The organism is Massilia sp. Bi118 (assembly GCF_918697865.1).
Classification (GTDB): Bacteria; Pseudomonadota; Gammaproteobacteria; order Burkholderiales; family Burkholderiaceae_D; genus Telluria.
Genome location: NZ_CAKKMV010000003.1, coordinates 1 through 57,045, shown reverse-complemented (window position 1 = coordinate 57,045; position 57,045 = coordinate 1). Strand labels below are relative to the sequence as shown.

Here is a 57,045-nt window from a genome sequence, read left to right as displayed (position 1 = left end):
GCTTGACCGTGTCGTAGTCGCCGATCACCACGCTGTCCTCGATGTTCTGGGCCGCGACTTCGACCAGGGTCAGGGCGGCGTCCTGGGTCTCCTCGACGTGCTGCAGCAGGTGGTAGCGGTAGAACAGGCCCATGCCGGCGCCGAGGAAGAGCAGCATGGTGAGACTGAAGACGGCGAACACCCGCCCGGCCAGGGAACGCGGCAGCAGGGAGGTCGGCAAGACGCGCGTTAGGATTCGCGGCAGCGGCATGGGTCGGTTCCGGAGAGTCAGCGCAGGCTGATGGGGGCGGTCGCGTAGAAGGCGCGGTAGCTGGCGTAGTCGGCGTCGGTGGCGGCCACGAAGCCGAGCGGCTGCGGCGAGCGCACCAGTTCGGCGGCGGCGTCGAGGATGCGGCGGCCTTCCGGGTCCTTGCGCATGTTCAGGAAGGCTTGCGCCACCGCGCGCACCTCGGCGGCGGGCACGCGCGGGGAGGCCATCAGGGCGAGATCGTTGTAGGGCGCGGAACTCCACAGCACGCGGAAGGATTTGCTTTCGCGGCTGCCGTAGGTTTCGACCAGCTGGGAATTCGCGCCGCTGGCGCGGGCCCGGCCGGCGAACAGCTGGGTGAAGGCAGCGTCCATGTTCCCGGCAAATACAGGGTTGACGCTGATGTTACGGCGCAGCAGCTCGGCGTAGGGCGCCTTGTAGGCGATCAGGGCCTCCGGGCCCGGAAACACGACGGTGCCGCCTGCCAGCTCGGCCAGGCTCGCGACCTTCGAATCGGCCGGCACCACGATCTGGGCCCGCACCGGCGGCGCGTCGCGGCGGCCGAACACGGTCCAGCCCATCTTTTCGCGGTCCGGGCTGAACAGGTGGTTGGTGAAGGCGAAGTCGACTTCGCGCGCCAGCACATAGCTGGTGGTGTCGGCCGAGGTGCGGCCCAGCTTCAGGTTCAGGCGCACGCCGCTCTTTTCCGAGACGTAGCGGATGATCGGGTTCCAGAAACTGGCCGAGACTTTCAGGTTGTACTGGTTGACCGGCGAAAAATTGTAGCTGTGCGGCTCGGCGCCGGCGGCACCGGCGGAAAGGACGCACGCCAACAGGGCAAGACCGGCTTTGGCGAAGGAATGCATGGTTCGGGACGGTTGCGGCCGGGAGCGCGGGCCGGTGGTTGAAGCCGGGCAGTGTCTGGGCCCGCAAGTTGCTCCGCACTATATCATATTTCCTGTTTGCAACATATTGTCCGCCATAACTTGTCCCGAGAATGCAACGCCTGTCTCCTCAACGAGCGCCGGGCCGCCGCACCCGCCGCAGACTGAGCGCCCCCAGCCCGAACACCAGCATCGCCCAGCTTCCCGGCTCGGGCACGGCCGACACCAGGTCGAGCCGCACCGCGTAGCAGTCGCCGAACATGCCGCCGCGGCAGGCGGTGGCCGCGATCTGCTGGGCGCCGTTGATGCCGTGCGCGTCCGTGATTTCCCAGCCGGAGGCCGGGTCGATCAGGGTGTTCAGGTCGACCATGCCGCCGGCGCCGTCGTACAGGAAGCCGTGGTAGCCGTAGGTGTCGGGCGTGAGGGTGACGGCGGCGGTGCCGACCACCTGGCCGAGCCTGTTGATGTCCCAGGCGATGCTGTCGTCGACGGTGGCGTCGAGCGCGCCGAGGTCGGTGATCACGCCGCCCTCGTACAGGAAGGCGTGCGAACCGTGGGGGAAGGACGAGGCCGGGATGCCGCCGACCGCCAGGCCGTAGTCGTTCAGGGCATAAATGGCGCTGTTGCCGAGCTCCGACGCGCCGATCGGGACCACGCCGCCGCCGCGGAATTCCACGGCGTAGAACGGATACTCCGGCACCGTGATTTCGCCCTGGTAGGAGGCGCCGCCGATCAGGCCCTTGTTGTTGACCGCATAGGCGTCGCTGCCGGCGCCGCCGGGCAGGGCGCCGAGCCCGGTCATGGTGCCGCCCTCATAGCGGAAGGCTTGCTGGTAGTAGCTGTCGGATTCGGCCCCCGTGTTGGCGCTGCCGACGATGACCCCGTGGTTGTTGATGTCCCAGGCCACGCTGCCGCTGCCGCCGAGGGTGCCGAGGTCGTGCAGGCTGCCGCCGGAATACACGTAGGCGTGGGTTTCGCCGGCCAGCGTGTTGGCGCTGCCGACCACCAGGCCGTAGTCATTGATCGCGTTGGCAAAGCTGTTCAGGCCGCCGAGCGTGCCGAGCACGGCATAGCCGCTGCTGGTGTAGACAAAGCCGTTGGTGGCGCCGCCACTGGTGACGCTGCCGACCACGTCGCCGTAGCGGTTGATGTCGGTGGCGGTACTGCCGAGTCCGCCGACCACGGTGACGTTGTACAGCGGGTCCGCCAGCGCCGCGGCGCCGGGGATGGCGAGCGTTGCAGCGAAGAATAGACGGGATAGATGCGACAGGCGCATGCCGGCCTCCTTGATGGCTGGTTGAAGGAACATTCAGCGCCCAGCTTATGCGGCAGTGCTTCATCGCCGCCTGACCGGCATCAGGAGTATGCGGAATGGATGGGCTGCGGGCGCCCGGCAAGGAGGGGGAAACGGGCGCGCAGGACGCGCGCCCGGAAGGTCTTGCTTGATTACTGGTGCGACTGGTGGCTGGCCGTCAGCTTGCGCATCAGCGGCAGCGCCAGCAGGGCAATCACGGTGCAGGCGATTGCGCCCATGCCCAGCTTGTTGAACAGGCTGGTGTAGATCGGCAGGGTCTGGACCGGGTCGGTCAGATCCTTCGGCACGCTGGCCAGGTTGGCGACCACGCCGCCCAGGTATTGCGAGATGCCGGTGGCGACGAAGTAGGCGCCCATCATGAAGCCGCTCATGCGCGCCGGCACGTAGCGCGCCACCATCGCCAGGCCCAGGCCCGACACCAGCAGCTCGCCCAGCGAGTACAGGCCGTAGCCGGCGATCATCACCCACGAGGAGGTCATGCCCTTGACGGCGAACACGCCGGCGACGCCGTAGGCGAAGAAGCCGGCCGCCACCGCGGCGAAGCCGAGCGCGAACTTGCCGGCGATCGACAGGTCCTTGCCGGTGCGGCCCGCGGCCGAGTAGACCCAGGCCAGGACCGGGCTCAGCACCATGATCCAGATCGCGTTCAGGGCCTGGAACTGGGCCGGCGACCAGGTCCACAGGTGGGCGCCGAAGATGCTGAAGTCGAGATCGACGTTGCGCAGGGCGAACAGCGACAGCGAAGTCGACATCTGCTGGTAGAAGATGAAGAAGAACACGGTCTGCAGGGTCAGCACCAGGGCCGCGATCAGGCCGGCGCGCTCGCTCGGCTCGCTCTTGCGGATCAGGTGCACGAAGATGCCCAGCACCACCAGGCCGGCCAGGTAGACGAAGGCGCGCGCCAGGGCCTGGTTCTCCAGGATCTCGGCCGAGCCGAACACGACGACCACGGCGCCGGCCAGCACGGCGGCCAGCTTGCCGACCTGCAGCGGACGCTCGTCCGGCAGGCTGCCGACGTGGGCAATGGTGGCGCGCATGAACAGCACATTGAACAGGCCGAGCACCAGGCCGACGCTGCAGACCGCGAAGGCGGCGTGCCAGCCCAGGTTGCTGCCGTAGGCGGCGTTGACGTAATCCTTGATCCAGGGCGTGGCCAGCATCGACACGGTCGAGCCGACGTTCACCGCCATGTAATACAGGGTGAAGGCGGAGTCGATCTTGGAATCGTCGCCTTCGTAGATCTTGCGCACCAGGTTGGCGGTGTTGGGCTTGAACAGGCCGTTGCCGACCACCACCACGCCGAGGGCGCAGAACAGGAAGCGGGTGCTCTCGGTCGGCACCGCTATCAGCGCGTAGCCGACGGTCAGGACCATGGCGCCCAGATACATCGAGCGCTTGGTGCCCAGTACCTTGTCGCCGATCCAGCCGCCGATGGCGGGCGCGACGTAGATCAGGGCCGCGGCGGCGCTCCAGACCAGGTTGGCGCGGCTGTCTTCGAAGCCGAGGCGCTCGACCATGTAATAGACGATCAGCGCCTGCATGCCGTAGTAGCCGAAGCGCTCCCACAGCTCGATCAGAGCGACGGTGAGGAAGGAACGGGTTTGTGTGTAGGGTAGTGGTAGGGTTTCGGTTTTCATGGGTCTCCCGGATTCTCGGATGCCGCCTTGTGAGCAGGCAATCCCCGGATGCTACGCGAGCCCGGCCCTTCGCGCAATGCCGGAAAACAGGGGCGTAAAGACTGTCGTGGCGGGCTGAAGGAGCTTTTTCTCTGCCGTGCGGCATGAAAAAACTTGCTGAATATAAAATGCGACACCATGAGAGTGCGCACCCACCTGAGCTTGCTGGCCGCAGCGGTCTTCCTGCCGATGATCGTCGGCGCCGGCGTCGCCATCAAGCTGCTGCTGGACGCCGAGCGCCACGCGGTGCTGCGCGGGATGCAGGAACTGGCGCGCGCCTCGGTGCTGGCGATGGACCAGGAGTTGACGGCGGCGATCGCCTCCGGCCAGGCGCTGGCGACCTCGGCGCGGCTGAAGCAGGGCGATTTCGAATACTTTTATCGGCAGGCCCGCAGCGCCAACGCCGGCACCAGCCGCGAAACGGCCGTGCTGCGCGAGGACGGCCAGCAGCTGTTCAATACCGTGGTGCCCTACGGGCAGCCGATCGCGCCGCCGCCGCCCGGCGCCCTGCAGCGCGTGGCCGATGTGTTCGAACGCCAGCGGCCGACGGTGTCGAACCTGATCGTCGGCAGCGCCACCCGCCGCTACGTGATCTCGGCCGAACTGCCCTTGACCCTCGACGACGGCCGCCGGGTACTGCTCGACCAGTGGTTCGACGCCCAGCACCTGAACCGGCTGCTGCCGCGCGACGTGCCCGCGTCCTGGCAGGTGTCGGTGTTCGACCGCGACGGCGCCGCGCTGGCGCGTAACGAAGGATCAAGTGCCTCGGTCGGCGCGCGCGCAAGCCCGGAACTGCTGCGGGCGCTGCGCAGCGGCGCCGCGCGGACCGAACTGGCCGGGCGCGACGGCGCGCCGATGGCGGCGGCACTGGCCCGGTCTTCGCTGTCCGGATGGACCGCCGTGATCGGCGTGCCCGTGAGGGAACTGGAAGCCACGGCGGCGCGCGCGGTTTCCTTGACGGCGGCGACCCTGCTGTGCGCGGTGGTGCTGGCGCTGGCGGGGGCGATCCTGTTCGCGCGGCGCCTGCTGGCGGCCACGGAGTACCTGGGCGCCGCCACCGAGGGCATGGCCGAAGGCTGGCTGCCGCCGCCGGCCGACCTGCGCATCGCCGAATTGAACAGCCTGCAGCAGGTCCTGCACGCGGTCTCGCGCCGCCTGCAGAAGGCCGAGGCAGGGCGCCGCAAGCACCTGGCCGAGGTGCAGGCGGCGCGCAGCGTGGCGGAGGCACAGAACCGCGCGAAGGACGAATTCCTGGCTATGCTGGGCCACGAACTGCGCAATCCGCTGGGCGCGATCAGCTCGGCCATCGACCTGATCCAGATGGGGGCGGGCGGCGGGGCGGCCGAGCGCGCGCACCAGATCATCGGGCGCCAGAGCCGCCACCTGGCGCACCTGGTCGACGAACTGCTGGATGCCAACCGCGTCCTCAGCGGCAAGGTCGTGCTGGCGCTGGCGCCGCTGGACCTGGCCGTCGCCGTGCGCGAAGCGGCGCTGACCCTGCAGACCCAGGGCACGACCGCCGGGCACGAATTGACGCTCGACCTCGAGCCCCTGTGGGTGAACGGCGACCCGACCCGCCTGCAGCAGGTGATCGGCAACCTGGTCGAAAACGCCGCCAAGTACACCCAGGCCGGCGGCCATATCCATGTCAGTACCCGGCGGCGGGGCGGCATGGCGGAGCTGGTCGTGCGCGATGACGGCAAGGGTATCGACGCCGAACTGCTGCCGCGCGTGTGGGACGTGTTCGTGCAGGGCAAGGTGAGCAGCCGCGCCAAGGGCGGGCTCGGCATCGGCCTGGCGGTGGTCAAGTCGCTGGTGGAACAGCAGCATGGCTCGGTGGCCGTGGTCAGTGCCGGCGCCGGGCAGGGCAGCAGCTTCACGGTGCGCCTGCCGCTGGCGCAGGAAACGCCGGCCGCGGCCGAGCTGCCCGCGCCCGTAACCACGGCGCTGGACGGCCTGCGGGTGCTGGTGGTCGAGGACAACGAGGACTTGCGCGAGATGATGTGCGCGCTGCTGGCCTCGCGCGGCTGCGCGGTCGACAGCGCAGCCGACGGCCGCTCTGCGATCGCGCTGGCCGCCAATGCGCTGCCGCAGGTGGCTTTCGTCGACATCGACCTGCCCGACATCGCCGGCCACGAGGTGGCGCGCGCGCTGGCCGGGCAGGGCGGGATCCGGCTGGTGGCGGTGACCGGCTACGGCCAGCCCGAGGATGTGCGGCGCGCGCTGGCGGCCGGTTTCGACCGCCACCTGAAGAAGCCAGTGCGCCTGGAAGATCTTGAACGCGCAATCGGCGAGATGGACCTGGTGCGCTGAGACCAGCCACCATTGCGAGTTTGCAACAAAGAACGCACCATCTGCCGGGGCTGCCTTCGGCATCGCTTTATTCTCTTTGGCAGCGCTTCCATTTGTCCAGGACAAAATTCGCGGATGACTTAGGCGTCAGCCCATTCTCTGCGGCTGGTGCAAGCGGTCTCGTGCACGATTGAATACCCGTAGGAGATTATCGACTTGTAAAGTATTCTGGCGGTACGGGTACTAAAACTCACAGTTTTTCACATACCGCATATGGCCGATTCCAGCCCAGGTTCTGCCGTTGGCTACCGTGACGATGCCGTCATCGCCGCCCTGCTGCATGGCCGCGGCGTGCACGTGCAGGGACGGGACCCCGGCGCCGAACGCAGCGCGCTGGCCGGGCTGGCCCAATATCTCGCCGACGATCCGGCTCTGCTGATGCAGCGGGTGGCGGAGGCGGCGCGCACGCTGTGCGGCGCCAGCGCGGTGGTGATCGCGGTACGTGAACCGGGCAAGAACGGCGAGGAGATCTGCTGGAGCGCGGTGGCGGGCGCCATGGACGGCCAGGCCGGAAAGCGCTTCCCGATCGAGTCCTGTCCCTGCGGCGCCTGCGTCCAGGAGGATTGCGCGGTCCTGTTCGAGCGTCCGGAGCGCGAATTCGAATCGGTGCGCGCGGCCGGGGCCAAGGTCGGCGAGGCGCTCGGGGTGCCGTGGCGCGTGCGCGGCCATCCGGCCGGCGCGCTGATGGCGATGCTGGACGGCGACGGCGAGAACTTCGATGCCCACGACCTTGAGCTGCTGCGCGACCTCGCCGGCTTCGCGGCCGCCGCGCACCAGGCCAGCGGCGCCCTGCGCGGCGGCGATCCGGAGCGCCTGGAGCGCGAGCTGGAGCAGCGCATGCGGCCGGTACTCGAAAGCCGCGAATCGCTGCAGCGCGAAGTCGAGGAAAGCCGCGCCGCCGAGCGCGCGCTGCGCGAGCACAAGGCCCTGATCGATGCCACCCTCAGCATCAGCACCGTCGGCGTGATCTATTTCGACCTCGACGGCACCGTGCGCGACGTCAACCAGGCCTACCAGCGCATGACCGGATACAGCGAAGACGAGCTGCGCCAGTTCGACCACTGGAAGACCATCACGGTGCCGGCCTTCTGGGACGTGACCCTGCGCTCGGGCCATGAACTGCGCGAGACCGGGCTGACGCGGCCCTACACCAAGCAGATGGTGCGCAAGGACGGCAGCCTGTGGTGGGGGCTGTATGCGCCGGCCCTGATTTCGGGCGAGGGCGCCGGCGCGCGCTGCGTCTGCTTCGTCCTCGACGTGAGCGAACTGAAGGAAGCCGAGGCGCGCCTGGCCGAGAGCGAGGAACGCTTCCGTGCGCTGGTCGAGGGCTTCGGTCAGGCGGTCTGGGAAACCGACGCCGACGCCAACTTCGTCCTGCCTTCGCCTAGCTGGTGCGCCTACACGGGACAGCGCGAAGCGGCATCGATGGGCCGCGGCTGGCTCGACGCAGTCCACCCCGACGACCGCGAATACGTGCAGCGCGAATGGCGCGCGGCGATGTCGATGCGGCGCGGGATCAACATGGAATTCCGCGTGCACGTGGCGATGGGCGGCTGGCGCTGGACCAATGTGCGCGCGGCGCCGCTGTTCGATCCGGACGGCGGGCTGCGCAAGTGGTTCGGCATGAACATCGACATCGACGAGCGGCGCCGCACCCAGGCCGCGCTGGCCGAGAGCGAGCGCCGCTACCGCATGCTGTTCGAGGCCATGGACGAGGGCTTCCTGCTGGCCAGCGTGCAGTACGACGGCGAGGGGCGCGCCTGCGGCCTGGCGTATGCGGAAGCGAATCCGGCGGCGGTGCGCTTGACCAGCATCCATTACGTCGGCCCGGGCCAGCTGAAGGTGCGTCCCGAGCACGAACCCTGCTGGCTGGACGCCTGCGCTCAGGTTGCGCGCACTGGCGCCAGCACCCGCTCGCAGTGCTTTTCCGAGGCGCTGAACAGCTGGTTCGATTTCTTTGTGTATCCGGTCGGCGGCGACACCCCGCGGGTGGCGATCCTGTTCCACGACATCACGGTGCGCAAGCGCGCCGAGGACGCCTTGCGCGAAAGCGAGGCCCGCTTCCGCGCGCTGGCCGACGCTTCGCCGGCGCTGGTCTACCAGTTCGATCCGGACGGCGCGCTGATGTATTTGAACCAGCGCGGCGCCGGCGACTGCGGCCCGTCGGCGGACAGCGAGGGCTGGCACGCGATCGTACAGCCGGACGACATGCACAGCTACCTGGAGCAGGTATCGAGCGGGATCCGCCAGCGCGCCGCCTACAACCAGCGGATCCGGGTGCCGGCGCGCGACGGCAGCTGGCGCTGGTTCGAATCGCACGCCGCGCCCTGGTATTCGGGCGACGGCCAGCACCGCGGCTCGGTCGGCATCTCGCTCGACATCACCGCCGCCGTGCAGGCCGAGGAGGCGCTGAAGGACGCCGACCGCCGCAAGGACGAATTCCTCGCCACCCTGGCCCACGAGCTGAGGAATCCGCTGGCGCCGATCAGCAACGCGGTGCAGCTGATGCGCCGGCCCGACGGGCGCCGCCAGTCCGACCGGGTGGTCGAAATGGTGGGACGCCAGGTGCGCCAGATCGTGCGCCTGGTGGACGACCTGATGGAAGTCTCGCGCATCACGCGCGGCAAGATCGACCTGCGCCTGGAACGGGTGCCGGTGGCGGAGATCATCCACAGCGCGGTCGAGACCAGCCAGCTGCCGATCGAGCGCGCCGGGCATCAACTGGCTGTCGCTATGCCGGAGGAGCCGCTGGTGCTGCTGGCCGACCGCGTGCGCCTGACCCAGGTCTTCGCCAACCTGCTCAACAACGCCGCCAAGTACACCGATCCGGGCGGCCGCATCTGGGTCGACGTCTGGCGCGAGGACGGCCATGCGGTGGCCTCGGTGCGCGATACCGGGATCGGCATTCCGCCGGAAGCCCTGGGCCGGGTGTTCGACATGTTCGCCCAGGCCCACCGTGCGGTCGGGCGCGGGCAGGGCGGGCTGGGAATCGGCCTGACCATGGTGCGCAGCCTGGTCGAGATGCACCACGGGAGCGTGGAAGCGCACAGCGCCGGCGGCGGCATGGGCAGCGAATTCCTGGTGCGCTTGCCGCTGGCGGCGCAGGACGACGAACGCGCCGAGCGTCCCGGCATGGCGCAGGCGCAGCCCTATGCGCCCTTCGCCGGGCAGCGCATCCTGGTGGTGGACGACAACCGCGACGCCGCCGACACGCTCGGCTTGCTGCTGGAGGCCGACGGCGCCGAGGTGCGCGTGGTCTACGACGGCCGCAGCGCGCTGGCGATGGCGGAAAGCTTCATGCCGTCCAGCGTCCTGCTCGACATCGGCATGCCGGTCATGGACGGCTACGAGGTCGCGCGCCGCCTGCGCCAGGACGAGCGCTTTACCGGCATGCGCATCATCGCCCTGACCGGCTGGGGCCAGGATGCGGACCGCCGCCAGACCCGCAACCGCGGATTTACTTATCATTTGACCAAGCCGGTCAGCCTCGAGGAGCTGCACCGCATCCTGACTTAGAGCAGAATCGGCGCTTTTCGCATCAGTTTCCAGGCGTTTTCATTCGCCCTGCATTTCTTATGCAGTGTGAGTTGGCTAACATCAAAGGCGAAAACCCGCTGATAGACTGAAATCACGTCAAACCCCTGTTGGGAGGCAGCGATGACGTGGATTTCAGAATTTGTGAGGTATTTGTCGGTGCTGGGCGACCCTCGGCTAGAGCCTGGCACCATCGAAGGCTTGCCGCCCTTTGCACTGCGCCAGACGGCCGATGCCTTGACGGCGGCCGGTTGGATCACGACCTACGAATACGGCGGCGACGACGCCTGGGTCGACTACGCCCGCGTCGACCTGCGCAAGGGCCGCTCCAAGCTCAAGCTCGAGTGGGACCAGGAGAGCGGCGGCAGCATCGACGGGCCGCGCGCGGTGCTGGACGAGTTGCGGGTATTGGATCCGTGGACCCAGGCGAGGCAACATTGATGCGTGGGCACCCTTGTGCCCGCGTGTACATCAAAACCGCTCGTCGGCGCCGAGATAGCGCCACTGACCCGGCGGCAACTCACCCAGCTTGACCCGACCAATTCGCACCCGCTTCAAACCGATCACCTTCAAACCCACCATGTCGCACATGCGCCGGATCTGGCGCTTGCGGCCTTCCTTCAGCGTAAAGCTGAGCTGGTCATCGTTCTGCCAGCGCACCTTGGCCGGCAGCAGCGGCTTGCCGTCCATCCACAGGCCGTGGTTCAGCTTCTTCAAATCGGCGTCCGGCAGCTTGCCCGGCTTGGTGTACTGTACGCGCACCAGGTATTCCTTCTCGATGGCCGTGTCCTCGCCGATCAGCTGGCGCGCGATGCGCCCGTCCTGGGTCAGCACCAGCAGGCCGACCGAGTCGATGTCCAGGCGGCCGGCCGGCACCAGCGAGCGCAGCTGGGTGGGGTGGAACTGCTCGGGCGAGGGATCGTCCGCCCAGCGGTTTTCCGGTTTCACAAGCACCACGGCGGGCTTGTAGCCATCCTCGGCCTGGCCGCTGACGAAGCCGACCGGCTTGTTGATCAGCACCGTCACGCGCTTGGACTGCTCGGCCGCGGCCTGGCGCTCGACCGTGATCTTCTGGTGTGGCAGCACCTTGCTGCCCAGTTCGTTGACAACCTTGCCGTCCACGCGGACCCAGCCTTTGGCGATCCAGTCGTCGGCTTCGCGGCGGGAGGAGAGGCCCAGTTCGGACATGCGTTTGGAGAGGCGTACAGGTTCGGTCATAAGTGGTAAAAGTTGAATCGTCGTCCCCGCGAAGGCGGGGACCCAAGTTGGACGCGTTACCTTAACGCTCGCAGAACTTGGATTCCCGCCTGCGCGGGAATGACCTTGGTTAAATTTTCAGTGCATCCAGCAATTCAGTCTCGAGCTGCACCTGCACTCGCTGGTTATTCAGCGCCGCCCCATCGATCAGGAACACGTCCTCCACCCGCTCGCCCAGGGTCATGATCTTGGCCGTATGCAGGTTGATCCGATACCGCGCCAGCACGCTGGCGATGGCATACAGCAGGCCGTTGCGGTCGTTGGCGGCGATCGACAGCAGCCAGAACTGGCCGCGTTCGTCCGGGCGCAGTTCGACGGTCGGGGTGATCGGGAAGTTGCGCGACATGCGCGACAGGCGGGCGCGCAGCGGTGGGCTGAGCGGCTCCTGGTGGGTCAGCACTTCGCACAGCTCATGTTCGATCAGGCTGATGATGTCGCGGTAGTTGTTGGCGAAGTGCTCGTCCGTGATCAGGAAGGTGTCGAGCGCGTAGCCGTCGCGCGTGGTGTGGATCTTGGCGTCGAGGATGGAGAAGTTCTTGCGGTCGAAGTAGCTGCAGATGCGCGCGAACAGGTCCGGCTGGTCCTTCACGTACACGGTCACCTGCAGGCCTTCGCCGATCGGCGCCAGGCGCGCCTTCACCACCGGCTTGTCGCGCCCCAGCTTGTCGTGCAGGGAGCGCGTCTGCCAGGCGATGTCGGAGGCGTCGTGACGGAGGAAGTAGGCCATGTCCAGCTGCTTCCACAGTTTCTCGTGGGCCTGCGGGCCGAGGCCGAACAGGCGCAGGGTGGCCAGCGCTTCCTGCTGGCGCGCGCGCAGCTCGCGGTCGGCCGAAGGCGGCTCGCCGCCCAGCACGCGCAGGGTCATCTTGTAAAGGTCTTCCAGCAGCTTGGCCTTCCAGGCGTTCCACACCTTGGGGCTGGTGCCGCGGATGTCGGCCACCGTCAGCAAATAGAGCGCGGTCAGGTGGCGCTCGTCCTTGACCAGGCCGGCGAAACCCGCGATCACGTCCGGGCTTGAGGTGTCCTGCTTCTGCGCCACCTGCGACATGGTCAGGTGTTGCTCGACCAGGAATACCACCAGTTCGGTGTCTTCCTGGGAGATGCCATGGTCGCGGCAGAATTCCAGCACGTCCTGCTTGCCCAGCTCCGAATGGTCGCCGCCGCGGCCCTTCGCGATGTCGTGGAAGAGGGCGGCCACGTACAGCAGCCAGCGGCGCGGGAAGTTGGCGATCAGCTGGCTGCAGAACGGGTATTCGTGGGCATGTTCCGTCATCGTGAAGCGGCGCATGTTCCGCACCACCATCATGATGTGCTGGTCGACGGTGTAGACGTGGAACAGGTCGTGCTGCATCTGGCCGATGATGCGGCGGAAGTTCGGCAGGTAGCGGCCGAGGATGCCCATGTCGTTCATGCGGCGCAGCGCGTGCACGATGCCGCTGGGGGCCTGCAGGACGCGCAGGAACAGCACGCGGTGCGCCGGGTTGGCGCGGAAGGATTCGTCGATCAGCGTGCGCGCGTGCCACAGCGCGCGCATGGTGCGCGCCGTCATGCCCTTGATGTCCGGGCGCTCCGTCATCAGCACGAAGATCTCCAGCACGGCGGAAGGCAGGGTCTCGAAGGTATCGTCGTGGGCGATGTCGATGAAGCCGTTGACCTCGTTGAAGCGCGGGTTGATGGGCACCGGGATCGACGGCTGCGGGAACAGCTGGGCCTCGATGTTCTGCAGCAGGATGGTGTTCATCTGGGTGACCGTCTTGGCCGCCCAGTAGTAGCGCTGCATCAGGTATTCACTGGCGCGGCGCGCCTCGAGTCCCTGGCCGGTCGAAGTCAGGCCGAAGGTCTCGGCGATCGCGGTCTGGACGTCGAACACCAGCCGGTCTTCGCGGCGCCGCGTCTGCAGGTGCAGGCGAATGCGGATGTCCTTGAAGGCGTATTCCTTCTCCATCAGCTGGCGCGCTTCCTGACGCGTGATCAGGCCGCGGATCGCCAGCTGCGTCCAGGAGTTGCCGAGCCCCGCCGCCTGGGCCACCCAGCGGATCACCTGCAGGTCGCGCAGGGCGCCCGGGCTTTCCTTGACGTTCGGTTCCAGGCTGTAGGGCGTGAACTCGTACTTGGCGTGGCGCAGCCGCATCTCGGCGGTCTTGGCGTGGTAGAAGGCCTGCGGGTCCATCGCCTCCCGGTAGCGCCGCTGCAGCTCGGCGAACACGGTCTCACTGCCGGCGATGCGGCGCGCTTCCAGAAGGCTGGTCTGCACCGTGATGTCGGCCGCCGACTCGCTCATGCACTCGTCGACGGTGCGGATGCTGTGGCCGATCTCCAGGCCCAGGTCCCACAGCAGCTGCACGAACTGCTCCAGCCTGGCCTGGGTCAGGGCGTCGGCCGGGGCGCCGAGCAGGATCAGCAGGTCGACGTCGGAATGGGGGAAAAGCTCGCCGCGGCCGTAGCCGCCGACCCCGACCAGCGCCGACGCCGAAGGCAGCCCGGCCAGCTTCCAGGCGTCGGCCAGCACCCCGTCGACGCTGTGGCGCAGGCCGCGCAGCAGCTTCTCGGGTTTGCCGTTCTCGCGGAAGTCCGCAATGATGAGATTGCGCTCATCCTTCAGGCGCTGCCGCAGCTGGGTTTGCAGCTGCGGCTGTTCGGTGGTGGCGGTGCCGGACATGGAGTGTGAATCAGGCTGCGACGGCGTCCTTGTTGAGGACGATCGCCGGCGGCGGCGGGGTGCCGGCCGAGGTGGTCAGCACTTCGTAGCCGGTTTCCGTCACCAGGATCATGTGTTCCCACTGGGCCGACAGGCTGCGGTCCTTGGTCTTGATGGTCCAGCCGTCCGGCATCTCGCGGATTTCGCGGCGGCCGGCGTTGATCATCGGCTCGATCGTGAAGATCATGCCCGGCTTGAGCTCCTCGCCGGTGCCGGGACGGCCGTAATGCAGCACCTGCGGCTCTTCGTGGAAGACCTTGCCGATGCCGTGGCCGCAGAATTCGCGCACCACGCTGTAGCCGTTCTTTTCGGCGTGCTGCTGGATCACGTGGCCGATGTCGCCCAGGTGGGCGCCCGGCTTGACCTTGCTGATGCCCAGCCACATGCATTCATAGGTGACTTCGGCCAGGCGGCGCGCCTGGATCGTCGGTTCGCCCAGCAGGAACATGCGGGAGTTGTCGCCGTGGAAGCCGTCCCTGGTGATGACGGTGACGTCGATGTTGACCGAGTCGCCGGCCTTCAGGACCTTGTCGCCCGGGATGCCATGGCAGATGACGTCATTGACCGAGGTGCAGACCGCCTTCGGGAAGGGCGGGTAGCCCGGCGGCGCGTAGTTCAGCGGGGCCGGCACGGTGCCTTGTACTTGCACCATGTATTCGTGGCAAAGGCGATCCAGTTCGCCGGTGGTGACGCCCGGCTTGACGAAGGGGGTGATGTAGTCGAGCACTTCGGCGCCGAGGCGGCCGGCGATGCGCATGCCTTCGATCTCTTCCGGGGTCTTGAGGGAGATGGACATAGTCTTTCTGTTCTGCGATAGGGATATCTGTCCATTATATGTGATCGCACGGTACGTATGAACTTGAAATCGGGGCCGAATACCGCTAGAATCTCGGGTTGCTCGTGTTCGTATCGAGCAATGTTGTAAAAAACGTCTTTTTATTGAATCGCGAATGCGGCCGACAAGGGTGCCTGGAATCAGGTGTACTGGCCGTTATTCAAGACCCAACCCTGGAGAATATTATGTCCGTTACTATGCGCGAAATGCTGGAAGCCGGTGTTCACTTCGGTCACCAGACCCGTTTCTGGAACCCGAAAATGGCACCGTTCATCTTCGGTCATCGCAACAAGATCCACATCATCAACCTGGAAAAAACCATGGCGATGTACCAGGATGCGATGAAGACCATCAAGCAGATCGCTGCCAACCGCGGCACCATCCTGCTGGTCGGCACCAAGCGCCAGGCCCGCGACATCATCGCCGCTGAAGCCCAGCGCGCTGGTGTGCCTTACGTCGACCAGCGCTGGCTGGGCGGCATGCTGACCAACTTCAAGACCATCAAGACCTCGATCAAGCGCCTGAAAGACATGGAAGCCATGATCGAAGCCGGTGACGTCGAGAAGATGTCGAAGAAAGAAGCGCTGATGTTCTCGCGCGAAATGGAAAAGCTGCAGAAGTCGATCGGCGGCATCAAGGACCTGGGCGGCGTGCCGGACGCGATCTTCGTCGTCGACGTCGGCTACCACAAGGGCGCCATCACCGAAGCCTCGAAGCTGGGCATCCCGGTCATCGGCGTGGTCGACACCAACCACTCGCCGGAAGGCGTTACCCACGTGATCCCGGGTAACGACGACTCGTCGAAGGCCATCACCCTGTACGCACGCGGCGTCGCCGATGCGATCCTGGAAGGCCGTGCCAACGCCACCAACGAAGTGGTGCAGATGGCTGCCAAGGCAGACGACGAATTCGTCGAAGTTTCCGAGCAAGCATAAATAGCCGGGCGGACTCCGGTCCGCTGATGGTCTGAAAGGGGCGCCGAGCCTAAGATCGAGCGCCCCTTTTTGCAAGCAGATTCAGCAAGAACAAACTCATTCTAGGAGAAATAACATGGCAGCGATTACTGCAGCGATGGTCGGCGAACTCCGCGCGAAGACCGATGCACCGATGATGGAATGCAAGAAGGCCCTGAACGAAGCCGAAGGCGACATGGCTCGTGCGGAAGAGATCCTGCGCGTCAAGCTGGGCGGCAAGGCTTCGAAAGCAGCCTCGCGCATCACCGCCGAAGGCGTGGTGACGGCTTATGTTGCCGGCAACATCGGCGCGCTGGTTGAAATCAACAGCGAAACCGACTTCGTCGCCAAAAACGACGAGTTCATGGCCATGGCCAACCTGGCAGCCAAGCTGGTCGCCGAGAACAACCCGGCCGACGTCGCCGCCCTGTCCGCCCTCCCGGTCGACGGCAAGACCTTCGACGACGTGCGTACGGCACTGATCGGTAAAATCGGCGAGAATATGACCGTTCGCCGCTTCCAGCGTTTCGAAACCACCGGCAAGCTGGCTTCCTACCTGCACGGCGCCCGCATCGGCGTGATCGTCGACTACGACGGCGCCGACGAGCAAGTCGGTAAAGATGTCGCCATGCACATCGCCGCGATGAAGCCGGTCGCCCTGTCGTCGGAGCAAGTGCCGGCAGAACTGATCGAGAAAGAGCGTTCGGTCGCCCAGCTGAAGGCCAAGGAAGACGCGGACGCCGCTGTCGCCGCCGGCAAGCAGCCGCAATCGGAAGAAATCGTTGCCAAGCGCATCGACGGTTCCGTGCAGAAGTACCTGAAGGAAGTGTCGCTGTTCAACCAGGCTTTCGTGAAGAACGACAAGCAGAGCATCGAGCAGATGCTGAAGGCGAACAACGCCAGCGTCAAGGCATTCACCATGTACGTGGTGGGTGAGGGCATCGAGAAGAAGGTCGACGACTTCGCCGCCGAAGTCGCTGCCCAGATGGCCGCAGCAAAGCAGTAATCAGCAGCAAATGAAGACGGGCCGAAAGGCCCGTTTTTACAGCAGTACCAGAATTCGATTCATCTACAATCTAGGAGCCCATTCATGACCAAACCCGCCTACCAACGAGTCCTCCTCAAACTGTCTGGCGAAGCGCTGATGGGCGACGACCAGTTCGGCATCAACCGCGCCACCATCGAGCGCATGGTTGCCGATGTGGCGGAGGTGCAGAAGCTGGGCGTGGAACTGGCCGTGGTGATTGGCGGCGGCAACATCTTCCGTGGCGTGGCGCCTGGCGCCCAGGGCATGGACCGTGCGACCGCCGACTACATGGGCATGCTGGCCACCGTCATGAACGCGCTGGCCCTGGCCGACGCCATGCGCCAGCAGGGCATCACCGCGCGCGTGATGTCGGCGATCGGCATCGAGCAGGTGGTCGAGCCCTATGTGCGCCCGAAAGCCCTGCAATACCTGGAAGAAGGCAAGGTGGTCGTGTTCGCCGCCGGCACCGGCAATCCTTTCTTCACCACCGACACCGCGGCCGCGCTGCGCGGCTCGGAAATCTCGGCCGAAATTGTTTTGAAGGCAACCAAGGTCGATGGCGTATATACTGCCGATCCGAAGAAGGATCCGCACGCTACCCGTTATGAATCGATTTCCTTCGACGAGGCGATTTCGAAGCATCTGCAGGTGATGGACGCCACCGCGTTCGCCCTGTGCCGCGACCAGAAGCTGCCGATCAAGGTGTTCTCGATCGTCAAGCCCGGCGCGCTCAAGCGCGTGATCATGGGCGAAGACGAGGGTACACTGGTACACGTTTAAAATCCGATATTTGTAATTCAGAAAAAACACAGGAGAGCAGCATGTCCGTAGCTGACGTTAAAAAGAATGCCCAGGACAAGATGGCGAAGTCCATCGAGACCCTGCGGGCCAACCTGGCTAAAGTCCGTACCGGCCGCGCCCACACCGGCATCCTCGACTCCGTCATGGTCGAGTACTATGGTTCGCCGACCGCGCTGTCGCAGGTCGCCAACCTGACTCTGATCGACGCCCGCACCATCGGCGTGCAGCCGTACGAGAAAAAGATGCTGAGCACCGTCGAAAAGGCGATCCGCGACTCCGATCTGGGCCTGAACCCGTCGACCTTCGGCGAAATGATCCGCGTGCCGACCCCGGCCCTGACTGAAGAACGCCGCAAGGAAATGGTCAAGCTGTGCAAGTCGGAAGCCGAAGACGCCAAGATCGCCGTGCGCAACGTGCGCCGCGACGGCAACGAGCAGCTGAAGAAGCTGGTCAAGGACAAGGCCATCTCGGAAGACGACGAGCGCCGCGCCTCGGAAGACATCCAGAAGCTGACCGACAAGGCCGTGGTCGACATCGACAAGCTGGTCGCAGAAAAAGAAAAAGAAGTGATGACGGTGTAAGCTGGCCGGGGCAGGGCGCTTTGCTCTGCGCAGTGCTCTGTCCTTGCAACCGTGTACGCCGGCTAGGGTGACCGTGCCGGCGCCTCGTTTTTACCGCCGATACCGGCCTGATTTATGATTTTCAAAAGTTCGACCACCGCAGTTCCCGACGCGCCGGCGGTGCCGCGCCATATCGCCATCATCATGGACGGCAATGGCCGCTGGGCGACCAAACGCCTGCTGCCGCGCGTGGCCGGCCACGTCAAGGGCGTGGATGCCGTGCGCAAGATCGTCGAGGCCTGCGTCGAGCGCGGCGTCGAGTACCTGACGCTGTTCGCTTTTTCCTCGGAAAACTGGCGCCGTCCGGCCGAAGAGGTGTCCTACCTGATGGGCCTGTTCGTCACCGCGCTCGAACGCGAAGTGGCGAAGATGCACGCCAATAACATCCGCCTGAAGGTGGTGGGCGACCTGTCGCGCTTCGATGCCAAGCTGCAGGACATGATCGCCAACGCCGAGCGCAAGACCGCCAACAATTCCCGCCTGACCGTCACCGTGTGCGCCAACTACGGCGGCCGCTGGGACATCATGCAGGCGACAAGCAAGATGGTGGCCGCCAATCCGGGCGTCGCCGACTACACCGAAGAGATGCTGGCCCCGCACCTGGCGATGGCCTACGCGCCCGAGCCGGACCTGTTCATCCGCACCGGCGGCGAGGAGCGCATCTCCAATTTCCTGCTGTGGCAGCTGGCCTATTCGGAGCTGTACTTCACCGACGCCTTCTGGCCAGACTTTTCGCCGGAATCGCTGGACACCGCGATCGCGTCCTACCAGAACCGGGAGCGCCGCTTCGGCCGCACCGGCGAGCAGGTAGCAAACAAGGCTAAATAACCGATGCTGAAAACCCGGGTCATCACCGCGCTGGTCCTGCTGGCAATCCTCTTGCCGGTCCTGTATTTCAACAATTTCACGGCGTTCGCGGTGGTGGCCACGGTGTTCTTCGGCGCCGCGGTCTGGGAATGCGTGCGGCTGTTCAATCCCGGTACCGCCAACGGCCATATCATCGCCCTGGTCTGGACCGGCGTGTTTGCAGTGTCGATGTTTACCGGCCACCTGAATGCCGCCTTCTGGTCCGCGCTAAGCCTGGCGCTGTGGATCGCGCGCTTCGCGCCCTCGCTCAAGTTCGGCCTGCCGCCGCTGGGCAGCCCCTCGAACACCCTGCTGAGTCTGGTGTACGGCTTCGCCATCTTCGGCTGCTTCGTCGCCATCGTGGTGCTGTTCTCGCACTCGCCTGTCTTCCTGCTGTCGGTCATGGCGATCGTCTGGGTGGCCGACATCGGCGCCTATTTTTCCGGGAAGGCGTTCGGCAAGCGCAAGCTGGCGCCCTCGATCTCGCCGGGTAAATCCTGGGAAGGCGCGATCGGCGGCGGCATTGCCGTGCTGGCGCTGGCTTCGCTGTCGGTGGCCTATGGCGGCGACGCCTTCGCCGATACCTTCGCCGCGCGCGTCGCGCACGGCCTCGGCTGGCCGGCGCTGCTGGCCATCCTGGTCCTGATGGTCGCCGCCAGCGTCGTCGGCGACCTGTTCGAGTCCCAGCTCAAGCGCCGCGCCGGCATGAAGGACAGCAGCAACCTGCTGCCTGGCCACGGCGGCGTGCTCGACCGGATCGATGCCCTGATCCCCGTTTTGCCGCTCGCCGCCCTGATCGGCTCCAGGCTCTAAAAGGTCTACTCATGCAACGCGTTACCATCCTGGGCGCCACCGGCTCGATCGGCGTCTCGACCCTCGACGTGCTCGCACGTCATCCCGAACAATATGCAGTGTATGCGCTGAGCGCCCACGGGCGCGTCGACGAGCTGGCGGCCCAGTGCCGCCGCTTCCGTCCGGCCCGCGCCGTGGTCGGCTCGCCCGACGCCGCCGCGCGCCTGGCCGGCATGATCGCCGACCTGCCGACCGAAGTCTCGTGGGGCGAACAGGCCCTGTGCGAGATCGCTTCCAGCCGCGACACGGACACCGTGATGGCCGCCATCGTCGGCGCCGCCGGCCTGGCCCCGACCCTGGCCGCCGCGCGCGCCGGCAAGAAGATCCTGCTGGCGAACAAGGAAGCGCTGGTGATGTCCGGTCAGCTGTTCATGGACGCCGTGCGCGAGCACAAGGCGACCCTGCTGCCGATCGACAGCGAACACAATGCGATCTTCCAGTCGCTGCCCGCGCACTACGCGCGCGCGCCGGAAGCGGCCGGGGTCTCCAGGATCCTGCTGACCGCGTCCGGCGGCCCCTTCCTCAAGCGCGAGGTCGAGACGCTGGAGCAGGTGACGCCGGAAGAAGCCTGCAAGCACCCGAACTGGTCGATGGGCCGCAAGATCTCGGTCGATTCCGCCACCATGATGAACAAGGGCCTGGAAGTGATCGAGGCGCACTGGCTGTTCGGCGCCCCGGCCGACCTGATCGAGGTGGTGATCCACCCCCAGAGCGTGATCCACTCGATGGTGTCCTACGTGGACGGCTCGGTGCTGGCCCAGCTCGGCAACCCCGACATGCGTACCCCGATCGCCCATGCGCTGGCCTTCCCGGAACGGATCGCTTCCGGCGTCGCGCAACTCGACCTGACGACCATGGCGGCGCTCGAATTCCACGCGCCGGATTTCCGCCGCTTCCCCTGCCTGGCGCTGGCCTTCGACGCCCTGCGCGCGGGCGGCACCGCGCCGGCCCTGCTGAACGCGGCCAACGAGGTCGCGGTGCAGGCCTTTCTCGACCGCCGCATCGGCTTCCGCGACATCGACCGCGTGGTGCGCCGCGTGATGGATGAAGAGGCACACGGCGCAGCCTCCAGCATCGAAGCGGTGCTGGAGCAGGATGCGCAGGCGCGCACCGCCGCCGGCCGCATCGTCGTCGGCCTGGCCCGGACCTGAGGCCATGAGCTTCAGCCACATCCTGTTCGGCTTCCTGCTGGGGCTCGGGCCGCTGATCATCCTGCACGAACTGGGGCACTACTTCGTTGCGCGCTGGTGCGGCGTAAAGGTGCGTCGCTTCTCCATCGGCATGGGCCGCGTCGTGTGGTCGCGCCGTTTCGGCCGCGACCAGACCGAATGGGCACTGTCGATCGTCCCGGTCGGCGGCTACGTGATGATGGTCGACAGCCGCGTTCCGGCGCAGGCCCCGGTGGACGCCGAAGAAGAACGGCGCGAGTTCACGCGCCAGAACGTGTGGAAGCGCATCGCCATCATTGCAGCCGGCCCGATCGTCAACTTCGCGGTGGCCATCCTGCTAATGGCGGCCTTGTTCATGGTGGGCAAGGAGGAGCCGGGCACGCGCCTGCGCGCGATGCCGGCGCAATCGGCGGTGTATGTGGCCGGCGTGCGCGGCGGGGATTCGATCGGCGCCGTCAACGGCCGCCCGGTCCAGGCCTGGAGCGAGCTGCGCTGGGAAGTCGTGCGCGCCGCCCTCGACAAGCGCGACGCCGAGCTCACCCTGCATGGCCAGGGCGGCGGCAGCTACCGCGCCGTGATCCCGGCGGCGACCCTGGCCCGCTTCGACCCCGACGGCCAGGCCGACATCATGGAGCAGCTGGGCATGCAGATGTGGCGCCCGCCGGCAGTGGCCAACAAGGTCCTCCCGGACGGTGCGGCCGCCCGCGCCGGCCTGCGCAAGGGTGACCGCATCGTCGCCATCGACGGCAAGCCGGTGATCGACGGTGTCGATGTGATCCTGGCGGTGCGCAAAGCCGCTGGCCGCAGCCTGCAGTTCGAGGTGCTGCGCGACGGCCAGCCGCTACAGCTGACGCTGGTGCCGGAGCGCGATGCCAGGCACGGGCAGGGCGTGATCAAGCTCGAACTGGCGCAGATCCCGGAGCTGGTGACGGTCAAGGCCGGCCCGCTGGACGCCGTCGTGAGGGGCGCTGCGCGCGCCTGGGACGGTGCAATCACGACCCTCAAGATGATCGGCCGGATGCTGACCGGCGAGGTCTCGCTGAAGAACGTGTCGGGTCCCCTGACCATCGCCGGGGTGGCCGGACAGGCCGCCGATGCGGGCTTTTCGACCTATATCGAGATACTTGCCTTCATCAGCCTGAGCCTGGGTGTAATGAATCTGTTACCAATTCCCGTTCTGGATGGCGGCCAATTGCTGTATTATTCGCTGGAAGTTTTGACCGGGCGCCCCCTGCCAGCGCGAGTAGGAGAGATCGCGCAGCTCGCCGGGTTTGGCCTGATGCTCATGCTGATGGCGCTCGCCGTCTTCAACGACCTGGTGCGGCTGTTCTGATACCGGGCGCAGAATACGTACGTTGTCCAAATGACTGACCCATTGATTTAGCCAATGAAATTACACTCTGAACGTCCTGTACTGCCACGCTTCGCCATGCCTTCCCGTCGTAGCCTGATCGGCGCCGCAGTGCTCGCGCTTTGCGCCGGCCACGCTGCCGCCGTCGCTCCCTTCGTCGTGAAGGACATCCGGGTCGAAGGCATCCAGCGTACCGAGGCAGGCACGGTGTTCAGCTACCTGCCTGTGCGCGTCGGCGAGACCTTCGACGACGACAAGGGCACGGCGGCGATCAAGGCCCTGTACGCGACCGGCTTCTTCAAGGACGTGCGCCTGGAAGAAGAGAACGGCGTGCTGGTGGTGCTGGTCGAGGAACGCCCGGCGATTTCGAGCGTGGACTTTACCGGCACCAAGGAATTCGAGAAGGACATGCTGGTCAAGGCGCTGAAGGAAATCGGCGTCGGCGAAACCAAGATCTTCGACAAGGCCTCGGTCGAGCGCGCGGAGCAGGAGCTCAAGCGCCAGTACCTGTCGCACGGCCTGTACGGCGTGAAAATCACCACCACCGTGACCCCGATCGAGCGTAACCGCGTGACGGTCATGTTCAACGTGGACGAAGGCGACGCCGCCAAGATCAAGGGCATCAACATCGTCGGCAACAAGGCCTTCAGCGACAAGCAGCTGCGCGAACTGCTGCAGCTGAATACCTCAGGCTGGTTGACCTGGTACTCGAAGGCCGACCAGTACTCCAAGCAGAAGCTGACCGGCGACCTGGAATCCATCAAGTCCTGGTACGCAAACCACGGCTACCTGGAAGCCAACGTCGAATCGACCCAGGTCGCGATCACCCCGGACAAGAAGGACATCTACCTGACCATCAACATCACCGAGGGCGAGAAGTACACCGTCACCGGCGTCAAGATGGAAGGCGAGACCTTCGGCCGCGCGGAAGAACTGAAGCAGCTGATCCTGCTGCGCCCGGGCCAGACCTATTCCGGCGAGCTGCTGGAAGCCTCGAACAAGCGCATCTCGGACCGCCTGGCGAGCTTCGGCTACGCCTTCGCCAACGTCAACGCGAATCCGGAAATCGACCAGGCCAAGCATGAAGTGAAATTCACCTTCATCGTCGATCCGGGCAAGCGCGCCTACGTGCGCCACATGACCATCTCGGGCAACACGATCACCCGCGACGAAGTGATCCGCCGCGAATTCCGCCAGTTCGAGAGCTCGTGGTACGACCCGACCCGCGTGAAGATGTCGCGCGACCGCGTCGACCGCCTCGGCTACTTCAAGGACGTGACCGTCGAGACCCCGGAATCCCAGGGCACCACCGACCAGGTCGACGTCAACATCGCCGTCACCGAAAAGCCGACCGGTAACTTCATGATCGGCGGCGCGTTCTCGCAGGCCGAGAAGTTCACCTTCACGGCCTCGGTCACGCAGGCCAACTTTGCCGGCAGCGGCAACACCGTCGGCATCGAGCTGAATACCAGCAAGTACAACCGCACGATCTCGTTCGCCCAGACCAACCCGTACTTCACCGACGAAGGCGTGTCGCGCGCCTTCCAGCTCTACCTGCGCACCTCGCGTCCGCCGGCGCTGAACATCGGTTCGTACACCGTGCGCCAGATGGGCGGCAACCTGACCTTCGGCGTGCCGTTCTCGGAAACCGACAACGTCTACTTCGGCGCCGGCCTGGAACGCACCAAGCTGGAAACCGACGACAGCTCGCCGACCCTGTACAAGGAGTTCGTGCGCCAGAACTCGAGCGACCCGCTGACCAGGATCACCGGCGTGGGCTCGGCCACCACCGATGCGATCCCGCTGACCGTGGCCTGGGGCCGCGACTCGCGCGACAGCGCCGTCACGCCGACCCGCGGCCGCTACCAGCGCGCCAACCTGGAACTGGACCTGATCGGCGACGCCAAGTACTACCGCGCGATCTACGAACACCAGTGGTACCGTCCGCTGACGCGCTGGATGACGCTGGCCCTGAAGGGCGAGCTGGACATCGGCGGCGGCCTGCGCGGCCACGCCTACCCGGTCTTCAAGAACTTCTACGGCGGCGGCATCGGCTCGGTGCGCGGCTACGAGAGCTCGTCGCTGGGCCTGGTCGACCCCTACACCCTGGACGCGCTGGGCGGCGCCCGCCGCGTGATCGGCAACGCCGAGCTGCAGTTCCCCTTCCCGGGCAGCGGCACCGACCGTTCGCTGCGCTGGTTCACCTTCGCCGATACCGGCCAGGTGTTCCAGGAAGGCCAGCGCTTCCGCGTCGACCAGCTGCGCTACTCGGCGGGTATCGGCCTGTCGTGGATTTCGCCGGTGGGTCCGCTCAAGTTGAGTTATGCTAAGCCCTTGAACGCCAAGCCGGGCGATCGCCTGGAACGCTTCCAGTTCCAGATGGGCACCGGCTTCTGATCAGGAGAACCATGTTGAACAAGTCGATTTCCTCGTTGCCGCAATCGCTGCGCGTGCCGCTGCTGCTGGCCGCCCTGTGCGCCGGCGCCCTGGCGCCGCTGTGCGCCCAGGCGCAGACGGGCAGCGGCCGCATCGGTTTCGTGTACACCGAGCGCCTGATGACCGAATCGAAGCTGGCGCGGGCGGCGGACGAGAAAATCCAGAACGAGTTCTCGAAGCGCCAGAAGCAGGTCGACGACATGGTCAAGCGCTACAAGGGCGCGCGCGAGAAGTTCGACGACGATGCGCCCAAGCTGAACGATATCGACCGCACCCGCCGCACCCGCGAACTGCTCGACATGGAGAAGGACGTGCAGCGCATGCAGCGCGAGTTCAACGAAGACCTCTTCCAGCGCAAGAACGAAGAGCGCGCGGCGATCGCCCAGCGGGCATCGAAGCTGATCGAACAGGTGGCCGAGCAGGAGCACCTCGACGTGGTGCTGCAGGAAGCCGTCTGGACCAGCCCGCGCATCGACATCACCGACAAGATCCTCAAGCTGCTCGACAGATAAGCGGCAGGACACAAATAACATTACAAATGCGTTAACGCCGTCCGGCATCGATGCCGGACGGCGTATCATTATCCAGATTTACTTTTATACGGACGACCAGATGGGCACTCGACTGGGTGAATTGGTCGAACGCTTCGGTGGCCAGCTCGTGGGCGACCCGGACCTCGAAGTCCAGGGCATCGCACCGCTCGACAGCGCCGACGCTTCGCACATCAGCTTTCTGAGCAATAGCAAACTGCGCGCGCTGGCTGCGCAGAGCAGGGCGGCGGCGCTGATCGTCGCCCCGCTGGACGACGCCATCGTCGCCGCCACCTACGAGGGCGCACGCATCGTCACCACCAACCCCTACGCCTACTTCGCGCGCGCCGCCCAGTACTTCGCGGCGCTCGAAGAGACGCCGCCGCCCGCCGGCGTGCACCCCAGCGCCGTGGTCCACGAGAGCGCGCAGATCGACCCCAGCGCCCATATCGGGCCGCAGGTGACGGTCGAAGCGGGCGCCGTGGTCAAGGCCGGCGCCGTGATCGGGGCCGGCTGCTTCATCGGCCGCGAGGCGGAAATCGGCGAGGACACCCAGCTGTTCGCCAACGTCAGCTTCCATGCGCGCTGCCGGATCGGCAAGCGTGGCATCCTGCACTCGGGCGCGGTGATCGGCACCGACGGCTTCGGCTTCGCGCGCGAAAATGGCGTTTACATCAAGATTCCGCAGACCGGGCGCGTGATCCTGGGCGACGACGTCGACGTCGGCGCCAACACGACCATCGACCGCGGCGCGCTGGCCGACACCATCATCGAAGATGGGGTCAAGCTCGACAACCAGATCCAGATCGGCCACAACTGCCATATCGGCGCCAACACGGCCATGGCCGGCTGCGTGGGGGTGGCGGGCAGCGCGAAGATCGGCAAGAATTGCACCTTCGGCGGCGCCGCCATGGTGCTTGGCCACCTGGAAATCGCGGACAATGTCCATATCTCCTCGGGCAGCATGGTCTCGCGCTCGGTGCTGGAGCCGGGCCAGTACACCGGCTTCTACCCGCTGGCCAAGAACGCCGAGTGGGAAAAGAGCGCCGCCATCGTGCGCAACCTGTCCTCGATGCGCGAGAAGATCCGCTCGCTGGAAAAACAGATCAAAAACCTGACTGACAACACAGAACAAAAATGACGACCGAATCGACCACCACCTCGAAAATCCTGAACATCACCCAGATCAAGGAATACCTGCCGCACCGCTATCCGCTGCTGCTGGTCGACCGCGTGGTAGATTATGAACTGGGCAAGACCATCACCGCGATCAAGAACGTCACGGTGAACGAGGAGTTCTTCAACGGCCACTTTCCGCACCAGCCGGTGATGCCGGGCGTGCTGATGGTCGAGGCGCTGGCCCAGACCGCGGCGATCCTGTCCTTCATGACCATGGGTGTGAAGCCGGACGAGAATTCGGTGGTCTACTTCGTCGGCATCGACAACTGCCGCTTCAAGCGCCCGGTGGGCCCCGGCGACCAGCTCCGGATGGACGTCGAGATCCTGCGCAGCTCGCGCGGCATCTGGAAGTACAAGGCGCAGGCCAGCGTGGACGGCAAGGTGGCGGTGGAAGCGGAACTGATGTGCACCATCCGCGCCAACGAGAACGTATCTCCGGCGGCAGCGCCGGCAGCGGGGCAGTAATGAGCGGCCGGATTCACCCGACTGCGATCGTCGATCCGAAGGCGGAGCTGGACAGCTCGGTCGAGGTCGGCCCGTACTCGATCGTCGGCCCGCATGTCCGCATCGATGCCGGCACCGTGGTCGGCCCGCACGTGGTCATCGAAGGCCACACCACGATCGGCAAGGACAACAAGATCTTCCAGTTCGCCTCGCTGGGCGCGGCGCCGCAGGACAAGAAGTGGGCCGGCGAGCCGACCCGCCTCGAAATCGGCAACGGCAACACCATCCGCGAGTTCACCACCTTCAACCTGGGCACCGCCCAGGATGCCGGCGTGACCCGCCTTGGCGACGACAACTGGATCTCGGCCTACGTGCACCTGGCGCACGACTGCCAGGTCGGCAGCCACACGATCTTTTCGAACAATGCCCAGCTGGCGGGCCACGTGGTGGTCGGCGACTGGGCCATCCTGTCGGGCTACTGCGGCGTGCACCAGTTCTGCAAGATCGGCGCGCATGCCTTCATCGGCATGTACACCAGCCTGACCCAGGATGTGCCGCCCTACGTGCTCGTCTCCGGCAACCCGGCCGAAGCGCATGGCGTCAACATCGAGGGCCTGAAGCGCCGCGGCTTCACGCGCGAGCAGATCAACGCCATCCGCGCCGCCTACAAGGACATCTACCGTTCCGGCCTGACGCTGGAAGAGGCCAAGGCCAAGCTGGCGGCGGATGCTGCGCAGGGTGGCGATGCGGCCCCGCAAATCCAGGCGATGCTTGACTTCCTCGGCACCACCACCCGTGGCATCGTCCGCTGAGACCCATATTGCGCTGGTAGCGGGCGAGGTCTCCGGCGACATGCTGGCGGCGCGCCTGATGGCCGGCCTGCGTGCGCAGCTGCCCGATGTCCGCTACTCCGGCATCGGCGGCGCGCGCATGCTGGAGGAGGGCCTGGTGTCGGATGTGCCGATGGACACCCTCACCGTGCGCGGCCTGTTCGAAGTCATCCCGCGCTACCGCGAACTGAAGGGCATCCAGAATAATCTGCGGGATCGCCTGCTGCTTGAGCGGCCGGCCGCCTTCATCGGCGCCGACTACCCGGGCTTCAACCTGGGGCTGGAAGAGCAGCTGCGGGCAAGCGGCATTCCGACCCTGCACTTCGTCGGTCCGCAGATCTGGGCATGGCGGGGCGGCCGCATCAAGAAGATCCAGCGCGCGGTCTCGCACATGCTGCTGATCTTCCCCTTCGAAGAAGAGATCTACCGCCAGGCCGGCGTGCCGGCCACCTATATCGGCCATCCGCTGGCAGAGCAGATTCCGCTGCAGCCCGACGTCGTCGCCGCCAGGCGCCAGCTGGGCATCCCGGAAGAGGCGAAAGTCGTGACCGTCATGCCGGGCAGCCGCATGGCCGAGATCAAGTACCTGAGCGAGCCCTTCGCCGGCGCCGTGAAGCTGCTGGCCCGGCGCGACCCGTCCGTGCGCTTCATCGCGCCGATGGCGGGCGAGCGCCAGAAGGCGTATTTCAGGGAGCTGGCGGCGAAAGCCGGTTTGCAGGACGTGCCGCTGGAACTGATCGACGGCCAGTCGCATGCCTGCATTGCCGCCGCCGATGCGGTGCTGGCGGCGTCCGGCACGGCGACCCTGGAAGTGGCGCTGTTCAAGAAGCCGATGGTGATCGCCTACAAGGTGATGCGGGCGTCCTGGGAGATCATGCGCCACATGGGCTACCTGCCGTGGATCGGCCTGCCGAACATCCTCGCGCGCGAATTCGTCGTGCCGGAATTCCTGCAGCACGCCGCCACGCCGCAGGCGCTGGCCGACGCCGTCTGGTTCCAGTTGACGGACGAAGCGAATCGCGCGAAGCTGGCGCAACGCTTCCTGGAGATGCACCACAGCCTGCTGCGCAACAGCGCTGAAGAGAGCAGCAGGGCCGTGCTCGAAGTCATAGGTAAGAAGTGAAATGAGCAAGAAGAAGTTCGATTTCTATCCCGGTCTGCCGACCCGTGACCGTCCGTTCACCGCCGTCGACATCGTCTGCGGCGTGGACGAAGCCGGGCGCGGTCCGCTGGCCGGGCCGGTGTATGCCGCCGCCGTGATCCTCGACCCCAGGCGGCCGATCGAGGGCCTGCGCGACTCCAAGAAGCTGACGGAAGCGCGCCGCGACGAGCTGGCGCCGATCATCCGCGAGCAGGCCCTGGCCTGGGCCATCGCCGAGTGCTCGCACCACGAGATCGACACCCTGAACATCCTGCAGGCGACCATGCTGGCGATGCGCCGCGCGGTGGAGCAGCTGGCCACCATGCCGACCATCGCCCTGATCGACGGCAACCGTTGCCCGACGCTGCCGGAGATGGTCCGCGCCCACGCCGTGGTCGAAGGCGACGACAAGGTGCACGCCATCTCGGCCGCGTCGATCCTGGCCAAGACCGCGCGCGATGCCGCACTAAGGGCCCTGCACGAGGCGTATCCGCAGTACGCCTTCGACCAGCACAAGGGTTATTCCACCGCGCTGCACCTGGAGAGGCTGCGCCTGCATGGGCCATGCCCGGTGCACCGCCGTTCCTTCGCGCCGGTGCGGGCGCTTCTAAAGCCCGACCTTTGCGAACCCGATTTGTTCTCGGCCTTCGAAAGCGTTCCCGCATGAAGACCGTCAGCTCGCGCGACAACCCGTTTTATAAAGAACTCAAGGCCCTGGCCACCAGCTCGCAGGCGCGCCGCAAGGCCGGCCGCTCGCTGCTGGACGGCGTGCACTTGTGCCAGTCCTGGCTCGACCTGCGCGGCCTGCCGGTCCATTGCGTGGTATCCGAGGACGCCCTGGCGAACCCGGAAGTAGCAAGCATCGTCGGCCTCGTCGAGGCCGGCCGCGGCCATGTGACGGCGCTGCCGGAGGCGCTGTTCGGCGCCATCAGCCAGGTCGAGCATGGCGTCAACATCGTGTTCGTGGTCGATACGCCTGCGCCCGTCGTGCCGAAGCTGCTGACGGAATCGGCGGTGCTGCTGGACGGCGTGCAGGACCCGGGCAATGTCGGCTCCATCCTGCGCAGCGCCGGCGCGGCCGGCATCAGGCAGGTCTGGTGCAGCCCCGGCACGGCTTTCTGCTGGTCCCCCAAGGTGCTGCGCGCGGCCATGGGCGCCCACTTCGTGCTGGAGATCTTCGAGAACGCCGACCTGGCTGGGCTGGTGCGCAATGCGAAGGTGCCGGTGCTGGCCACCAGCGGCTACGCCGCCGAATGCCTGTACGACATCGAGCTGTCCGGGCCGGCGGCCTGGGTGCTGGGCCACGAGGGGCAGGGCGTGTCCGACCAACTGCTGAACCTGGCCAGCCGGCGCGTGGCCGTGCCGCACGCGGGCCAGGTCGAGTCGCTGAACGTCGCCGCCTGTGCCGCCGTGTGCTTTTTCGAGCAATTACGGCAGACGCGGCGCCGCCAGCCATAGACGGCATGCGCGGCGCCATGTACCCTGCGGGTTGAGCAAGCGGAGCCGCGATGGACACGATGCAGTTAGCTTTACAAAATCTTCATTTCCTGGTGGCGGAAGCCGAACCGGTGCAGCGCCGCGCCCTGATCGAGGCCCTCGGCCAGCTCGGCGCGACCCGCGTCACCGACGTGCCTGACGGCCCGACCGCTCTGCGCACCCTTCAGGCCAGCTTCACGCCGAAAGTCGACGTCGCCATCATCGACCTCGCCCTGGGCGGCATGGACGGCCTCGAGCTGCTGCGCGCGATTGCCGGGCTGAAGTCCGCGGTGCGCCTGATCGTGATCGGCGCCCAGCCCGCCGGCGTGCTGTTCTCGGTCGAGACCCTGGCCCAGGCCTACGGCGTCGACCTGCTGGGCACCATCGCCAAGCCCGTCTCCAGCGCCAAGCTGAAGGCGCTGCTGGACAACTTCCAGCCGCCGGCGCGTCCGCGCGCCAGCCCGAAAACGCCTGCCTTCAGCTTTGCGGAAGTCGGCGTCGGCCTGCAGCAGCGCCAGTTCGAACCCTTCTTCCAGCCCAAGATCGAACTGGCCACCGGCCAGGTCAAGGGCCTGGAGACTTTCGCGCGCTGGCGCCATCCCGAGCACGGCGTGCTGGGCCCGGGCGCCTTCATCGACGCGCTGGAACAGAACAACCGCGTCGATTTCCTCGACTGGACCATGATCGAGCTGTCGGTCGAGCGCTGCCGCCAGTACCACGACCAGGGCATCCCGATTTCGATCTCGCTGAACCTGGCCGCCGAGACGCTGGCGAACCCCAACTTCATCCGCCAGGTGTCGTCCTGCATGAAGCGCCATGGCGTGATGCCGGATTACCTGACCTTCGAGATCACCGAGTCCTCGATCCTGAAATTCGACGCCGACTTCATCGAACGCCTGGTGCGCCTGCGCATGATGGGCTTCGGCCTGGCGATCGACGACTACGGCACCGGGCGCTCGAACCTTCAGTTGCTGGCGCGGATTCCGTTCTCGGAGCTGAAGATCGACCGTTCCTTCGTCGATGGCGCTTCCAAAAAGCGGCCGCTTGGTACGGTGCTGAAATCATGCCTGGGGCTGGCGCATAGCCTGGACCGGATGTCGGTCGCGGTCGGTGTCGAGACGCGGCAGGATTGGGATTTCCTGCAGGGCTTGGGCTGCACGTATGCGCAGGGCTACCATATTGCCAATCCGATGGAGGCTTCGGCGTTTCCGGGTTGGCTGGAAGACTGGCGGCACTTTTTCTAAGAGTTTGCCCGTCGTCCCCGCGCAGGCGGAGACCCAAGTTTAGCCAGCGTGACGCGAACAAACTTGGGTTTCCGCCTCCGCGGGAACGACGGTAGGGAACGACGGCGGGGGAAATTAATACTCCCGACGATCCGGCTTGATCTCCTGAAGAATCGTCGTCGAAATCTCCTCGATCGACTTGGTCGTCGACGACAGCCAGCGTATCCCCTCGCGCCGCATCAGCACTTCCGCCTCGTTCACCTCATACCGGCAATTCTCCAGCGACGCATATTTGCTGCCGGCCCGCCGCTCGTTACGGATCTCCGCCAGGCGCTCCGGCGTGATCGTCAAACCGAACAGCTTGTGCTTGAAGGGCGGCAGGGCCGAAGGCAGCCTGCCGCGCTCGAAATCGTCGGGAATCAGCGGGTAGTTGGCGGCCTTGATCCCGTATTGCATTGCAAGGTAGAGGCTGGTCGGGGTCTTGCCGGAGCGCGAGACGCCGACCAGGATCACGTCGGCGTCGGCCAGGTTCTTGTGCGACTGGCCGTCGTCGTGGGCCAGCGAGAAGTTGATGGCTTCGATGCGGCTCTTGTATTCCTCGCTGTCGACCACGTTGTGGATGCGGCCGATGGTGTGGGTCGATTTCACGCCCAGTTCCTGCTCGAGCGGCGCGACGAAGGTCTGGAACAGGTCCATGTGCATGCCCTGGGCGGCGCGGATCACGGCCGACAGGTCGTGCTTGACCAGGGTCGAGAACACGATGGGGCGCTGGTTGTCGCTGAGTGCCACCTCGTTGATGCGGCGCGCCGCCTCGTAGGCTTTCTCCATGGTATCGATGAAGGGCAAGCGGATCTGGCGGAAGCGCATTTCGAACTGGCTCAGCACCGCGTGGCCAAAGGTTTCGGCCGTGATGCCGGTGCCGTCGGACACGAAGAAAACGGTGCGCGCGGCGTTCGGATTGGCCGGAGTGCTCAAGGAAGTCATTGTGCCTTTTTGCTAAGATGATGACAAAGTTGCAGCCAGCCCACGGTGCATTGCACAAACGCGGGTTAAAATGCTCGGCAACGGTAGTTCGGATTGTGCTGCACGGCGGTCAGAATAACAACAAGAGACACCTCCGGCCAGCACAGCCACGAAAGATTTCCATCATCAAAAAGGTGTTTCATCATGACTAACCTGTCTACTGCAGCATTGACTCCGCCGGATCCCGCGGCGGGCGATTCCGTCTACGTTGCTTCCTTCGAAAACCTGCGCATGACCGACGTCGAGTCGGTCGGCGGCAAGAACGCCTCGCTGGGCGAAATGATCAGCCAGCTGGCCGAAGCCGGCGTGCGCGTGCCGGGCGGCTTTGCCACCACGGCCGACGCCTTCCGTGACTTCCTGCGCCACAGCGCCGACGGCGGCCCCTCGCTGGGCCAGCGCATCGCCCTGCGCCTGGAGAACCTGAACATCGACGATACGCGCGCGCTCGCCGCCGCCGGCGCCGAGATCCGCCAGTGGATCGTCGAAACCCCGTTCCAGCCGCGCCTGGAACAGGAAATCCACGCCTTCTACGACCGCCTGGTGGCCGATTCGGACGCCGAGATGTCGTTCGCGGTGCGCTCGTCCGCCACCGCGGAAGACCTGCCGGATGCCTCCTTCGCGGGCCAGCAGGAGACCTTCCTGAACGTGGTCGGCATCGACAACGTGCTGGAAGCCATGAAGCACGTGTTCGCCTCGCTGTACAACGACCGCGCGATCTCGTATCGCGTGCACAAGGGCTTCACCCACGCCGAGGTCGCGCTGTCGGCCGGCGTGCAGCGCATGGTCCGCTCGGACACCGGCGCCGCCGGCGTGATGTTCACCATCGACACCGAGTCGGGCTTCAAGGACGTGGTCTTCATCACCTCCAGCTACGGCCTGGGCGAGACCGTGGTGCAGGGCGCCGTCAACCCGGACGAGTACTACGTCCACAAGCCGATGCTCGAGCAGGGCAAGAAGCCGGTCATCCGCCGCAACATCGGCTCCAAGCTGATCAAGATGGAGTTCACCAAAGAGGCGAAAGCGGGCCGCTCGGTGCAGACCGTCGACGTGCCGGTCGAGCTGCGCAACCGCTATTCGCTGAACGACGAGGAAGTGGTGGAGCTGGCGAAATACGCCGTCATCATCGAGAAGCACTACGGCCGCCCGATGGACATCGAGTGGGGCAAGGACGGCCGCGACGGCAAGCTGTACATCCTGCAGGCGCGTCCGGAAACCGTGAAGTCGCAGCAGAAGGCGGGCGACGCCCAGCAGCGCTTCAAGCTGAAGGGCACCGGCACCGTGCTGACCAGCGGCCGCGCGATCGGCCAGAAGATCGGCGCCGGCCCGGTCCGCGTCATCAACGACCCGTCCGAGATGGAACGCGTGCAGCCGGGCGACGTGCTGGTGGCCGACATGACCGACCCGAACTGGGAGCCGGTCATGAAGCGCGCCTCCGCGATCGTCACCAACCGCGGCGGCCGCACCTGCCACGCGGCCATCATCGCGCGTGAACTGGGCGTGCCGGCGGTGGTCGGCTGCGGCGACGCCACCGAAACCCTGAAGGACGGCACCTTCGTGACCGTCTCCTGCGCCGAGGGCGACGAAGGCCGCATCTACGACGGCCTGCTGGAAACCGAGGTGTCGGAAGAAGTGCGCGGCGAACTGCCGCCGCTGAAGACCAAGATCATGCTCAACGTCGGCAACCCGCAGCTGGCCTTCGACTTCCAGTCGGTGCCGAACGGCGGCGTCGGCCTGGCGCGCCTCGAGTTCATCATCAACAACAACATCGGCGTGCACCCGAAGGCCATCCTCGAGTACCCGAACATCGACAACGACCTGAAAAAGGCCGTTGAGTCGGTCGCGCGCGGCCACGCTTCGCCGAAGGCCTTCTACGTCGACAAGCTGGCCGAAGGCGTGGCCACGATCGCCGCCGCCTTCTGGCCGAAGCCCGTCATCGTGCGCCTGTCCGACTTCAAGTCGAACGAGTACAAGAAGCTGATCGGCGGCTCGCGCTACGAGCCGGACGAAGAGAACCCGATGCTGGGCTTCCGCGGCGCCGCACGCTACCTGGCCGAGGACTTTGCCGAGTCCTTCGAGATGGAATGCCTGGCCATGAAACGCGTGCGCGAAGAAATGGGCCTGACCAATGTCGAGATCATGATCCCCTTCGTGCGCACCCTCGGCCAGGCCGAGAAGGTGGTCAACCTGTTGGCGAAGTACGGCCTGAAGCGCGGCGAGAACGGCCTGCGCGTCATCATGATGTGCGAAGTGCCGTCGAATGCGATCCTGGCCGAGCAGTTCCTCGAGCACTTCGACGGCTTCTCGATCGGCTCGAACGACCTGACCCAGCTGACCCTGGGCCTGGACCGCGACTCCGGCATGGAGCTGCTGGCCAAGGACTTCGACGAGCGCGACCCGGCCGTCAAGGCGATGCTGTCGCTGGCGATCAAGGCCTGCCGCGCCCAGGGCAAGTACATCGGCATTTGCGGCCAGGGGCCTTCCGATAACCCGGACTTCGCGCAGTGGCTGGTGGAGCAGGGGATCGAGTCGATGTCGCTGAATCCGGATTCGGTGATCGATACCTGGAAGAAGCTGGCGGCGATGTAAGACTGTCGCGGCTGATCAAACCCTCGCCGGCACGCGCCCGCGAGGGTTTTTCTTTGTCAGCCCTGCGGCTGCAGCGCAATCACCGCCATGCCGGCCAGCGCCAGGCCTGCGCCGAGCAGGTCGAAGCGGGTCAGCGCCACGCCGTCGACGAAGCGCAGCCACAGCAGGGCCACCGCGATGTACATGCCGCCGTAGGCCGCATAAGTACGGCCGGCCGCTGCCGGGTGCAGGGTCAGCAGCCAGGCGAACAAGGCCAGCGACAGGGCCGCGGGCAGCAGCAGCCAGGCGCTTTTGCCGGTCTTGATCACCAGCCAGGGCAGGTAGCAGCCGAGGATTTCCACCAGCGCGGTCAGTGCGAACAGTGCGGCGTATTTGGCAAGCGTGAACATCCCTTGCTTATATCAGAGGCTGGGCGCGGCGGCCACCGCATTGCGGCCGCCGGCCTTGGCCGCATACAGCGCGGCGTCGGCGCGCGACAGCATGGCGTCGATGCTTTCGCCAAGGGCCAGCGTGGCGGCGCCGATGCTGACCGTGTAACCGGCGGCGATGCCGGCCTCGCGGTCCGGCGCGCGCTCCAGGCCGTGGCGCAGGCGCTCGGCCACCAGCAGCGCGGTGTCGGCGCCGGTGTCCGGCAGCAGCACCGCGAATTCTTCGCCGCCCAGGCGAGCCACGGTATCGATACTGCGCACTACCGCGCCGGTGCGTTCGACGATGTCGACCAGCACCCGGTCGCCCGCAGCGTGGCCGTGGGTGTCGTTGATGCGCTTGAAGTGGTCGACATCGAACAGCAGCAGCGAGAGCGGGGCCTGGCGGCGCAGCGCGCGCGCCTGTTCGCGCGTGGCCAGGTCGAAGAAGGCGCGGCGCGAGCGGGCGCCGGTCAAATGGTCGTGGTCGGCGGCGTGCCGGGCGCGCGCGACCAGCTCGGCGTTGGCCATCATGACCGCGCCCAGGGTCAGCGCGGGCAGCGACAGGGCGCCTGCCGAGAAAAACACCAGGCTCAGGGTCGCATCGTCCCAGGGCAGCTGGACGCCGGCGGCCTGGGCACCGTAGACGAGGGCGCGCACCAGCTGGAAGGCGGCGTTGGCGAAGGCCGCGCAGACGGTGAACAGGGCCGGATAGCGGCGCCCCGTCTGCGCCAGCTGCCGCCATACCACCACGCCCATTTCCGCCAGCAGGGCGCTGTGCAGAAGCGACATCGCGACCACGCGCCCGCCCACCGAATCGACCCCATGGTGCAGCGCGAGGATCGCGGCCAGGCCCAGCGCGACGCAGGCGGCCAGGCGGCAACAGGGCACGTCCACGTTCAGGTGGCGCCGGAAGCCGGCCAGCATCAGCACCGTGGTGCCGAGCAGCAGGGTGTTCGCGAGCTCGATCGAAAAGAAGTCCGGCACCACGCCGCGCGCCGCGAACAGCGGCAGCGAGACCACCGCCAGCGCATTCGCCGCGGACCATTCGCGGATGCCGCGGGCGCCGCTCTTCCTCAGCGAGGACAGAACGAGCAACATGACGGCGGATAGCGCCATGGTGAGCAGCAGCAGGCTTACGACGATCAACATAATTTCTCTATGGTATCAAATATTGAGGTAAAACCCTATTTGGATGTCGGGTTTTTGACCCGTTGACTCCTTGTCTAGACAGGGTAGACTGGCATTGTTGTCATACTGAAAATGAAGGAGTACACCATGGCTGAATGGATGGGCTGGCTCGTGGCGGCCGGCGTGCTCGTGATCCTGGAGCTGTTCACCGGGACGTTCTACCTGTTGATGATCGCGATCGGTCTGGCGGTCGGCGGTCTCGCCGCCGTGGCCGGCGCGAGCGGACCGCTGCAGACGATCGCGGCGGCCCTGGTCGGCGTGCTGGCGACGGCCCTGCTGCACCGCTCGCGCTTCGGCCGGCCGGCGCGCAGCGACGCCAGCCGCGACAGTAACGTCAATCTCGACATCGGCCAGCGCGTGAACGTGCCGGCCTGGGACAACGGCCGCGCCCGCGTGATGTACCGCGGCGCATTGTGGGACGTCGAACTGGGCCAGGGCGCCACGCCGCAGGCCGGTGATTTCCGCATCGTCGAAGTGCAGGGCAGCCGGCTGGTGGTGGCGAATTCCTGATTTATAAGTTTTGCTTCAAATATAACCAGATATATAAGGGATGCTCATAATGTTTTCATTCGGTACGGTCGCACTGGTCATTTTCATCATCGCGCTAGTCTTCGTCATCAAGACCATCAACGTGGTGCCCCAGCAGCATGCCTGGGTGGTCGAACGGCTCGGCAAGTACCACGCCACGCTGGCGCCGGGCCTGAACATTGTCGTGCCCTTCATCGACCGCATCGCCTACAAGCACAGCCTGAAGGAAATCCCGCTCGACGTGCCGCCCCAGGTCTGCATCACCCGCGACAATACCCAGCTGCAGGTCGACGGCATCCTCTACTTCCAGGTGACCGATGCGATGCGCGCGTCCTACGGTTCGTCGAACTTCATCACCGCGATCACCCAGCTGGCGCAGACCACGCTGCGTTCCGTGATCGGCAAGATGGAGCTCGACAAGACCTTCGAGGAGCGCGATCACATTAACACGACCATCGTCAACGCGATCGACGAATCGGCCGCCAACTGGGGCGTGAAAGTGCTGCGCTACGAGATCAAGGACCTGACCCCGCCGGCCGAGATCCTGCACGCGATGCAGCGCCAGATCACCGCCGAACGCGAGAAACGCGCGCTGATCGCCGCTTCCGAGGGCCGGCGCCAGGAAGCGATCAACATCGCCAGCGGCGAGCGCGAGGCGGCGATTGCCCGTTCCGAAGGCGAGAAGCAGGCCGCGATCAACCGCGCCCAGGGCGAGGCGACCGCCATCGTGGCGCTGGCCGACGCCAGTGCGACCGCGCTGCGCCAGGTCGGCGATGCGATCCGCAGCCCGGGCGGCGCGGATGCGGTCAACCTGCGGGTGGCCGAGGAATACGTGCACGCCTTCGGTAACCTGGCCAAGACCAATAACTCCATCATCGTCCCGGCCGATCTCGGCAATATGAGCGGACTGATCGCCAGCGCGCTGCAGATCGTGAAGGCCGAGCGCTGATGCGGGTAGTGGTGGTCACGCAAGCCGCGTCGACCGCCACAACTCATCTGTTCTGAAACAGAGCGCCAGGCTCAGGCACAAGCAGCACAAATACTGCTCAGTTTCTGTACGCTTTTCCGATTCCCGGCTGTCTCTGCCCTTGATGCACGCTGGGTACGCTTATTGCCTTGTTAGGGATGCATCGGCCGCTGTGTCGATCCCCCAATCACAACGAGGAGAGCGCGATGAAGAGAATGCTCATGCTGGGCCTGCTTGCCGCTGCCGCCGTACCTCCCGCACAAGCAGTCGACATCAAGGCCGGCGACTGGACCGTCAACGTCGGCGGCAACGTGAATGCCTTTTATACCCTGGTCAGGTGCAAGGGCGGCTTCGACAGCGGCGTGGCGCTGGCCGGGCGCACGCTCGGCTGCGGCGGCGAGGACCGCCGCACCACGATCGGCAACGGCCTGCTGCCGAGCGCCCTGGTGACGAGCGCCACCACCAACCAGGGCGGCTGGGACGTCAAGGCGCTGATCGGCATCTACGTCGCCACCGCCACCGACAGCGCGATCGCCCAGAACAGCGATGTCGACATCCGCCAGGCCTTCTTCAGCTTCGGCCGGCCCGACTTCGGCACCGTCAAGCTGGGGCGCGACTACGGCCTGTTCGGCTCCCATGCCATCCTCGGCGACATGACCATCCAGGGCATCGGCGCACCGGTGCAGGCCACCCAGCGCGGCCGGGTCGCGCTCGGCCACATCGGCGCCGGCTATGCCTACCTGAACCACTATGGCCAGGTCGTGTACTCGGCGCCGTCCATGCTGCCCTACGGGATCGGCCTCGATGTCGGCCTGATGAGCCCGGTTTCCGACACGCCCATCGTCGCGCCTTCGCGCTACTCGGCCAAGTCGACGCCCCAGGTGCAGCTGCAGCTGACCGGCGCCCTCGGACCGGCCAAGGGCTGGCTGGGCTACAAGACCCAGCACTTCGAGACCGTCGACCCGGCGGCCTTCAACAATTTCCGCATGAACGCCGTCGAAGTGGGCGCCAGCATGGACTACGAGCAGTTTGGCTTCCTGGTCAACTTCCAGCGCGGCAAAGGCCTGGGCCTGCTGTCGGATGCCGACCAGGCCGACGTCAAGTCGACCCACTGGTTCCTGCAGGCGATGTACAAGGCCGACGAGCGGCTCAAGGTCGGCCTCAACTACGGCCGCAGCAAGAACAGCGACAACAGCCCGGGCACGCTCGGCCTCAAGGAGAACGCCAACTATACGCTCGGCGCCTACTACGGGCTGAACAAGTACGTAACCCTGGTCGGTGAGCTGGGGCGCACGCGCTCGAAAGGCTTTTCCGGCGCGTCCAGCCACATGAATGGCGTTTCCCTGGGAGGGATCATCAACTTCTAAGCAAACCGATCAGAAGTCGACGGTTGCCGACACCGTGAAGGTGCGCGGCGCGCCCAGCACCAGGTAGCCGGCGCCCGGATAGCCGCCCGCCGAGGCCCAGTAATTGCGGTCGAAGGCGTTGTCGACGCGCGCGCGCAGGGTCACGTCGCGTTCCATGATGCGGGTGAGGTAGTTCGCGCCCAGGTCGAAGCGGCTCCAGGACGGCAACTGCTGGGTGTTGGCGGCGTCCGCGTACTGTTTGGCGGTATAGACGGCGCGCGCGTTCAGCGACAGGCCCGGCACCGCGGCGATGTCCCATTCGCCGCCCAGGTTGAGCTGGGTCTTCGGCACGCCGATGGCGTCCTTGCCCTCGTTCAGGCCGCCGGCGGTGCGGCGCTGCTCGGCGTCCAGCAGGGTCAGGCCGCCCAGCACGCGCAGGCCCTTGGCCGGCATGCCGAACACCGAGAGTTCCAGGCCGCGGTTGCGCTGTTCGCCGAAGATGCCGAAGACGCCGTTCTCGATGCCGCCCAGCGGCTGCGAGGTCGTGAAGAGGGCGGCGCTCATGCCGAGCTTGCCGCTGTCGTATTTCGCGCCGACTTCCTTCTGGCGCGAGGTGTAGGGCGCGAACACCTGTCCCTGGTTGACCGGCACCGGGAAGCCCGAGGCGGTCGGGCCCTGCTGCAGGGCTTCGGCATAGTTCGCGTACAGCGACAGGTTCTTCATCGGCTTGTAGACGATGCCGGCCAGCGGGGTGTTGGCGCTTTCGTCGTAGCCGGCGTTCTGCAGGCCGCTGCCGTAGTCGTAGCTGTAGTCCTTGATGCGCTGATGGCGCAGGCCGACGGTTACGGTCAGCGCATCGTCCAGCAGGGACATCGAATCGGCCACGGCATAGCTGCCGAGGATGGACTTGTGGGTCAGCAGCGGATGCGCCATGTCGCCGCCGGTGAAGAAGGTGGGCGAGGGCGCCGCCACGTCGACCGGGCGGTACAGGTTGGTCGACCAGCCGGCGAAGTCGCTCATGCCGTAGGCGTTGAAGGATTGCAGTTCGAAGGCCGAGGCGCTGGCGGATAGCGTGTGCCTGACCGGGCCGGTCACAAGTTGGCCGCGCACGCCGATCTCGCCGGTTTGGTTGCGGTCGTTGCGCTGGTTGTCGAAGCGGCCCATGTTCAGGCCGCCGTTGTTGTCGGTGGTGGTGGTCGTGGTCAGCGCATTGAATTCGCTGCCGGTGCGGGCGCCGAAGGCGGCCCAGGCCACCGCGTTCGGGGCCAGGTCGATCTCGCCGCGCAGGGTGCCGAAGGTGTCGCGCTCGAGCGAGCGGGTCCAGGGCTGGGCGAAATTGTGGCTGGCGTCCGGGGCGGAAGGCACGCGCAGGCCGGCGCCGACCGTCACGCTGGGGCGGGCGTTGTCCAGCGTGTGCTCCTGGAAGCCGACGTCGGCCGACAGGCGGTAGTTGCGGCCGCGGTAGTCGAGGCCGACGGCCAGCACGTTCAGTTCGCGCGATTCGCGGTCGACGGAAGTGTCGCCCTGGCGGTGCACGGCGTTCACGCGAATGCCGGCGCGGTCGCCTTCGCCGAAGCGGCGCGCGACGTCGAAGGCGCCGACTGCCTGGCCGCCCGACTCGATGCCCAGGGTCACCTGGTTCAGCGGGTGGTTGGGCGCGCGCTTGGGCACCAGGTTGACGGCGCCGCCGATGCCGCCGCCGCCGGGCGCGGCGCCGTTGATGAAGCTGTTCGCGCCGCGGAAGATCTCGACACGCTCGAGCAGTTCGGAAGCCACGAACTGGCGCGGCAGCAGGCCGTAGAGGCCGTTATAGGCCATGTCGTCGGAATTCACGGCGAAGCCGCGGATCACGTACAGCTCCTGGAAGTTGCCGAAACCGCGCGCCACGCGCACCGACGGATCGTTCTGGACCACGTCGGCCACGCTGCGCGCCTGCTGGTCCTGGATCAGGGCCTGGGTGTAGTTGGTGGCGTTGAAGGGCGCATCCATGATGTCGGCATTGCCCAGCAGGCCGAGACGTCCGCCGCGCGCGACCTGGCCGCCGGCATAGGCGGACGACAGGCCCTGGGCCGAGGCATCGGCCGAGGCGCTGACCACGACCGTGGCGATGCCCGGCTGTTCAGCCTGGACAGGCTGGGGTGTTTGCGCTTCCTGGGCCTGGGCAATCGATGCGGCGAGGAACAGGGCGGCGGTGGCGAGCGGAGTCAGTTTGCAGTGCATGGCGTGTTTTTTTTCTTGAGCGGTGATGAGAATGGTTCTCATTATAACCAGCAAGCTTGATTCCGTAAATGAGAACTATTATTATCTAGCCCCATGTCCCCTGTTTCCCTCCGCCGCTGGTCCTGGATCCACAAATGGAGCAGCCTCGTCTGCACCGTCTTCATGCTGCTGCTCTGCCTGACCGGCCTGCCGCTCATCTATAAGCACGAGATCGGCCACCTGCTGGGCAACGAGGTCGAGCCGCCGGTGCTGACAGGCCTGCAGGCGGGGGCGACGCCGCCGCGCGCCAGCCTGGACAGCGTGGTCGCCGCCGGCCAGGCGCGCTATCCCGGCAAGCGCATGATGTACATGTCGCAGGAGGCGGACCAGCCGGCCCTGTGGTTCCTGACCATGGGCGCGAACCCGACCGACCCGAACTTCGTCTCGATCGCCATCGACGCCCGCACCGCGCAATACGTGGCCGAGCCGCCGATCGAGGGCGGCAAGGTGATGGCCTTCCTGTTTCACCTGCACGTCGACCTGTTCGCCGGCGTGGCGGGCAAGCTCTTCCTCGGCTTCATGGGTCTCCTGCTGCTGGTGGCGATCGTCTCCGGCGTGGTCCTGTACGCGCCATTCATGCGCAAGCTTGAATTCGGCGACGTCCGCCACGGCCGCACCCCGCGCCTGAAATGGCTGGATATGCACAACCTGCTCGGCATCGTGACCCTGGTCTGGACCCTGGTGGTGGGTGCGACCGGCGTCGTCAACACACTGGCCGACGTGCTGCTGCAGTACTGGCAGGCGACCGAGATCGCGGCCATGGTCAAGCCCTACGAGGGCCAACCCCCGCCGACCGTGCTGGCTTCGATGGAGCAGTCGGTGGCGCGCGCGCAGGCCCTGCAGCCGGGAATGAAGGTCGGCTTCATCGCCTTCCCGGGCACGCCTTTCGCGAGTTCGCACCATTACGGCGTCTACATGCACGGCGACCAGGCGCTGACCGCCAGGCTGTACAAGCCGGTGCTGGTCGATGCCGGCACGGGTCAGGTGACCGACCAGCGCACGCTGCCCTGGTACCTGAGCACCTTGCTGCTGTCGCAGCCGCTGCACTTCGGCGACTACGGCGGGCAGGGGATGAAGTTCCTGTGGGCGCTGCTGGACCTGGCGACCATCGTGGTGCTGGGCAGCGGCTTGTATCTGTGGCTGAAGCGCGGGCGGGCCGCGGCGAAGGCCGGCGCGAAAGCGGCCGCCAGGCCGGCGCGGCAGCCGGCGCTGGTACGCGAAGGGGAGCCCCGATGACGGGTTTTCGTTCGCTGTGGGGGATGCCAATTTTGCTTGGGGTGCTGACTGCAGTCGGGCTGGTGGCGGGGCTGCTGGGGGATGGCTGGTGGGATATGGTCTCCGTGATCGGGCTCGGCGTGCCGGTAGCAGTCGGCGCGTGGCACATGTTCAAGCCGGCGCGTTCGCCCCATTGAGACCATACATACACCTGCTTTAATTTTCTATTAAGCATCTGCACATCAATACCGCGTATAAACCGGAATACAAACAACCGAGGAGTCCCGCCGTGAAGAACTTCGTCCGCAACAACAAAGGCTTTCTGGCCTTCCTGGTCCTGTTCGGCGTGTTCCGCACCGCGGTGGCGGACTGGAATCCGATTCCCTCGGCCTCGATGCACCCGAACCTGCTGGAAGGCGACGTGGTGCTGGTGAACCGCATGGCCTTCGACCTCAAGGTGCCGCTGACCGACATGGTGCTGGCGCGCATGGGCGAGCCGGCGCGCGGCGACATCGTCACCTTCCGCTCGCCCAAGGACGGCACGCTGCTGATCAAGCGCCTGGTGGCGCTGCCCGGCGACACCGTCGAGATGCGCAACGAGCGCCTCTACATCAACGGCAAGGGCGCCAACTACGACATGGTGGCGGAATCGCTGGACTCGATCCAGGGCGCGACCCTGCGCGCGCTGCAGCTGTCGGAATCGATCGAAGGCGGCAAGGGCCAGCGCCGCCACATCCAGGTGCTGCCGGACGTGGTGGCGCCGCGCACCTTCGGCCCGCTGCGTGTGCCGAGCGGCGAATACCTGATGCTGGGCGATAACCGCGACAACAGCGCCGACTCGCGCGTGATCGGCCTGGTGCCGCGCAAGCTCCTGATCGGCCGCGCCGAGCGCGTGCTGGTCTCGGCCGACTACCAGGGCAACTGGATGCCGCGCACCGAGCGTTTCGGCATGTCGCTTTATCGGACGAACTGAAACACCGTACAATCTCGCCTTTCGAGTAATGGAAGGCGAAGTAGATGCAAAGACTGTTGACGGTGATCCTGGCCTGCCTGGGTATGGTGGGTGCGCTGGCGATCGATACTTATCTGCCTTCCATTCCCGCGATCGGGCGCGCCTTCGAGGTCGGCCCGGTCGCCGTGCAGCAGACCCTGAGCGTGTTCCTGTTCACGTTCGCGTTCATGATGCTGTTCCACGGGACCCTCTCCGATTCCTTCGGCCGCCGCGCGGTGATCCTCATCGCGCTGGGCATCTACACCCTCGGCTCGGTCGGCGCCGCGCTGGCGCCCAGCTTCGGCTGGCTGCTGGCCTTCCGTGCGATGCAGGGCCTGGCGGCGGGCGCCGGTTCCGTCATCGGCCAGGCCATCGTCCAGGACCGCTTCAGCGGTGCCCAGGCCCAGAAGATGATGTCCCACATCATGATGGTGTTCGGCCTGGCGCCGGCCATCGCGCCGGTGCTGGGCGGCTGGCTCCACGTCCACTTCGGCTGGCGCGCCACCTTCTGGTTCCTGGCCCTGTTCGGCGCGCTGATGCTGCTGGTCTGCTGGCGCCTGCTGCCAGAAAGCCTGCCGCGCGAGAAGCGCCACGCCTTCCACGGCCTCGCCATCGCGCGCAACTACCTGAAGGTGCTGGGTCATCCGCAGTTCCTGCTGCTGTCGCTGTCGGTGGGCCTGGCCTTCGGCGGCCTGTCGCTGTACATCGGCTCGGCGGCCAACTTCGTCATGGAGATCCTGCACCTGCCGGAGACCGCCTTCGGCTGGATGTTCATCCCCCTGATCAGCGGCATGGTGATCGGCTCGGCCTGGGGCGGCAAGCGCGCCGCGACCCACGCGCCGGCGGCCATGCGCGCGATCGGCTTCGGCCTGATGGCGCTGGCCTGCGTGCTGAACGTCGGCTACACCGCCTGGGCCGGCAATACCGTGGCCATTCCCTGGGCCGTGCTGCCGCTGATGGTTTACACCTTCGGCCTGGCGGTCGCCATGCCGGCGATCCAGGTGGCGGCGCTGAGCCTGTTCCCGGAAAACCGCGGCCTGGCGGCGTCGATGCTGGCTTTCATCCAGATGATGTCCTTCGCGCTGGTGTCGGGACTGGTCGCGCCCATCCTGTTCGACAGTGCCTTCAAACTGGCCTGCGGGGTGGCGGTCGGCCTCGCCGCGAGCTATGCGGCGGCGCGCCTGGCGGGCCTCGTTGCGCGGGACGTGCATATCCAAAAATGATAGGCAGGCGAAGGCGCCGGCGCTAGACTGGAATGATAAAAATTCCGGAGACCGACATGCCCAGGCTTGCCCGCAGCCTCGTTTTCACAGTATCGCTACTCGCCGCCGCAGCCCACGCGCAAACGCCGGCCGGCGACTTCCACCAGCACGTCTTCAGCAAGGAAGACGTCGCGCTCGCTGGTCCGCAGTCCGGCCTGCAGCCGCTGGATGCGAAGGATGTGGTCGCGCTGCTCGACGCGGCAGGCATCCGCAAGGCGACCCTGCTGTCGCTCGCTTTCTGGTACGGCAAGCCGGGCCGCGCGCTCGAGGATGAACTCGCCCAGGTGCGCCGCGAGAACGACTGGACCGCGGCCCAGGCCGCGCGCTACCCGGACCGCCTGGTCGCCTTCTGCAGCTTCAATCCGCTGAAGGACTACGCGCTGCAGGAACTGAAACGCTGCGCAGCCACGCCCGGCCTCGCACGCGGCATCAAGCTCCATTTCGGGAATTCGGACATCCAGCTCGACGATCCGGCCCACGTCGCGCGCCTGCGCGAGGTCTTCGCCGCCGCCAATGCGGCGAAGATGGCGATCGTGGTCCACATGCGCGCCAGCATCAGCAAGGGCCGGCCCTACGGCGCGTCCCAGGCAAGGATCTTCATCGAACAGGTCTTGCCGGCGGCGCCGGACGTGACGGTGCAGGTGGCGCACTTCGGCGGCACCGGCCCGGGTTACGAAGATCCGCCTTCGCGCGAGGCGATGGCCGCGATGGCGGCCGCCGTGGCGCGCAAGGACCCGCATACCCGCAATCTGTATTTCGACGTCGCCTCCATCGTCGACCGCGACATCGAGCCGGAACTGGCGAAGCTGGTGGCGGACACCATCCGCCAGGTGGGAACGGAGAAGGTGCTGTACGGGACCGATTCGGCGCAGGGCGGCAACCTGCGCCCGCGCGAATCCTGGGCCGCCTTCCGCAAGCTGCCGCTCACGGAAGCCGAATTCGCCCGGATCGCCGGCAACGTGCCGCCTTACTTTCGCTGAAGCGGCGGTCCAGGCCTGCTACTGGGCCGAGCGCCGGCGCAGCAGCCCCGGAATGATGTCCAGCAGCCGGTCCACCGATAGCGGCTTGCCGAGGTGGGCCGAGAAGCCGGCGTCGCGCGCCATCGCGATGTCCTGCTCGCGCGCCAGGCCGGTCACGGCCACCGCCGGCAGGGTGGCGTAGCGCGGCAGCCGCCGCACTTCGCGCAGCAGCGCGTAGCCATCCATCTCGGGCATCGAGATGTCCGAGATCAGCAGGTCGATCTCTTCGCGCCCCAGGATCTCGAGCGCCTGCCGGGCGCTGGTCGCCACCCTCACGTCGGCGCCGTAGATATCGAGCAGGGACTTCATCACCAGCACGGCGTCTTCGACGTCGTCGACCAGCAGGATGCGCAGGCCGTGGATGTCGAGCGGCGCTTCGCCGCCCGCGCCATCCGCGTCCTTCCTGCCCTGTTCCAGCAGCGGCAGCCAGACCGAGAAGCAGGAGCCCTTGCCGATGCCGGCCGAGGCCACGGAAATGCGGCCGCCGTGCAGGTGGACCAGGTCGCGCACCAGCGCCAGGCCGATGCCGAGGCCGCCCTTGGCGCGGGTGGTGACGGAATTCGGCTGCCCGAACATTTCGAACACCTTGCCCAGCGCACTCGGGGCGATGCCCTGGCCGCTGTCGATCACGTCCACGCGCAGGGCGCCGTCTTCGTGCTCGAGCCGGAGCTCGATGGTGCCGCCCTGGGGCGTGAACTTGATCGCGTTGCTCAGCAGGTTCATGACGATCTGCTCGAAGCGCACGGCATCGGCCATCACCGTCAAACCGTCTTCCAGGCCATAGGCTTCGACCAGCAGGCCGCGGGTGGACGGATCGGCGCGCGCGACGTCGATGATGGCGCCGATCACCTTGCCGGCGTCGACCGGCGCCACCGTCAGCGCCAGCTTGCCGGTGCGGATGCGCGACAGGTCGAGCAGGTCTTCGATGATCTTGGCCTGGCTGCCGACCGAGGTGCGGATCGCCTCGGTGCAGCGCAGCGCGTGCGGCGAGACGCGCACTTCGGGAATGCGCGACAGCAGCTCGGCGTTAATGCTGATCATGTTGAGCGGCTGGCGCAGTTCGTGCGACATGATGGCCAGGAACTGGTCCTTCATTGCCGCCGCATGTTCGGCGCCGGAGCGTTCCTGCTGCTCGTGGCTGAGGGCTTCGTCGCGCTCGCTGGTCTGGCGCAGGCGTTCGGTGTCGTCGCGCGCGATCTTGGCGTAGCCGTATTCGGCCGCCGGACCGAGCGGGTTGGTCACGCCGCTGGCGTAGAAGCGGCTGCCATTCTTGCGCAGGTGCCAGCGCTCGTCCTCGGCGCGGCCTTCCTCGCGGGCGCGGCGCATCTCTTCCTCGCGTGCGCCGCGTTCGCGGTCTTCGGGAATGAACAGGGCCTCGAGGGTCTGGCCCAGCATCTCAGCCTCGGTGTAGCCGAACAGGCGCTCGGCGCCCTTGTTCCAGCTGGTGGCGCGGCCCCCGGCATCCATCGTGACGATGGCGTAGTCGTCGGTGCTCTCGGCCACCATGCGCATGCGCGCCTCGTTCACCCGCGCCAGCTCTTCCGCCGCGCGGCGCGCCGTGATGTCGAAGAAGGTCAGGACCGCGCCTTCGATCCGGTCCTCGGTGGTACGGTAGGGCAGCAGGCGCACGATGAACCAGCGGCCGTCGTCGCTGCGGACTTCGCGCTCGACCGGGCGCACGGTCTCGAAGGTGGCGTTGACGTCGTCGGCAAGCCCGTCGTAATCGAGGCGGTGGGTGAGGTCCAGCAGCGAGCGTCCGATGTCGGAGGCGATGATGCTGAAGATGTCGGTCGCGCGCGGCGTGAAGCGCTTGATGCGCAGGCCGCTGTCGACGAACACGGTGGCGATATCGGTCGAGGCGATCAGGTTGTTCAGGTCGTCGTTGGCCTTGCCGGTCTCCTCGACCTTCACCTTCAGCTCGTAGTTGACGGTGATGAGCTCTTCGTTCAGCGACTGCAGCTCTTCCTTGCTGGTTTCGAGTTCCTCGGTGGCCGAACGGAGCTCCTCGTTGATCGCCTGCAGCTCCTCGTTGGAGGCGCGCAGTTCCTCGGTCGAGATCTCGGAATGCTCGATGGTCTCCTGCAAGTGCTCCTTGGTGCGCTGCAGCTCGTTCTCGAGCTGGGTCAGGACCATGTCGTCGCACGCCGCGCCGCTCGGCGCCGAGGCGGCTTCCGGCGGCGTCTCGTCGAACAGCACCAGCACGAAATCCTCGGCGCTCTCGTCGTCGCGGAAGGGGCGGACCTTCAAGGCGATACTGGCTTGGCGTTCATGTAGCTGGACCGGGATCGCCCGGCACTCGACGCTGGCGTCGCGGTGCAGTGCCTGGTACAGCGCGCTGCGCAGTTCCAGCCGCAGCTCCGGCAGCACCAGGGCCAGCATGTTGCGCGAGGGCTCGCCGCCGCCCATGCGCAGGAACTGGCCGGCCTGCTGCGACATGTGGACGATGTTGGAATCCTTGTCCAGCACCACCGAGGGCGGCGCCGCCAGCGCCAGCGCGCGCTGGTGCACGTCGGCATAGGAGAACTGGCGCCGCGGCGGCGGGCGCTGGATCGATTCGGGCAGGCGATTCGCCTGGCTCGGCAGCTGGGCGCCCGAGCCCATCGTGCGCGAGGTCGGGCGTGCGCGGTAGATGCGGTTCTTCTTGTCGACCGGGATGAAAAAGTCGGACAGCGATTCCGCCGACTCCGAGCCGCCCAGGAACAGGTAGCCGCCCGGCTTGAGCGCGAAGTGGAACATCTCCAGCACCCGGGCCTGGACTTCGCGGTTCAGGTAGATCAGCAGATTGCGGCAGGAGACCAGGTCGAGCCGCGAGAAGGGCGGATCGCGCAGCACATTGTGCGAGGCGAACAGGATGCGGTCGCGGATGTTCTTCTTGATGTGGTAGCGGTCGTCGTCCTTGGTGAAGTGATGGCGCAGGCGCGAGGGCGCGACGTCGGTGACGATCGAGGCCGGATAGTCGCCGCTCCTGGCCTGGGCGATGGCGCCGTTGTCGATGTCGGACGCGAACACCTGGTAGGGCGGGGGCTCGGCCATGTCGGCGGCGTGGTCGGCCAGCAGCATCGCCAGCGAATAGGCTTCCTCGCCGGTGGAGCAGGCCGCAACCCAGACCCTGACCTCGTCGGTCGGCGCCTTGTCCTTGAACAGTTCGGGGATGATCTCGCGCTCGACCCCCTCGAAGGCTTCGCGGTCGCGGAAGAAGTTGGTCACCCCGATCAGCATGTCGTCGAGCAGCGCGTTGCATTCGCGCGCATCGGCCTCCAGCACGCTGCGGTAGGCCGGCAGCGTGTGCACGCCGCGTACCTGCATGCGGCGCTCGATCCGGCGCAGCACGGTGGCGCGCTTGTACTGCTTGAAGTCGTGGCCGGTGCGGTTCAGCAGCAGGGTGATCACGCGCTGCAGCGCTTCCTCGGCCAGTTCGACGGTCTCGGCCACGTGCGCGACCTGGGCTTCGCCGTCGCCGGTGGGCGGCATCTCGATGGTGCGCGCGTTTTCCCACAGCTCGATCAGCTTCTGCGGCATGTCGGTAACGGGCAGCACGAAGTCGATCGTGCCGGTGCGGATCGCCGCATCCGGCATGCCTTCGTGCTCGGCGTCGCCGGGCGACTGCGCCAGCGTGAGGCCGCCTTCTTCCTTGATGCGTGTGATGCCGACCGAACCGTCGCTGCCGGTGCCGGACAGGACGATCGCGACCGCGCGTTCGCGGTGCACCTCGGCCAGGGTGCGGAAGAAGATGTCGATCGCGATGTGGGTCCCGCGCGGCCGGTCCAGGTCCATCAGGCCGAGATAGCTGTCGACCATCTTCAGATGGCGGTTGGGCGGAATCACATACACATGGTCCGGCTGGATCTGGACCGGATCCATCACCTGCACCACCGGCATGCGCGTGACACGCTGCAGCACGTGGTCCGCCGAGCTCTTGTGCTTGGGCGAGAGGTGCAGGATGACCACGAAGGCCATGCCGGTATGCTGCGGCATGTTTTCGAAGAAGCGCAGCAGGGCCGGCAGGCCGCCGGCGGAAGCGCCTATCCCGACCACCGGGAATTCGATCGTGCTCGGCAGGATGCCTGGCTCGGTGGGAGGGGTGCTGGGCGCGTTGGCTGAATCGTGCATGCGCGGCATGATCTTGGCGAAGGAGTCGGACCGCCAGTGTATTGCACGCCTCCGGCTAAGGCCAGAAAAAGTTGCGTCTATTGCACGGCTGAGGACGGAAGCGACGCTTCAGCGCCGGTTGGTCTTCATCGCCTTTTCGACTTCGCGCTTGGCGTCGCGGTCGCGCTCGGTGTCGCGCTTGTCGTGCTGCTTCTTGCCCTTGGCCAGGCCGACTTCGCATTTCACGCGGCCGCCCTTGAAGTGCAGGTTCAGCGGCACCAGGGTATAGCCGGAGCGCTCGACCTTGCCGACCAGCTTGTCGATCTCGGCCTTGTGCAGCAGCAGCTTGCGGGTGCGCAGGGCTTCCGGATGGCTCCAGGCGGAGGTTGCCGTCAGGGCGCTGATGTGGGCGCCGAACAGGTAGAGTTCGCCATTGCGGACGACCACGTAGGCTTCCTTGATCTGGACACGGCCTTCGCGGATCGCCTTGATTTCCCAGCCCTGCAGGACCAGGCCGGCCTCGTAGCGGTCCTCGATGAAGTAGTCGAAAAAGGCTTTCTTATTATCAATAATACTCATGAAATAGCTAAAATGCGCGTGTCGGTTAAACTACTGTTAATCCAACATCATAACAAACGGCTGACAAATGGCAGTAGTGCACAAATCAGTTTTCTTGGGCTATAGCGCCGAGCAAATGTTCGACCTCGTGGCGAAGGTCGAGGATTATCCAAAATTCCTTCCCTGGTGCAATGGGGTGAAGATCATCGAGCAGACCGAGGAGAACCTGACGGCCTCCCTGCAGATCAACTTCCATGGCGTGAAGCAGAGCTTTACCACCGCCAACCACAACCAGCGCCCGACCCAGATGAAGATGCATCTGGTGGACGGTCCCTTCAAGATGCTCGAAGCGACCTGGGCCTTCAAGTCCCTGCGCGCCGACGCCTGCAAGATCGACTTCGACATGCAGTACGAGTTCTCCAGCGTCATCCTGGAACAGATCGTCGGACCGGTGTTCGGCATGATCGCCAACACCATGGTCGACTCCTTCTGCAAGCGCGCCGAGCAGGTGTATGGTGTCTGAGGCGGCCGAGGTCCAGGTCTATGTGGTCTACGCCACGCCGCAGGACGAGTTCATCCATCCGATGCGCGTGCCGCCCGGCACCACCATCGGCCAGGCCATCGAAGGCAGCGGCGTGCTGGCGCGTTACCCGGACATCAACCTGGTGACCCAGCCGGTTGGCATCTACGGCAAGAAGAAGACGCTGGACACGGTTCTGCGCGAGCGCGACCGCATCGAAATCTACCGCGCGCTGGTGGCGGACCCCAAGGACTCAAGGCGCAGGCGCGCCGCAAAAAAAGGATAGGGTGGGTACTCCGTGCCCACGCGCCGGCTGAATCCCTAACCAGGCACGCAGCCCGCCAGAACCGCGCGCAGCCTGAGCATCTCGCGCTGCCGATTTTCCAGCTCAGGCAGCTGGTCGCGCTCGCCCTTGTTATTCCAGCGTTGAAAGCGCGCAGTCTCCAGCTGCTCGAGTTTTCCCTGCGCCTCCCGCGCCCGCACGCACTGAATGTCGTGCGCCAATCGCCGCGTATCCCGCGCCGCCAGCTTTGCCTTTTCTTCTTCCCCGGTGCGCAATGCGCTGCGCCGCTTGTATTCCTCTTCGCGCTTTTTCCAATCCGGCGTCGCATCCGGCACTGCGGGCACGGCGGCCGGCAAGGGCGCCGCATCCATCCCGCGCGGCGTCTTCAAGATGCGCCCGGTCGGCGTGCCAGGCGGCGCCGGACGGTCCGAAAACACGCGCATGCCCTTGTCGTCGATCCAGCTGTACTGGGCGTGAGCGAGTAGCGAAGTCAAGGCAAGGGCGGCGGAGCACAGCAGGCGCACACATCGTGCATTCATCGTGTTTCCTTTTGTTATCACTGACCTGATTTCGCCATGATTCGCCGGCACTGTCAATTCGCGCAGAGGCTTCAAACGGCCGAGTGTCAAGCCGCTTTCCCGCTTTTTTGGGATGTTCGAAGAAGTTTTATTGGAGTTTCTGTATAATTCGCTTTTGCGCCTATAGGAAATAAAACTATGCGTCTTCTTCAGAAAGCACTCACGTTCGATGACGTGCTGCTCGTCCCGGCCTACTCCAACATCCTCCCGGCCAACACGTCCCTGCGTACCAAGCTGACCCGGAATATCTCGCTGAACATTCCGCTGCTGTCCGCCGCCATGGACACCGTTACCGAAGCCCGCCTCGCGATCGCGATGGCACAGGAGGGTGGCATCGGCATCATCCACAAGAACCTGCGTCCCGCCGACCAGGCTCGCGAAGTGGCGCGCGTCAAGCGTTTCGAAGCCGGTGTGCTGCGCGACCCGATCACGGTGCCGCCGACGATGAAGATCCGCGACGTGATCGCCCTCCAGCACCAGCATGGCTTCAGCGGCTTCCCGGTCGTCGAAGGCGCGCAGGTGGTGGGCATCATCACCAACCGCGACCTGCGTTTCGAGGAAGACCTGGAAGCGGAAGTGCGCACCAAGATGACCCCGCGCGAAAAGCTCGTGTACGTCACTGAAGAAGCGGACACCGACGAAGCCAAGCGCCTGATGAACAAGCACCGCCTGGAGCGCGTGCTGGTCGTGAACAGCGCCTTCGAACTGCGCGGCCTGATTACCGTGAAGGACATCCTGAAGTCGCACGAGCACCCGAACGCATCGAAGGATGCGCAGGGCAAGCTGATCGTGGGCGCGGCAGTGGGCGTAGGCGACAAGGACAAGGAACGCGTGGAACTGCTGGTGAAGGCCGGCGTGGACGTGCTGGTGGTCGACACCGCCCACGGCCACTCGCAGGGCATCCTCGACCGCGTCAAGTGGATCAAGGACACTTACCCGCAAGTCGACGTCATCGGCGGTAACATCGCCACCGCCGCCGCCGCGCGCGCACTGGTCGAAGCCGGCGCCGATGCGGTCAAGGTCGGCATCGGTCCGGGCTCGATCTGCACCACCCGTATCGTCGCCGGCGTCGGCGTGCCGCAGATCACCGCGATCTCGAACGTGGCCGAAGCGCTGGAAGGCACGGGCGTGCCCTGCATCGCCGACGGCGGCATCCGCTACTCGGGCGATATCTCGAAGGCGCTGGCCGCCGGCGCCCACACCGTCATGATGGGCTCGATGTTCGCCGGTACCGAAGAAGCGCCGGGCGAAGTGATCCTGTACCAGGGCCGCAGCTACAAGGGCTACCGCGGCATGGGCTCGCTGGGCGCGATGGCCGAAGGCTCGGCCGACCGCTACTTCCAGGAAGCCTCGAGCAAGGCCGAGAAGTTCGTCCCGGAAGGCATCGAAGGCCGCGTCGCCTACAAGGGCAGCGTGCTGGCCATCATCTACCAGCTGGTCGGCGGCGTGCGCCAGTCGATGGGCTACTGCGGTTGCGGCAGCATCGAAGAACTGCGCTCTAAGGCCGAATTCGTCGAGATCACCTCGGCCGGTATGCGTGAATCGCACGTGCACGACGTGCAGATCACCAAAGAAGCGCCGAACTACCGCTCCGAATAAAACAACGCGGCCTTGTCGGCCGCGTTTTTGTATCGACGTAGGGTGGGCGCCCCGTGCCCACCAATCACATCACAAGACTACATGCATTCCAAAATCCTCATTCTCGACTTCGGTTCCCAAGTTACCCAGCTGATCGCCCGCCGCGTGCGCGACGCCGGTGTGTTTTCGGAGGTTTATCCCTACGATATCGGAGATGACTTCGTCCGCAACTACGGCGCCTCCGGCGTGATCCTGTCGGGCAGCCATAACTCGACCCTCGAAGGCGACTCGCCGCGCGCGCCGCAGGCCGTGTTCGAACTCGGCGTGCCGGTGCTCGGCATCTGCTACGGCATGCAGACCATGGCGGCCCAGCTCGGCGGGAAGGTCGAAAACGGCAAGGTCCGCGAATTCGGCTACGCCGAGGTGCGCGCTCGCGGCCACACCAAGCTCCTGAACGGCATCAACGACTTCGTAACAAGCGAAGGCCACGGCATGCTGAAGGTCTGGATGAGCCACGGCGACAAGGTCCTGGAAATGCCAGAAGGCTTCAAGCTGATGGGCTCCACCGACAGCTGCCCGGTGGCCGCCATGGCCGACGAAGAGCGCCGCTTCTACGCGCTGCAGTTCCACCCGGAAGTCACCCACACGACCCAGGGCGAAGCCATCATCGGCCGCTTCGTGCACGAGATCTGCGGCTGCAAGAGCGACTGGAACATGCCGGACTACATCGGCGAAGCAGTCGAGAAGATCCGCGCCCAGGTCGGCAGCGATGAAGTCATCCTCGGCCTGTCCGGCGGCGTCGACTCCAGCGTGGCCGCGGCCCTGATCCACCGCGCCATCGGCGACCAGCTGACCTGCGTCTTCGTCGACCACGGCCTGCTGCGCAAGGACGAGGGCAAGATGGTGATGGACATGTTCTCGAAAAACCTGGGCGTCAAGGTGCTGCGCATCGACGCCACGGACCAGTTCATGGGCCACCTGGCCGGCGTGACCGATCCGGAGCAGAAGCGCAAGATCATCGGCCGCGAGTTCGTCGAAGTGTTCCAGGTCGAAGCGGGCAAGCTGACCAACGCCAAGTGGCTGGCGCAGGGCACGATTTATCCGGACGTGATCGAGTCGGCAGGGAAGGGCAAGAAGGGGCAGACCATCAAGAGCCACCACAATGTGGGCGGCTTGCCGGAGACGCTCAATCTGAAGCTGCTCGAGCCCTTGCGTGAACTCTTTAAAGATGAGGTGCGCAAGCTGGGCGTCGCCCTGGGCCTGCCGCACGATATGGTGTATCGCCATCCGTTCCCGGGTCCGGGTCTGGGCGTGCGTATCCTGGGCGAAGTGAAGCGGGAGTATGCAGACCTGCTGCGCGAGGCGGATGCGATCTTCATCGAAGAGCTGCGCAATACGCCTTTCGTGGCGCCGATGGTGCCGGGTATCGATGCGGGCAAGGCGCCGCTGAACTGGTATGAGGCGACTTCGCAGGCGTTTGCTGTGTTCCTGCCGGTGAAATCGGTGGGCGTGATGGGGGATGGGCGCACTTACGAATATGTGGTGGCGCTGCGTGCCGTGCAGACTTTGGACTTCATGACGGCGCAGTGGGCGCATTTGCCGCACGATCTGCTGGGTCGGGTGTCGAACCGGATCATCAATGAGGTTCGGGGTTTGAACCGGGTTGTTTATGATATTTCCGGGAAGCCGCCGGCGACGATTGAGTGGGAGTGATGTTTCCTCTCCCGGGATTTGTTCGATAATCCTTTAAACCCGCTTCGGCGGGTTTTTGTTTGTTTTGAATAAGGGAGTTTTCATGTCAGGCAGTAAGGATGCGGCGGTCCTGTTCACGCTGACCGATATTGATGTCGGCTCCCGTCTGGTGGAGGCGCTTGTGCAGCACGCGAAGTCCACCGGCGGCAAGCCCATCGCCTACGAGGACCTGCTGACGATGGGGCGAAGCATGTACCCAAAAGATGCGACGCTGGGCCGCGAGGTGCCGGTCGGGATCGGCGTGAAGCTGGCGTTCGTCCGAGGCTTCTGCAAGGCCAGCGCTCTTCCCGACCTGGCCTGCCTGGCCGTGAACAAGGCGACCATGCGGCCGGGTCCGGGCTACAAGGGCGATTGGGAAGCCGAGAGGAGGGCAGTTGCCAGTTTCGATTGGTCGAGTGCCAACCCACGACTGGTCACGTACGCCGGCGAGATGCGGGCTGCCATACCAAAGAGGCTCAAGCCTCGCAAAGAACGTCCGGCGGACGTTGCCTGGTATGCCTATTTCTGCTCCCATCGGCCGGCATGCGCGCAAGTTGCGGAAGATGACAAGAAAGAGATCATCAATCTGCTGATGGCGGGTCTCGACCCGGAAACGGCGCTGCAGCGCGTTCTGGCTGCGAAAGCCGAGCTGGGCGAACTATCCTGACTCGATTGCAGCATTCGACAAGTTTCCACGCTCAGGTTCTTGCATGGAGTCGCCTGGTTTGCTATAGTGCGCGTCCTGCTTCTGCAGTGCACCAAAAGCTCAGTGAAATCAATTGCTTGAGTTGGCAACTTTTTAGAAGGTTGTGTGCACTGAAGAAAACGATGAGTTGACGAGTCAAGCGAAACACTGCATAATCTCACTTCTCTGCTGCTGACGAACAAAACGATTCGCAGAATGCAGCAAGGCAGTACCGAACACGGTTCTTTAACAATTAACAGTCGATAAGTGTGGGCGTTTGATGAAGTGCCAGCAGCTGCGTAAGTGGCTGCTGAATGCTTAAATTATCAAATGTTCACAAAAAGTATAACGTTGCTTCAGCAATGAAGTAACGGTCAGTATTTTGAGTGAGCGACCCTTGAGAAATCAAGGTGGCAGCAATGCCAACAAACAGAGATTAAACTGAAGAGTTTGATCCTGGCTCAGATTGAACGCTGGCGGCATGCTTTACACATGCAAGTCGAACGGCAGCGCGGGGCAACCTGGCGGCGAGTGGCGAACGGGTGAGTAATACATC

48 protein-coding genes and 1 rRNA gene (1 of these 49 only partly in view) are annotated in these 57,045 nt (G+C 65.6%); 35 read left to right on the top strand and 14 right to left on the bottom strand.

The features are described from left to right. The 4 genes from LQV39_RS04995 to LQV39_RS04980 form a co-directional block, all read right to left on the bottom strand. Window positions 1–250: the 5' portion of an EAL domain-containing protein gene (locus LQV39_RS04995; RefSeq protein WP_230020774.1), read on the bottom strand. 2,636 nt of this gene lie to the left of the window's left edge; 250 of the gene's 2,886 nt are visible here — the first part of the coding sequence; it begins with the start codon at window positions 248–250; its stop codon lies beyond the left edge, outside the window. 17 nt (window positions 251–267) lie between these two features. Continuing rightward, on the bottom strand, window positions 268–1,113 hold the full coding sequence (locus LQV39_RS04990) for a phosphate/phosphite/phosphonate ABC transporter substrate-binding protein (protein WP_230020773.1): 846 nt from the start codon (window positions 1,111–1,113) through the stop codon (window positions 268–270). 148 nt (window positions 1,114–1,261) lie between these two features. Then, a complete protein-coding gene (locus LQV39_RS04985; protein ID WP_230020767.1) occupies window positions 1,262–2,440 on the bottom strand; it encodes a PEP-CTERM sorting domain-containing protein in 1,179 nt (392 codons plus the stop codon). Window positions 2,441–2,577: 137 nt separating this feature from the next. After that, entirely contained in the window at window positions 2,578–4,083 is a 1,506-nt protein-coding gene (locus LQV39_RS04980) for a peptide MFS transporter (RefSeq protein ID WP_230020765.1), read from the bottom strand. Window positions 4,084–4,260: 177 nt separating this feature from the next. On the opposite strand from LQV39_RS04980, the gene LQV39_RS04975 reads away from it, so the two are divergent. From LQV39_RS04975 to LQV39_RS04965, 3 genes are all read left to right on the top strand, one after another. Continuing rightward, entirely contained in the window at window positions 4,261–6,435 is a 2,175-nt protein-coding gene (locus LQV39_RS04975; protein ID WP_230020758.1) for an ATP-binding protein, read from the top strand. A gap of 252 nt (window positions 6,436–6,687) precedes the next feature. Beyond that, on the top strand, window positions 6,688–9,990 hold the full coding sequence (locus tag LQV39_RS04970; protein ID WP_230020757.1) for a PAS domain S-box protein: 3,303 nt from the start codon (window positions 6,688–6,690) through the stop codon (window positions 9,988–9,990). 141 nt (window positions 9,991–10,131) lie between these two features. Next, window positions 10,132–10,449, top strand: a complete 318-nt coding sequence (locus LQV39_RS04965; RefSeq protein WP_230020755.1) for a hypothetical protein — start codon at window positions 10,132–10,134, stop codon at window positions 10,447–10,449. 30 nt (window positions 10,450–10,479) lie between these two features. Here LQV39_RS04965 and LQV39_RS04960 read toward each other — a convergent pair whose 3' ends face one another. The 3 genes from LQV39_RS04960 to map form a co-directional block, all read right to left on the bottom strand. Then, the gene (locus LQV39_RS04960) at window positions 10,480–11,226 is read right to left on the bottom strand and encodes a pseudouridine synthase (protein ID WP_230020754.1); all 747 of its coding nucleotides are present in this window, start codon (window positions 11,224–11,226) and stop codon (window positions 10,480–10,482) included. A 109-nt stretch (window positions 11,227–11,335) separates the two neighbouring features. Beyond that, window positions 11,336–13,924: a [protein-PII] uridylyltransferase gene (locus tag LQV39_RS04955; RefSeq protein ID WP_230020747.1), complete on the bottom strand. Its 2,589-nt coding sequence runs from the start codon at window positions 13,922–13,924 to the stop codon at window positions 11,336–11,338. A 10-nt stretch (window positions 13,925–13,934) separates the two neighbouring features. After that, window positions 13,935–14,759 (bottom strand): type I methionyl aminopeptidase, encoded by an 825-nt coding sequence (gene map / locus LQV39_RS04950; RefSeq protein ID WP_230020745.1) that lies wholly within the window; start codon window positions 14,757–14,759, stop codon window positions 13,935–13,937. A 224-nt stretch (window positions 14,760–14,983) separates the two neighbouring features. Here map and rpsB point away from each other — a divergent pair, with 224 nt between their 5' ends. From rpsB to LQV39_RS04865, 17 genes are all read left to right on the top strand, one after another. After that, window positions 14,984–15,733, top strand: coding sequence for a 30S ribosomal protein S2 (gene rpsB, locus LQV39_RS04945; protein WP_230020743.1), 750 nt, complete (start codon window positions 14,984–14,986; stop codon window positions 15,731–15,733). Between the two features lie 115 nt (window positions 15,734–15,848). After that, window positions 15,849–16,757, top strand: a complete 909-nt coding sequence (tsf, locus tag LQV39_RS04940; protein WP_230020742.1) for a translation elongation factor Ts — start codon at window positions 15,849–15,851, stop codon at window positions 16,755–16,757. 84 nt (window positions 16,758–16,841) lie between these two features. After that, a complete protein-coding gene (gene pyrH / locus LQV39_RS04935) occupies window positions 16,842–17,558 on the top strand; it encodes a UMP kinase (RefSeq protein WP_230020738.1) in 717 nt (238 codons plus the stop codon). 41 nt (window positions 17,559–17,599) lie between these two features. Continuing rightward, window positions 17,600–18,160 carry a ribosome recycling factor gene (gene frr / locus LQV39_RS04930; protein ID WP_230020732.1) on the top strand — a complete coding sequence of 187 codons (561 nt, stop codon included), beginning with the start codon at window positions 17,600–17,602 and terminating at the stop codon, window positions 18,158–18,160. Window positions 18,161–18,274: 114 nt separating this feature from the next. Next, window positions 18,275–19,027, top strand: coding sequence for a polyprenyl diphosphate synthase (gene uppS, locus LQV39_RS04925; RefSeq protein ID WP_230020728.1), 753 nt, complete (start codon window positions 18,275–18,277; stop codon window positions 19,025–19,027). Window positions 19,028–19,030: 3 nt separating this feature from the next. Continuing rightward, window positions 19,031–19,858 (top strand): phosphatidate cytidylyltransferase, encoded by an 828-nt coding sequence (locus LQV39_RS04920; protein ID WP_230020724.1) that lies wholly within the window; start codon window positions 19,031–19,033, stop codon window positions 19,856–19,858. 11 nt (window positions 19,859–19,869) lie between these two features. After that, on the top strand, window positions 19,870–21,048 hold the full coding sequence (gene ispC / locus LQV39_RS04915; protein WP_230020722.1) for a 1-deoxy-D-xylulose-5-phosphate reductoisomerase: 1,179 nt from the start codon (window positions 19,870–19,872) through the stop codon (window positions 21,046–21,048). Between the two features lie 4 nt (window positions 21,049–21,052). Continuing rightward, on the top strand, window positions 21,053–22,399 hold the full coding sequence (gene rseP, locus LQV39_RS04910; protein ID WP_230020716.1) for an RIP metalloprotease RseP: 1,347 nt from the start codon (window positions 21,053–21,055) through the stop codon (window positions 22,397–22,399). 54 nt (window positions 22,400–22,453) lie between these two features. Further along, window positions 22,454–24,814 (top strand): outer membrane protein assembly factor BamA, encoded by a 2,361-nt coding sequence (bamA, locus tag LQV39_RS04905; protein ID WP_230020714.1) that lies wholly within the window; start codon window positions 22,454–22,456, stop codon window positions 24,812–24,814. Window positions 24,815–24,825: 11 nt separating this feature from the next. Then, window positions 24,826–25,365: an OmpH family outer membrane protein gene (locus LQV39_RS04900; RefSeq protein WP_230020711.1), complete on the top strand. Its 540-nt coding sequence runs from the start codon at window positions 24,826–24,828 to the stop codon at window positions 25,363–25,365. Between the two features lie 100 nt (window positions 25,366–25,465). After that, window positions 25,466–26,524 (top strand): UDP-3-O-(3-hydroxymyristoyl)glucosamine N-acyltransferase, encoded by a 1,059-nt coding sequence (gene lpxD, locus LQV39_RS04895; RefSeq protein WP_230020709.1) that lies wholly within the window; start codon window positions 25,466–25,468, stop codon window positions 26,522–26,524. After that, window positions 26,521–27,027, top strand: coding sequence for a 3-hydroxyacyl-ACP dehydratase FabZ (gene fabZ, locus LQV39_RS04890; RefSeq protein WP_230020707.1), 507 nt, complete (start codon window positions 26,521–26,523; stop codon window positions 27,025–27,027). Before lpxD ends, fabZ begins: the two co-directional genes overlap by 4 nt. Further along, window positions 27,027–27,818, top strand: coding sequence for an acyl-ACP--UDP-N-acetylglucosamine O-acyltransferase (gene lpxA, locus LQV39_RS04885; RefSeq protein WP_230020705.1), 792 nt, complete (start codon window positions 27,027–27,029; stop codon window positions 27,816–27,818). The genes fabZ and lpxA overlap by 1 nt, the downstream gene beginning before the upstream one ends. Continuing rightward, entirely contained in the window at window positions 27,802–28,959 is a 1,158-nt protein-coding gene (gene lpxB / locus LQV39_RS04880) for a lipid-A-disaccharide synthase (protein WP_230020701.1), read from the top strand. Before lpxA ends, lpxB begins: the two co-directional genes overlap by 17 nt. A 1-nt stretch (window position 28,960) precedes the next feature. After that, a complete protein-coding gene (rnhB, locus tag LQV39_RS04875) occupies window positions 28,961–29,644 on the top strand; it encodes a ribonuclease HII (RefSeq protein ID WP_230020700.1) in 684 nt (227 codons plus the stop codon). Next, window positions 29,641–30,435: an RNA methyltransferase gene (locus LQV39_RS04870; RefSeq protein WP_230020695.1), complete on the top strand. Its 795-nt coding sequence runs from the start codon at window positions 29,641–29,643 to the stop codon at window positions 30,433–30,435. The genes rnhB and LQV39_RS04870 overlap by 4 nt, the downstream gene beginning before the upstream one ends. Window positions 30,436–30,485: 50 nt before the next feature. Next, window positions 30,486–31,697 (top strand): EAL domain-containing protein, encoded by a 1,212-nt coding sequence (locus LQV39_RS04865; RefSeq protein WP_230020694.1) that lies wholly within the window; start codon window positions 30,486–30,488, stop codon window positions 31,695–31,697. A 114-nt stretch (window positions 31,698–31,811) separates the two neighbouring features. On the opposite strand, the gene LQV39_RS04860 is transcribed toward LQV39_RS04865, so the two are convergent. Then, entirely contained in the window at window positions 31,812–32,660 is an 849-nt protein-coding gene (locus tag LQV39_RS04860; RefSeq protein WP_230020693.1) for a pyruvate, water dikinase regulatory protein, read from the bottom strand. Between the two features lie 270 nt (window positions 32,661–32,930). Here LQV39_RS04860 and ppsA point away from each other — a divergent pair, with 270 nt between their 5' ends. Beyond that, a complete protein-coding gene (gene ppsA / locus LQV39_RS04855; RefSeq protein WP_230022200.1) occupies window positions 32,931–35,285 on the top strand; it encodes a phosphoenolpyruvate synthase in 2,355 nt (784 codons plus the stop codon). A 56-nt stretch (window positions 35,286–35,341) separates the two neighbouring features. Here the strand turns inward: ppsA and LQV39_RS04850 are convergent, their stop codons facing one another. Next, on the bottom strand, window positions 35,342–35,674 hold the full coding sequence (locus LQV39_RS04850) for a YnfA family protein (protein ID WP_230020691.1): 333 nt from the start codon (window positions 35,672–35,674) through the stop codon (window positions 35,342–35,344). 12 nt (window positions 35,675–35,686) lie between these two features. Next, window positions 35,687–36,841 carry a diguanylate cyclase gene (locus LQV39_RS04845; RefSeq protein WP_230020689.1) on the bottom strand — a complete coding sequence of 385 codons (1,155 nt, stop codon included), beginning with the start codon at window positions 36,839–36,841 and terminating at the stop codon, window positions 35,687–35,689. A gap of 126 nt (window positions 36,842–36,967) precedes the next feature. Here LQV39_RS04845 and LQV39_RS04840 point away from each other — a divergent pair, with 126 nt between their 5' ends. The 3 genes from LQV39_RS04840 (at window position 36,968) to LQV39_RS04830 (ending at window position 39,742) form a co-directional block, all read left to right on the top strand. After that, entirely contained in the window at window positions 36,968–37,390 is a 423-nt protein-coding gene (locus LQV39_RS04840) for an NfeD family protein (protein ID WP_230020684.1), read from the top strand. A gap of 40 nt (window positions 37,391–37,430) precedes the next feature. Next, entirely contained in the window at window positions 37,431–38,357 is a 927-nt protein-coding gene (locus LQV39_RS04835) for an SPFH domain-containing protein (RefSeq protein ID WP_230020680.1), read from the top strand. A gap of 224 nt (window positions 38,358–38,581) precedes the next feature. After that, window positions 38,582–39,742 (top strand): porin, encoded by a 1,161-nt coding sequence (locus tag LQV39_RS04830; RefSeq protein ID WP_230020677.1) that lies wholly within the window; start codon window positions 38,582–38,584, stop codon window positions 39,740–39,742. A 9-nt stretch (window positions 39,743–39,751) separates the two neighbouring features. Here LQV39_RS04830 and LQV39_RS04825 read toward each other — a convergent pair whose 3' ends face one another. Next, entirely contained in the window at window positions 39,752–41,941 is a 2,190-nt protein-coding gene (locus LQV39_RS04825) for a TonB-dependent siderophore receptor (RefSeq protein WP_230020671.1), read from the bottom strand. Window positions 41,942–42,034: 93 nt separating this feature from the next. Between LQV39_RS04825 and LQV39_RS04820 the strand changes: the two genes are divergently transcribed. The 5 genes from LQV39_RS04820 to LQV39_RS04800 all read left to right on the top strand — a co-directional run bounded on the left by LQV39_RS04820 (window position 42,035) and on the right by LQV39_RS04800 (window position 46,428). Further along, window positions 42,035–43,216: a PepSY domain-containing protein gene (locus tag LQV39_RS04820; protein ID WP_230020665.1), complete on the top strand. Its 1,182-nt coding sequence runs from the start codon at window positions 42,035–42,037 to the stop codon at window positions 43,214–43,216. A gap of 23 nt (window positions 43,217–43,239) precedes the next feature. Beyond that, window positions 43,240–43,392: a hypothetical protein gene (locus LQV39_RS04815; protein WP_230020664.1), complete on the top strand. Its 153-nt coding sequence runs from the start codon at window positions 43,240–43,242 to the stop codon at window positions 43,390–43,392. A 92-nt stretch (window positions 43,393–43,484) separates the two neighbouring features. Beyond that, window positions 43,485–44,168: a signal peptidase I gene (gene lepB / locus LQV39_RS04810; protein ID WP_230020658.1), complete on the top strand. Its 684-nt coding sequence runs from the start codon at window positions 43,485–43,487 to the stop codon at window positions 44,166–44,168. Window positions 44,169–44,212: 44 nt separating this feature from the next. After that, window positions 44,213–45,409: a multidrug effflux MFS transporter gene (locus tag LQV39_RS04805; RefSeq protein WP_230020656.1), complete on the top strand. Its 1,197-nt coding sequence runs from the start codon at window positions 44,213–44,215 to the stop codon at window positions 45,407–45,409. 56 nt (window positions 45,410–45,465) lie between these two features. After that, entirely contained in the window at window positions 45,466–46,428 is a 963-nt protein-coding gene (locus tag LQV39_RS04800; protein WP_230020653.1) for an amidohydrolase family protein, read from the top strand. Between the two features lie 18 nt (window positions 46,429–46,446). Here LQV39_RS04800 and LQV39_RS04795 read toward each other — a convergent pair whose 3' ends face one another. Both LQV39_RS04795 and smpB read right to left on the bottom strand, forming a co-directional pair. Further along, window positions 46,447–50,577, bottom strand: coding sequence for a CheR family methyltransferase (locus LQV39_RS04795; RefSeq protein ID WP_230020650.1), 4,131 nt, complete (start codon window positions 50,575–50,577; stop codon window positions 46,447–46,449). Window positions 50,578–50,685: 108 nt separating this feature from the next. After that, window positions 50,686–51,135 carry an SsrA-binding protein SmpB gene (smpB, locus tag LQV39_RS04790; RefSeq protein ID WP_230020645.1) on the bottom strand — a complete coding sequence of 150 codons (450 nt, stop codon included), beginning with the start codon at window positions 51,133–51,135 and terminating at the stop codon, window positions 50,686–50,688. 67 nt (window positions 51,136–51,202) lie between these two features. On the opposite strand from smpB, the gene LQV39_RS04785 reads away from it, so the two are divergent. Further along, the gene (locus tag LQV39_RS04785; protein WP_230020644.1) at window positions 51,203–51,637 is read left to right on the top strand and encodes a type II toxin-antitoxin system RatA family toxin; all 435 of its coding nucleotides are present in this window, start codon (window positions 51,203–51,205) and stop codon (window positions 51,635–51,637) included. Then, window positions 51,627–51,920, top strand: coding sequence for an RnfH family protein (locus tag LQV39_RS04780; protein ID WP_230020642.1), 294 nt, complete (start codon window positions 51,627–51,629; stop codon window positions 51,918–51,920). The genes LQV39_RS04785 and LQV39_RS04780 overlap by 11 nt, the downstream gene beginning before the upstream one ends. Window positions 51,921–51,955: 35 nt before the next feature. Here LQV39_RS04780 and LQV39_RS04775 read toward each other — a convergent pair whose 3' ends face one another. Further along, on the bottom strand, window positions 51,956–52,456 hold the full coding sequence (locus tag LQV39_RS04775) for a DUF4124 domain-containing protein (protein WP_230020638.1): 501 nt from the start codon (window positions 52,454–52,456) through the stop codon (window positions 51,956–51,958). 177 nt (window positions 52,457–52,633) lie between these two features. Between LQV39_RS04775 and guaB the strand changes: the two genes are divergently transcribed. The 4 genes from guaB to LQV39_RS04755 all read left to right on the top strand — a co-directional run. Continuing rightward, window positions 52,634–54,094, top strand: a complete 1,461-nt coding sequence (gene guaB / locus LQV39_RS04770) for an IMP dehydrogenase (protein ID WP_230020634.1) — start codon at window positions 52,634–52,636, stop codon at window positions 54,092–54,094. An 81-nt stretch (window positions 54,095–54,175) separates the two neighbouring features. Next, complete coding sequence (gene guaA / locus LQV39_RS04765; RefSeq protein ID WP_230020632.1) at window positions 54,176–55,786, top strand: glutamine-hydrolyzing GMP synthase; 1,611 nt, start codon at window positions 54,176–54,178, stop codon at window positions 55,784–55,786. Window positions 55,787–55,868: 82 nt separating this feature from the next. Further along, on the top strand, window positions 55,869–56,471 hold the full coding sequence (locus LQV39_RS04760; RefSeq protein ID WP_230020626.1) for a hypothetical protein: 603 nt from the start codon (window positions 55,869–55,871) through the stop codon (window positions 56,469–56,471). A gap of 456 nt (window positions 56,472–56,927) precedes the next feature. Continuing rightward, window positions 56,928–57,045: ribosomal RNA gene (locus LQV39_RS04755) — 16S ribosomal RNA — on the top strand; the annotation flags it as partial.

What these genes read in the sequence shown, in the direction of transcription:
- LQV39_RS04990 (WP_230020773.1), bottom strand. Translation starts at nt 1,113, where the DNA reads ATGCATTCCTTCGCCAAAGCCGGTCTTGCCCTGTTGGCGTGCGTCCTT.
- LQV39_RS04985 (WP_230020767.1), bottom strand. Translation starts at nt 2,440, where the DNA reads ATGTTCCTTCAACCAGCCATCAAGGAGGCCGGCATGCGCCTGTCGCAT.
- LQV39_RS04980 (WP_230020765.1), bottom strand. Translation starts at nt 4,083, where the DNA reads ATGAAAACCGAAACCCTACCACTACCCTACACACAAACCCGTTCCTTC.
- LQV39_RS04975 (WP_230020758.1), top strand. Translation starts at nt 4,261, where the DNA reads ATGAGAGTGCGCACCCACCTGAGCTTGCTGGCCGCAGCGGTCTTCCTG.
- LQV39_RS04970 (WP_230020757.1), top strand. Translation starts at nt 6,688, where the DNA reads ATGGCCGATTCCAGCCCAGGTTCTGCCGTTGGCTACCGTGACGATGCC.
- LQV39_RS04965 (WP_230020755.1), top strand. Translation starts at nt 10,132, where the DNA reads ATGACGTGGATTTCAGAATTTGTGAGGTATTTGTCGGTGCTGGGCGAC.
- LQV39_RS04960 (WP_230020754.1), bottom strand. Translation starts at nt 11,226, where the DNA reads ATGACCGAACCTGTACGCCTCTCCAAACGCATGTCCGAACTGGGCCTC.
- LQV39_RS04955 (WP_230020747.1), bottom strand. Translation starts at nt 13,924, where the DNA reads ATGTCCGGCACCGCCACCACCGAACAGCCGCAGCTGCAAACCCAGCTG.
- map (WP_230020745.1), bottom strand. Translation starts at nt 14,759, where the DNA reads ATGTCCATCTCCCTCAAGACCCCGGAAGAGATCGAAGGCATGCGCATC.
- rpsB (WP_230020743.1), top strand. Translation starts at nt 14,984, where the DNA reads ATGTCCGTTACTATGCGCGAAATGCTGGAAGCCGGTGTTCACTTCGGT.
- tsf (WP_230020742.1), top strand. Translation starts at nt 15,849, where the DNA reads ATGGCAGCGATTACTGCAGCGATGGTCGGCGAACTCCGCGCGAAGACC.
- pyrH (WP_230020738.1), top strand. Translation starts at nt 16,842, where the DNA reads ATGACCAAACCCGCCTACCAACGAGTCCTCCTCAAACTGTCTGGCGAA.
- frr (WP_230020732.1), top strand. Translation starts at nt 17,600, where the DNA reads ATGTCCGTAGCTGACGTTAAAAAGAATGCCCAGGACAAGATGGCGAAG.
- uppS (WP_230020728.1), top strand. Translation starts at nt 18,275, where the DNA reads ATGATTTTCAAAAGTTCGACCACCGCAGTTCCCGACGCGCCGGCGGTG.
- LQV39_RS04920 (WP_230020724.1), top strand. Translation starts at nt 19,031, where the DNA reads ATGCTGAAAACCCGGGTCATCACCGCGCTGGTCCTGCTGGCAATCCTC.
- ispC (WP_230020722.1), top strand. Translation starts at nt 19,870, where the DNA reads ATGCAACGCGTTACCATCCTGGGCGCCACCGGCTCGATCGGCGTCTCG.
- rseP (WP_230020716.1), top strand. Translation starts at nt 21,053, where the DNA reads ATGAGCTTCAGCCACATCCTGTTCGGCTTCCTGCTGGGGCTCGGGCCG.
- bamA (WP_230020714.1), top strand. Translation starts at nt 22,454, where the DNA reads ATGAAATTACACTCTGAACGTCCTGTACTGCCACGCTTCGCCATGCCT.
- LQV39_RS04900 (WP_230020711.1), top strand. Translation starts at nt 24,826, where the DNA reads ATGTTGAACAAGTCGATTTCCTCGTTGCCGCAATCGCTGCGCGTGCCG.
- lpxD (WP_230020709.1), top strand. Translation starts at nt 25,466, where the DNA reads ATGGGCACTCGACTGGGTGAATTGGTCGAACGCTTCGGTGGCCAGCTC.
- fabZ (WP_230020707.1), top strand. Translation starts at nt 26,521, where the DNA reads ATGACGACCGAATCGACCACCACCTCGAAAATCCTGAACATCACCCAG.
- lpxA (WP_230020705.1), top strand. Translation starts at nt 27,027, where the DNA reads ATGAGCGGCCGGATTCACCCGACTGCGATCGTCGATCCGAAGGCGGAG.
- rnhB (WP_230020700.1), top strand. Translation starts at nt 28,961, where the DNA reads ATGAGCAAGAAGAAGTTCGATTTCTATCCCGGTCTGCCGACCCGTGAC.
- LQV39_RS04870 (WP_230020695.1), top strand. Translation starts at nt 29,641, where the DNA reads ATGAAGACCGTCAGCTCGCGCGACAACCCGTTTTATAAAGAACTCAAG.
- LQV39_RS04865 (WP_230020694.1), top strand. Translation starts at nt 30,486, where the DNA reads ATGGACACGATGCAGTTAGCTTTACAAAATCTTCATTTCCTGGTGGCG.
- LQV39_RS04860 (WP_230020693.1), bottom strand. Translation starts at nt 32,660, where the DNA reads ATGACTTCCTTGAGCACTCCGGCCAATCCGAACGCCGCGCGCACCGTT.
- ppsA (WP_230022200.1), top strand. Translation starts at nt 32,931, where the DNA reads ATGACCGACGTCGAGTCGGTCGGCGGCAAGAACGCCTCGCTGGGCGAA.
- LQV39_RS04850 (WP_230020691.1), bottom strand. Translation starts at nt 35,674, where the DNA reads ATGTTCACGCTTGCCAAATACGCCGCACTGTTCGCACTGACCGCGCTG.
- LQV39_RS04845 (WP_230020689.1), bottom strand. Translation starts at nt 36,841, where the DNA reads ATGTTGATCGTCGTAAGCCTGCTGCTGCTCACCATGGCGCTATCCGCC.
- LQV39_RS04840 (WP_230020684.1), top strand. Translation starts at nt 36,968, where the DNA reads ATGGCTGAATGGATGGGCTGGCTCGTGGCGGCCGGCGTGCTCGTGATC.
- LQV39_RS04835 (WP_230020680.1), top strand. Translation starts at nt 37,431, where the DNA reads ATGCTCATAATGTTTTCATTCGGTACGGTCGCACTGGTCATTTTCATC.
- LQV39_RS04830 (WP_230020677.1), top strand. Translation starts at nt 38,582, where the DNA reads ATGAAGAGAATGCTCATGCTGGGCCTGCTTGCCGCTGCCGCCGTACCT.
- LQV39_RS04825 (WP_230020671.1), bottom strand. Translation starts at nt 41,941, where the DNA reads ATGCACTGCAAACTGACTCCGCTCGCCACCGCCGCCCTGTTCCTCGCC.
- LQV39_RS04820 (WP_230020665.1), top strand. Translation starts at nt 42,035, where the DNA reads ATGTCCCCTGTTTCCCTCCGCCGCTGGTCCTGGATCCACAAATGGAGC.
- LQV39_RS04815 (WP_230020664.1), top strand. Translation starts at nt 43,240, where the DNA reads ATGCCAATTTTGCTTGGGGTGCTGACTGCAGTCGGGCTGGTGGCGGGG.
- LQV39_RS04805 (WP_230020656.1), top strand. Translation starts at nt 44,213, where the DNA reads ATGCAAAGACTGTTGACGGTGATCCTGGCCTGCCTGGGTATGGTGGGT.
- LQV39_RS04800 (WP_230020653.1), top strand. Translation starts at nt 45,466, where the DNA reads ATGCCCAGGCTTGCCCGCAGCCTCGTTTTCACAGTATCGCTACTCGCC.
- LQV39_RS04795 (WP_230020650.1), bottom strand. Translation starts at nt 50,577, where the DNA reads ATGCACGATTCAGCCAACGCGCCCAGCACCCCTCCCACCGAGCCAGGC.
- smpB (WP_230020645.1), bottom strand. Translation starts at nt 51,135, where the DNA reads ATGAGTATTATTGATAATAAGAAAGCCTTTTTCGACTACTTCATCGAG.
- LQV39_RS04785 (WP_230020644.1), top strand. Translation starts at nt 51,203, where the DNA reads ATGGCAGTAGTGCACAAATCAGTTTTCTTGGGCTATAGCGCCGAGCAA.
- LQV39_RS04780 (WP_230020642.1), top strand. Translation starts at nt 51,627, where the DNA reads ATGGTGTCTGAGGCGGCCGAGGTCCAGGTCTATGTGGTCTACGCCACG.
- LQV39_RS04775 (WP_230020638.1), bottom strand. Translation starts at nt 52,456, where the DNA reads ATGAATGCACGATGTGTGCGCCTGCTGTGCTCCGCCGCCCTTGCCTTG.
- guaB (WP_230020634.1), top strand. Translation starts at nt 52,634, where the DNA reads ATGCGTCTTCTTCAGAAAGCACTCACGTTCGATGACGTGCTGCTCGTC.
- guaA (WP_230020632.1), top strand. Translation starts at nt 54,176, where the DNA reads ATGCATTCCAAAATCCTCATTCTCGACTTCGGTTCCCAAGTTACCCAG.
- LQV39_RS04760 (WP_230020626.1), top strand. Translation starts at nt 55,869, where the DNA reads ATGTCAGGCAGTAAGGATGCGGCGGTCCTGTTCACGCTGACCGATATT.